Source organism: Streptomyces sp. NPDC059256, from assembly GCF_042753785.1.
Taxonomy (GTDB): Bacteria; Actinomycetota; Actinomycetes; order Streptomycetales; family Streptomycetaceae; genus Streptomyces.
The window spans coordinates 714,262-770,933 of record NZ_JBHYZO010000002.1 but is presented as its reverse complement, the minus strand read 5'-3'; the positions used below and the strand labels follow the sequence as shown (position 1 = coordinate 770,933).

Below are 56,672 nucleotides of genomic sequence, written 5' to 3'. Positions count from 1 at the left end.
TTGTTGTGATTGATCGCACGAATATTTACTTGCCAGGGGTCTGCCGCAGCCACGCTGTCCCACGCGGTGTCCCCCGGACGGGCACCGTACGGTCCGGCATCATGGGGGCCACGGTCCCTGAGCAGGTCGACAAGGAGAGAACTCGTGGACGACGTTCTGCGGCGCGCCCCGCTCTTCGCGGCGCTCGATGACGAGCAGGCCGCGGAGCTCCGCGGCTCGATGAGTGAGGTGACGCTCGCCCGCGGCGACGCACTCTTCCACGAAGGCGACCCTGGTGACCGCCTTTACGTGGTCACCGAGGGCAAGGTGAAGCTCCACCGCACATCCCCCGACGGGCGCGAGAACATGCTCGCCGTCCTCGGCCCGGGCGAGCTGATCGGCGAGCTCTCGCTGTTCGACCCCGGACCGCGCACCGCGACCGCAACGGCACTGACCGAGGTCAAGCTCCTCGGTCTGGGCCACGGCGACCTCCAGCCCTGGCTGAACGTACGGCCCGAGGTGGCCACAGCACTGCTGCGCGCCGTCGCCCGGCGACTGCGCAAGACCAATGACCAGATGTCGGACCTGGTCTTCTCCGATGTTCCTGGGCGCGTCGCCCGGGCGCTCCTCGATCTGTCACGCCGCTTCGGTGTGCAGTCGGAGGAGGGCATCCACGTGGTCCACGACCTCACCCAGGAGGAGCTGGCCCAGTTGGTGGGCGCCTCCCGAGAGACCGTGAACAAGGCACTCGCGGACTTTGCGCAGCGCGGCTGGCTGCGCCTTGAGGCACGAGCCGTGATCCTGCTGGACGTGGAACGGCTGGCCAAGCGTTCTCGCTGATCAGGTAGGTGCGGACGCTGTCCGGCGCCACCTCGTGCCAAACCGCCTCGCGCCAAGAGGAAGGGCCGCCCCGGGATTGCTCCCGGGGCGGCCCTTGCCGTATGGCTCACGCGGCCCTTGCCGTACGGCTCGCGCTACCTGGCCGTCACTGCTTCTTGGTGCCGTCCACGATCAGGGGGTTGGCGCCGCTGCCCCCACAGGGCACCGCGTACACCGGGTTCTTGGCTGCCGCCTCCTTGAAGGCGTCGATGCACTGATTGATGAGGATCTTGTCGGTGAGCGAGTTGCTCAGGATCTTGTTCGCCCGGGCGATGCCCTCGGCCTCGATCCTGCGGCGCTCGGCCTCCGCCGTGGCCGTACGAGCCGCCTCGGTCGCCCGCTCGGTCGCCTGCTGCTGTTGGATCTTGCGGTCGATCTGACCCTGCAGTTGGTCGGACGGTTTCACATTGCGGAGGTTGACCGTGGTGACGGCGATGCCCCGGGGGGCCAGTCGCTCCTGGATCAGATCACCGATCTCGGCGTTGATCTTCTCCCGAGCGGAGCTGTAGCCCTGTTCGCTGGTGTGGCGGGCGAAGACATTGCGGATGATCTCTCGGCTGTCGGGAAAGACCAACCGCTGTTGGATGGCGCCCTCACTGCCGGCGAGCCGGTAGAGCTCAACCGCCTTGGCCGGGGTCACCGCCCACTTGACCGTGACCTCCACGTACATCACACCGCCCTGGTTGGAGCGGACCTCGACCACGTCCTTGTCCGAGAGGCTGAGGTCCACGGGACGGGTGGAGAAGGTGGTGATATCGGTGAACGGTGACGTGATGTTCAAGCCCGAGGTCAGCGGCTTCCCCACCTTGCCGAAAGTGACCGGAACACCGACCTCATAGGCACTGATGATGTGCACGCAGCTGGCCACGCCCGCGAACAGCCCGGCTATCAGCGCGCCCAAAGCGCCTAGCTTGAGCCCCCGTTGGTCGTTGCTCCGGCCGACGAAGAACAGTACGGCCGCAGCAATGAGCAGCAGCACGAAGAGAACGAACACTCCGGGTCCCCCCAAGGTCAAATGCGAGATATAAGCGGAGCGTAAAACACAGCCCATGGCTTCAGACGCTCGGGGGGCCGGGACAGTTCGGCCTCGGGCAGAGCGAGTTTCCGCCCTCGCCCGGATCATTGCGCCGGGCGGTGCACAGGGCTCGCACCCGGCCGTACGGACCTCGTACACGGCCCCTGCGGGCTAGATCAGCCCGTGCTCCCGCAGATACTCCAACTGCGCGAGGACGGACAGCTCCGCCGCAGGCCAGAGCGTTCTGTCCACGTCCCCGTAGACCCGCGCGACCACGTCAGACGACTCACGGTGGCCTTGCTCGACCGCAGTCTCCACCTGAGCCAGCCGATGGGCCCGATGGGCCAGGTAGTACTCGATGGCGCCCTGGGCGTCCTCCAGTACGGGCCCGTGGCCCGGAAGCACCGTACTGACGCCGTCGTCGACGGTCAGCGAACGCAGTCGGCGCAACGAGTCCAGATAGTCGCCGAGCCGGCCATCCGGGTGGGCGACGACCGTGGTGCCCCTGCCCAGCACGGTGTCCCCGGTCAGGACCGCGCCGTCGGCCGGTAGATGGAAACAGAGCGAGTCCGAGGTGTGTCCGGGGGTGGGAACGACCCTCAACTCCAGGCCACCGGTCCGGATCACATCGCCGGCGGCGAGACCTTCGTCGCCGAGTCTGAGTGCGGGGTCCAGGGCGCGGACGGCTGTCCGGGTCAGCTCGGCAAAGCGCCCCGCGCCCTCGGCGTGATCGGGGTGTCCATGGGTGAGCAGCGTCAGCGCGACCCGCTTGCCCGCCCGTTCGGCGGTGGCCATGACATTGCGCAGATGAACGTCGTCGAGCGGTCCCGGGTCGATGACGACGGCCACATCGGCATCCGGTTCGAAGACGATCCAGGTGTTGGTGCCGTCAAGGGTCATGGCGGAGGGGTTGGGAGCCAGGACATTGATCGTACGAGCCGTGGCGGGCCCGGAAAGGGCGCCACCGCGGGGTTGGCCGGGAAGGGCCGCTGCATCCGTCATCGCGGGCCCCCTATGGGGATGTTCTTGGTGAACTCCTCATGTCCCGGCCAGCTGAGGAGCAGTTCCCCGCCGACCATCCGGGCGGTCGCCAGTACGGGGGTGAGGTCCTGGTGTCGCGCTGCCGCGAGGGCGTCCGCTGACGTGGCATGGGGAGCCAGCGCCCTCAGTGTGGCGATGGTGGGCGGCATCATCAGCAGTTCTCCACGGTCGTACTGGTCGGCCGCATCGGCCGGCCGGATCCACACCGTGCGGTCGGCCTCGGTGGACGCGTTCCGGGTGCGCTGGCCCACCGGGAGCGCGGCGACGAAGAACCAGGTGTCGTAGCGGCGTGGTTCGAACTCGGGCGTGATCCACCGAGCCCAGCCACCGAGCAGGTCCGACCGCACCACCAATCCGCGGCGGTCCAGAAAGTCGGCGAAGGAGAGTTCACGAAGGACCAGGGCCTGCCGATCCGCTTCCCAGGTGTCATCGGTCGTATCGCCGACCACCGCGTCCTCCGTGGTGCCTGCGAGGAGGACACCCGCTTCCTCAAAGGTCTCCCGGACCGCTGCGCACACGATGGCCTGTGCCGATGCCTCGTCCACGCCGAGGCAGGCGGCCCACTCGGCGAGGGAGGGGCCTGCCCAACCGATCGGACGGGAGTCCCGGTCGTCCACTCCGCCACCCGGGTAGGCGTAAGCGCCGCCGGCGAAGGCCATGGAGGCGCGTCGGCGGAGCATATGGACCACAGGACCGTCCACCGTGTCGCGCAGCAGCATCACGGTTGCTGCCCGGCGGGGCGCCGCAGGGACGAGGTCGCCGCTGGCGAGGGCGCGAATCCGGTCCGGCCATTCCGGTGGGTACCACTGACCATTGGACATGGCCGGATGGTATGCGCTGGCGCGTGGATGTTCGAGGGGTCACCCGGTCACCCACAGGAGCCCTGGGAGGTCTCAGCCGTCGCTTGCCTCAGACCGGGGCCTTACCGCCACCAGCACTCTGTAGAGGACCGCCCAACGGCCCTGCGTATGGGTCGGCGCAGATGGCGGGGCGAGGTTTCACGTGGAACATCGGCCCTGGGCCGCAGTGGGAGGTCCGGCCGGTGACCCGACCGGACCTCCCACACTCAGAACCTATGCAATGGCGCCCTCAGGCCATCGGACGAGGCGTCCATCGAGGCCGAGGTGACCGACCCCGCCGAGCCTGAAACCGGCTCTGGCTGGGGATCGCACAACAGGCGGATCACACATCAATGCGGATCAGCACAGCGCCACACTGTTCCAACTCCGCAGTCGACCCTCGGAGCCTCACACCTGGGTGAGCTCCACCAGGATCTCGACCTCGACCGGTGCGTCCAACGGCAGCACGGCAACGCCCACTGCACTGCGTGCGTGCACACCCTTGTCCCCGAGGACCTCGCCGAGGAGTTCGCTGGCGCCGTTGAGCACCGCAGGCTGACCGATGAAGTCAGCCGCCGAAGCAACGAAGCCGGTGACCTTGACGACCCGCGCGATGCGATCCAGATCGCCGGTGACCGACTTCACCGCGGCCAGTGCGTTCAGTGCGCACGTGCGAGCCAGTTCCTTGGCCTCGTCAGGAGTGACCTCGCCCCCCACCTTGCCGGTGACGGGAAGCTTCCCCTCGACCATCGGGAGCTGGCCCGCGGTATAGACGTACGAGCCCGAGATCACGGCCGGCTGGTAGGCCGCCAACGGTGGCACCACCTCCGGCAGGGTCAGGCCCAGCTCCGCCAGCCTGGCTTCCACGGCGCCGCTCACGAGGACTTCGCCCGCTTCAGATAGGCCACGAGCTGCTCGGGGTTCGGCCCGGGCACGACCTGGACGAGCTCCCAGCCGTCGTCGCCCCAGGTGTCCAGAATCTGCTTGGTCGCGTGCACGAGAAGAGGCACGGTGACGTATTCCCACTTGGTCATGGAGGCGACTGTAGCCGCAGAGCACAGTCTCTCCGCACCCGAGGAGTCCGTAGGGCTTCGATCTGCGGAACGGGATCAACGGCTGCGGTCCTCATCGGACGGAACGCCCCAGGAGCCGAGGAACGCCCGCCCGAAGCACGGCCGGCAATGCCCACGTGACGCAGCCCGCACACCACCTCGTGCGTAGGTCGTGGTTCAACTGGTTAGGCTCGAATGCGTGAGCAGGTTCCAGGTGGTCAGTGGCAAGGGTGGCACCGGTAAGACCACGGTGGCCGCCGCCCTCGCGCTCGCCCTCGCGACCGAGGGAAAGCGAACTCTTCTCGTCGAGGTCGAGGGGAGGCAAGGCATCGCCCAGCTGTTCGAGACCGAGGCCCTCCCCTATGAGGAGCGAAAGATCGCCGTCGCCTCCGGTGGTGGTGAGGTCTTCGCCCTGGCCATCGATGCGGAGCGAGCGCTGCTCGACTACCTCCAGATGTTCTACAAGCTCGGCAGCGCGGGCCGCGCGCTCAAAAAGCTCGGCGCCATTGACTTCGCCACCACGATCGCGCCTGGAGTCCGAGACGTACTGCTCACCGGCAAGGCGTGCGAGGCCGTGCGCCGGCGGACCAAACAAGGCGCCTACGCCTACGACCACGTCATCATGGACGCGCCACCCACCGGCCGGATCACCCGGTTCCTCAATGTGAACGACGAGGTGGCGGGGCTGGCAAAGTTCGGTCCCATACACAACCAGGCCCAGGCGGTGATGCGGGTCCTCAAGTCCCCCCAGACCGCGGTCCATCTGGTGACTCTCCTGGAGGAGATGCCGGTTCAGGAGACTGCGGACGGGGTGGCGGAGCTGCGCGCGGCCGATCTGCCGGTCGGCAGTGTGATCGTGAACATGGTCCGTCCGCACCTCCTGGACGAGCAGGCGGTCAACAGTGCCGCGGGCGACCGCAGGTCCGAGATCGCCAGAACCCTCGTCGCGGCGGGCGTGAGCGGTGCCGACGAACTCGTCGCTCCGCTGTTGGAGCAGGCGGCCGATCACGCCCAGCGGGTCGGTCTGGAGCGGGACCAGCGAATGGCGCTGAGCCGGCTGGACCTGCCCACGCATGAACTCCCCCTGCTGAGCGAAGGCGTCGATCTCGCAGGGCTCTACCAACTGTCGAAGGAACTGCGGAAGCAAGGGACCGGCACATGACCTTGGACGCGTCGGCAACGCCTCTCGAAGTCGACCCGCTCATCGATGACCCCGCCACCCGCATCATCGTCTGCTGTGGCTCCGGAGGCGTCGGCAAGACGACCACCGCTGCGGCGCTCGGGGTACGTGCAGCTGAACGCGGCCGTCGAGTCGTGGTGCTGACCATCGACCCGGCTCGACGACTGGCCCAGTCCCTGGGCATCGACTCTCTCGACAACACCCCGCGCCGGGTGAAGGGCATAGAGGGCAACGTCGATGGTTCGTCCGGTGAGCTCCACGCCATGATGCTCGACATGAAGCGGACCTTCGACGAGTTCGTCGAGGCGCACGCGGATGCCGAGCGAGCCCGGGCCATCTTGAACAACCCCTTCTACCAGTCGCTCTCGGCCGGCTTCGCCGGTACGCAGGAGTACATGGCGATGGAGAAGCTGGGGCAGTTGCGCGCTCGGGACGAGTGGGACCTGATCATCGTCGACACGCCTCCGTCACGCAGTGCCCTGGACTTCCTCGACGCTCCCAAGCGACTGGGATCCTTCCTCGACGGCACCTTCATCAAGCTGCTGGTGACCCCGGCGAAGATGGGTGGCAGGGCGGGGATGAAGTTCCTCAACGTCGGCATGACGATGATGACGGGCACTCTGGGAAAACTGCTGGGCGGTCAGCTGCTGCGGGACGTCCAGACGTTTGTGTCGGCGATGGACACCATGTTCGGGGGCTTCCGCACCCGCGCCGATGCCACCTACCGTCTGCTTCAGGCGCCTGGTACGGCGTTCCTGGTCGTGGCCGCTCCGGAGCGGGACGCCCTACGGGAGGCCGCGTACTTCGTGGAGCGCTTGGCGGAGGAGGAAATGCCGCTGGCCGGGCTGGTGCTGAACCGCGTACACGGAAGCCGAGCCGCCCAGCTCTCCGCCGAACGGGCCCTCGCAGCAGCGGAGATCCTCGCCTCGGGAATTACGTCAGAAAATATTGATGGTGAGGGCATTGTGGATCAGAGGGGCGGGAAGACTGGTGTTCGTGAGGCTCCGGGCGCCTCTCCCGAACCCCCGCCCGAAAGCCACACACCGGCGCACAACCCCGAGCAGGACAACACTCCCGAGCACACCGCGCATACCGCGCAGCCCATGGATGATGCCCACGTGCCCCAGAAGGTCGTATCCACCACAGCGGACCCCACTGCCGAGCAACTGACGGCCGGTCTGCTGCGTCTTCATGCGGAAAGGATGCAGGTACTCGCGCGTGAGCAGCGAACGCGCGACCGTTTCACCGCGCTGCACCCGGAAGTGGCAGTAGCCGAGGTCTCAGCTCTCCCCGGCGATGTTCACGACCTCGCGGGCCTGAGGGCCATCGGTGACCAACTGGCCGCCGCAGGAGACTCGATCGCCGGACAGTGAAGTCCTGGCGACTGCGCTGGAGACTTCGGACACTCGGTCAGCTCCCCCGCGACCGGTACGGACCGAAGGGCCAGACAGTCGAAACGGCACCAGTGAGAGACCTGCTCGACGCCCCTGGCGATCGTGCCCGGGACTGGCGTCCGGCAATGAGGAGGGGGCGACCTCGGTAGTCCCTGACAGGGCGTCACCGCATAAGGGCGGTTGAGTTGAAGGACCGGGACGCATCGCCCGGAGCCGGATGCTTAGCCGGCACGGAGTAAGAGGAGGGGCAGCAGCACACATGGCAGCACGAAGCCGACAGATGAGGCCCGTGGCCCGGTACAGAGCCCGGTAGCTGAAGGGACTCGGCGAACAGGCTCCCGCAAGCCTGTCCTGCCCGTCCTATCCGTAGTACCTGTGGTGCCTCTGTTGTGTTCCGACACGGGTGGATTCCATGTCGACTGAATCGTGCGAGGTGGTACACCTGCGGGGAGTCTCCCCGCTGTGACTACCCCACAGCTGCGTACGTCTCGTAGGTCTCATCATCATCGAGACCAACGGGCAGAATGCCCGCACTGCGCTCGTACTCCGTGCGCGCGGTCTCCAAGAGTCTGCGCCACGAGGTGACCGTGGGACGTCGGCGCAGAAGTGCACGCCGCTCCCTTTCGGTCATTCCGCCCCAGACACCGAATTCCACCCGGTTGTCGAGGGCGTCGGCCAGGCATTCGGTCCGCACCGGACATCCGGTGCACACCGCCTTGGCCCTGTTCTGCGCTGCTCCTTGAACGAACAGTTCATCCGGATCGGTAGTGCGGCAGGCTGCCTGCGCACTCCAGTCGGTTACCCAGCCCATCCCGGCGCCGTCCTCTCCCGAATCGAGGCTCCCCCACGGCGGCAGCGGCATATTCACCGCTGCCAGTTGAGGACGTTACGGAAGGCAGGCACAGCGCAACACCCCCTTCGGGCCCAATCTTGAATGGCCCGAACGGACTATGCGCACGAAGCAGATCACTCGGGGGGGTGAGCAGAGGACATGCGTGAGGAACCCGGCAAACCGGGGCAGAAGAGCTGAGTCACAGCACGCACCAGAGGGCGCATAACACGGATGGAATGCGAATTCGGACACGGACCCTGCGATTCCGCTTCGCTCTCCGTTGCCGCCCTTGTGACTAGGCGCTTTGCAACAGGCTCGCTGCGGAATCGGGGAATGCCTTGATACAAAACCGCACTGCTGTGACAGTTGAGAGCAGCTTAGGCCAAGGCCTATACGTATGTCCGGCGAATGAGAACGTAGGCTGCCTTCATGCCAAAAAAGCGCTCGGGCGGTGGTCTGACCGGGACCCAGCAAGCCGCCAAGTTCCTCGGTGTCAGCGTGCTCTCCGGAGCCGTGCTGGCAGGCATCGCCCTGCCGGCCTTCGGGGTACTGGGGCTCGCGGCCAAGGGAACGGTGAAGGGATTCGACGAGATCCCCGCCCACCTCAAGACCCCCCCGCTGAGTCAGCGCACCACCATCCTGGACTCCAAAGGCGGCCTGATCGCCACGGTGTACTCACGCGACCGCACGGTGGTGCCGCTCAAGGACATCTCGCCCCACATGCAGAAGGCGATCGTCGCGATCGAGGATTCGCGCTTCTACGAGCACGGGGCGATCGACCTCAAGGGCGTGCTGCGAGCGCTCAACAAGAACGCGACGAGCGGCGGGGTCGCTCAGGGCGCGTCGACCTTGACGCAGCAGTACGTGAAGAACGTCTTCGTCGAGGAAGCGGGAGACGACCCCGAGAAGTTCGCCGCGGCCACCCAACAGACCCTCGGCCGCAAGATCCAGGAGCTGAAGTACGCGATCCAGGTCGAGGAAGAGCTGGGCAAGAAGACAATCCTCAAGAACTACCTCAACATCACGTACTTCGGCCAGAAGTCCTACGGCATCGAGGCTGCCTCCCAGCGCTTCTTCTCCAAGAAGGCGAAGGACCTGAATCTGGAGGAGGCCGCGCTGCTCGCCGGTCTCGTCCAGTCGCCCAGCCGCTATGACCCGGTCAACGACGCGGAAGAGGCCACCAAGCGCCGCAACATCGTCCTCCAGCGGATGCTGGAGGTGGGTGACATCTCCCCCGAGGAAGCGGCACGGGCCAAGGCCACCCCGATCAAGCTCAACGTGAGCGAGCCGAAGAACGGCTGCATCACCGCGGTCAACGGAGCCGGCTTCTTCTGCGACTACGTACGGAAGTCCTTCCTATCCGACCAGGCGTTCGGCAAGACCCGCGACGACCGCCGGAAGGTCTGGGACCGCGGCGGGCTGACGATCAAGACCACTCTGGACCCGCAGGCGCAGAAGTCGACCCAGAAGTCGATCAAGAGGCACGTGTACAAGTCGGACAAGGTCGCCACCGCGGTGACGATCGTCCAGCCCGGTACCGGCAAGGTCCTCGCCATGGGCCAGTCCCGCCCGTACGGATACGGCAAGAACGAGACGGAGATCAACTACTCCGTCGACAAGAAGGCCGGCGGCTCGAACTACGGCTTCCCGGTCGGATCGACCTTCAAGCCGTTCGTGGCGGCGGCGGCCCTGGAGCAGGGCAGGCCCCCGACGCAGGTCTATCCGGCGCCGTACCAGATGCCGTACCCCGACTCGATCCCCATGTGCGACGGCGGGACCTGGCACAACTCGGCGAAGGAAGTCCTGGAGAACGAGAACGAGAAGGAGGTGGGGCCGTACGCGCTGAAGAAGGCGATGGAGATGTCGGTCAACACCTACTTCGTCCAGATGATCGAGGACATAGGGCTCTGCCCGGTCGTCGAGATGACCGACAAGCTGAGGGTGACCCAGGGCGACGGCACCAAACTGCCGGTCGCTCCCTCCCCGCTGACGCTGGGCTCGACCGCGATCTCGCCGCTGACGATGGCCAGTGCCTACGCGACGTTCGCCAGCCGCGGGACGTACTGCAGCCCCACCGCCATCGAGTCGATCCGCACGGCGGACGGCCGGAGCCTCAAGGTGCCGCAGAGCACCTGCGAGAAGGTGCTGAACGAGCAGACCGCGGACACGATCAACACCCTCCTGGGCGGTGTGGTCGACTCCGGCACGGGCCAGCAGGCGGGTCTGTCGAGCCGCGACAACGCGGGCAAGACGGGTACGACGGACGAGCGCCGCAACGCGTGGTTCGTCGGCTACACGCCCAACCTGTCCGGTGCCGTCTGGGTGGGTAGCCCCACTCAGCAGGTGAAGATGATGAACATCACCATCGGCGACGTCTATCACTCCAAGGTCTTCGGCGGTCAGGTCCCGGGCCCCATCTGGCGGGACGCGATGAACGGCGCGCTGGAAGGCTGGGACGCACCCACCTTCAACAAGGTGTCGATCCCCGACGGTCCGGACCCGAGTAAGAAGCCGGACGAGGACGGCGAGGACAGCGGCGGCGGCGACGGCGGCGACGGCAACGAAGGCCGGCCCGACGACGGGAAGCCGGGAGACGGCAGGCCGGGAGACAACGGCGGATCCGGCGGCGACGGTCAGCAACCCTGGCCCGGTATCTCCCTCCCCTCGAACCAGACGGGGGGCGGCGACAACCGCGGCGGGGACAACGGCGGCGGCGACGGCGCAGGAGACTGACGGAAAGCACTGAAGGGCCGAGGCATGGTGATGCCTCGGCCCTTCAGTACGTCCCGATGTGTCCGGTGCCAGCCCTTCGACGGTCGGGGGCCGGTGACCGGTCCACATCAGGAACTCTGCTGCGCACCATGGGGTGCGAGGGCTCTCCCGCTGACCGCGGTCGGTGCAAGGGTGGCCGCCCCCGCGGGACAACCGACCACTCGTCCCGAACGAACATGATCAGGTGCCGAGACCTGCGCACCTACCGCTCGGGCCACCGTTTCGACGGCCCCGCGGTCAGCCCGCGAGGAGCCGCTTCACGGTGGCGGCCACACGACCGCCCTCGGCCCGCCCGGCGACCTGCGGATTCACCTTCTTCATCACGGCACCCATGGCCCTGGGCCCCTCGGCACCGTCCGCCTTGGCCTCGTCCACAGCCCGGGCCACGATCAGCTGGAGCTCGTCATCAGTGAGCTGCTGCGGCAGGTACTCCCCCAACAGCTCACCCTCGGCCCGCTCGCGCTCGGCCTGCTCCGCGCGTCCACCATTGGCAAAGGCTTCGGCGGCCTCCCTGCGCTTCTTCGCCTCGCGGGCGATCACCTTCTGCACCTCGTCGTCGGAGAGCTCGCGGGCACTCTTGCCCGACACCTCTTCGGTGGTGATGGCCGAGAGGGTCAGCCTCAAGGTGGAAGTGCGCAGTTCGTCGCGGGCCCTGATCGCTGCGATCAGGTCATCGTGAAGCTTGGACTTGAGCGTGGTCATACGGCTCAGTGTGGCAGGTGAGGATACGGACCTGCCTGGTCATTTCGCGGAGGTCCTGCGTCCGCGCTCGCCGACGACTACGGTCCGGGGCTCCCGCCCGAGCGGCACCCGCAAGGGCCGAGTGATCATTAACTCGACCCACCCCGTCACTTCGTACCCCCTTGTCTGCGACGATGGACATATGCGCGCACGCTTTGGAGTTCCCCTGGCAATCACGGCAGTCGGAGCGGCCGGCATCGCCTACGCGGCCGGCATCGAGGCCCGCTCCTTCCGCCTCCGACGGATCACGGTCCCGGTCCTGCCCAAGGGAATGCGCCCTCTGCGGGTGCTCCAGGTATCGGACATCCACATGGTCAGCGGTCAGCGCAAGAAGCGTGCCTGGCTCCAGTCCCTCGCGGGCCTGCGGCCGGACTTCGTGGTGAACACCGGCGACAACCTCTCCGACCCGGAGGGCGTCCCGGAGACCCTGGACGCGCTCGGCCCGCTCATGGAGTTCCCGGGCGTGTACGTCTTCGGCTCCAACGACTACTACGGGCCCACGCTCCGCAATCCCGCCCGGTACCTGTTCGAGAAGGCCCAGGGAAAGCACGGGCTGAACGGCAACGCGCCGGCCGTCGGCGTGGTCCACAACCCGTGGGAAGAACTGCGGGACGCGTTCGACGCCGCAGGCTGGGTGGGCCTGAGCAACACGCGGGGCAGGCTCAAGCTGGAGGGATACGAGCTGGCGTTCACCGGCCTCGACGATCCCCACATCAAGCGCGACCGGTACGAGAAGGTCGCGGGCGGCCCCGAGAAGGACGCCGATCTCTCCCTGGCGATCGTGCACGCCCCCTACCTCCGCGCACTGGACGCCTTCACTGCCGACGGCTACCCCCTGATCCTCGCCGGCCATACCCACGGCGGTCAGCTGTGCATCCCCTTCTACGGGGCGCTGGTCACCAACTGCGACCTGGACACTGACCGGGTCAAGGGCCTGTCGACCCACGAGGCAGCGGGGAACACCTCCTACCTCCATGTCTCCGCCGGCTGCGGAACGAGCCGCTACACACCGGTACGTTTCGCCTGCCCACCTGAGGTAACCCTGCTCACCCTGGTCGAAAAGACCTGACCTCGACCCCACCCAAAAACCCAGCCGGAACACCGTGCGGACGCCCACGGGGCCGCGCAAACCGGATTTCGCCTGGGGGCGTGGGTGGGCTAAAGTAATCGATGTCGCCACGCGAGCGGTGACATCGGGGTGTAGCGCAGCTTGGCAGCGCGCTTCGTTCGGGACGAAGAGGTCGTGGGTTCAAATCCCGCCACCCCGACACTGTTCAGAGGGCCTAGTGTGATAGTTACACTAGGTCCTCTGGGTGTTTAACAGCAGCGAGGTACAGCAATCGCTATGACTGCCGGCGACCGCCGGGGCACTTCTTGATCTTCTTCCCCTTGGGCTTGGGCTTGCTGCCGTCCAGGGCCTTGCCCAGCTTCCGCAGAGCCTTCCGGGTCTCGGCGGACGGGACGTGTGTATAGACCTCCATGGTCACCGCGATCTCCGAATGCCGAAGGATCTGCATAGCGATCCGCGGGTGTACATCGAGGGCCGCCAGCAGCGACGCACAGGTGTGCCGGGTGTCATGTACGCGAATGAAGCGGACCGCCCGCTCGCACCGCCGATTGAACTCCCGGTTGAAGTTCCGTGGCTCGATCGGAGTCCCGTCGCGGGGGTGAACACGAAATCCGAATCCGTCCATCTCCCCTGTGGCCTTTTCCGCTGCTTCCTGCGCCTGCCAGCGGAGCCATAGCGCGGTGGGACAGACATCAGGCAGCGGAAGTACCGCTTCAAACGCTTCGGTCTTGGCGTCGGTGTTGATCAACTCGTTTCCGAGACGGGATGCGTTGCCCACCCACACCGCCCGTATGCTGCCCGGCGGCCCCATTTGTTGTCGCCCTCGTTCAGGGTTCACGAACCGGAGCCCGGTCGAGACGCCTCATTGGCACCGAATGAGATCGCCGCGGTCATGCCCGAACATGATGACGACTTGCATGCACAACGACGTGGTGGCCACAGCGATCAGGTGGTCAGCCTTGACGTGAGCAGAGCGCCTCGGTCGATGACCATGCTGCGCCACCGTTGACGCACCGTCTGCTGGTCATCGAGCCAACGTGCATGGGAACGGGTGTCGAGCGCGAGGTCGGCCATGAAGTGGGCAATGTCGACGTAGTAGGCGTAGTAGCCCTCCCGGGTCAGCTCATGGAGTCGGCTGATGCTGGACGCGACGCCCGCCTGGTCGTCGCGGACAGCATGGTGGAAGGCGCGTGCCAACTCCAGCTTGGCCTGGAGAAAGAGCAGGCCCGACGTGCTGATCTCCACCGCCAGTACCTGTACCCGGTCCTCGACTCCCGTGTTGGTGCCGGCGTCGCGCAGGAGCGCTGCTATCCGTACATCCAGGGTCGCAGCCCGCAGATCGACCTGGGCCAGAAGACGTTCGCCGAGATCAATCTCGTCATCGATGGTGGGGTCGGTCGTAAAGGCAAGGGTGAAGGCACGCATGGCCTGTGACATGGCTGCCTCCCCGGTTTTGCCGTGTTCTTCGGCCTCTGCCCGAGCCGCTCCGAATGCCTGCGCGGCCAGGTGCATGGTGCCCTGCACCCAGTACACGTCGCCGACGACACGATGGTGCCGCCCCTCCCAGCCCAGGCGTTCGGCAGCCTCAAGCGCCGTGGGGAAATCCCCGGCGAGCCGGGAGAGTTGAGCGAGCCCTCGACGGGCGTTCGCTGCCAGGCGTCCGCCGCCCACGGCAACCGCCTGCATCCCTAGCCGGGACTCTTCGGTGTGCCCAAGGTCACGCTGCGCCTTGGCCTGGTAGTAGACGGCCATCTCGGACAGCTCCGCAGGGAGCAACCCAGAATCGGCGACCGCCACCAGGCGTTCCACGGTGCGGGCCCGGTTCTCGTGCTGCCGACGAGCGAGTGCGCTGAGCAACTCCACGAGTGCGGCGACGGCCGTGGCGGCGGCACCCTCCTCCGGGCTGGCTGCCGGGTCGAGCGGCTCCCACACGGAGTCGCCGACATAGGTCCAAGCGGCCTCAACGAGCCATCCGAGATCGAGACGGTAGTCGCGGGCGATGGCCAATCCCTGACGCAAGCAGCCCACGAGAAGCAGCCGGTCACGGTCCGAGCCATCCCGCCACTGCTCCCCGAGAGCGGCGAAGGCCCGACTGGCGGCCTGCTGCCAGTCGGCGGGAGACCACCGGTCGTCAGTCTGGTCGTCGGCGCCCCGGATCGTCGCACGGACAAGGGCATGTAGGTGGAAGGGCCACAACGCGAACGGAGTCTCCCGTATGAACGGACGCTCCACGAGCCGCAGTACGGGTGCTTGTTGGGATAGACCCGCGGCCCGGGTCGCCAGAGCGACGTCAAACGAGGAGAAGAGGCTGACGGAGCGCAGCACGTGACGCTCCGGGGCGGTGAGGTCAGAGACGGTGCGGGCGATCAGCGCGGGGAAGTCATGGTCGAAGTCGGGCGGCTGCGGGGTGTGCCCGCTGCGGCGGAGTTCCAGGAACCTCATCACGCAGAGGTCCAGGTACAGCGGCAGGCCGTGCGAGCGCTGCCCGATCACCCTGCGAATGGAGTCGCCGATGAGAGGACGGCCGTCGGCAAAGAGGCGGCGAGCGAGGTAGTCGTCGCAGTCCTCAAAGGAGAAGTCGCCGATCAACATCTGCCGATCACGCCCGGGGGCAGGGAACTCCGTACGGGCATGGAGAGCATCTTGGGCGGCGAGGCCAGGCCAGGCGGTGGGGCCGGTGTAGTCGAGCTGTCCCTGGAGAGCCTCGTCAGACCACTGCAAGCGGGAACGACCGGTGATGACGAAGAAGGCGTTCGGCATCAACCACACCAGGCGCTGCAGTAGCCGTTCGAAGTCTCGGTGGGTGCGGTCTCCAATTTCTTCGAAGGCATCCAGCAAGATCACTGGTGTGACCCGCTTCGCTACAGGCATCCGGGCAAGCTCCCAGGCAAGCAGGTGCGGATAGTAGGACAGGGAGTCCAGGTCCGGTTCGCTCTCCAGGAGATCGACGAGGCGCGCGCAGCCGGCGAGTGCCCGCACGGTCTGCCGACGCTCGCGAAGCGCTCCGACGAGCGCCCCGGTCACCTGCCCGATCGCCGAGCCCACCGTGCCGGGCAACAAGAGTGTCTGGGCCACGTCGGCGAGCGCTGACTGCATCTGCTGTGGCAGCGCCTTACCGAACCGAGCGGCCAGGCCACCGCGGTTGAGATAGTCCTCCAGGGGATCGCCCGGGTGCTGATGCTCCCAGTAGCGGCGCAACGCCAAGTCGAAGGCGGGCAGGGGCTGACCGATGGCGGCCAGCGCGAGGCGGACGGAGAGCACGACCTTCTCGAAGTCGGGACTCGCAGAGCGCGCGAGATCGATCCGTACAGGCAGGATCCGGGTTCGGCCCAGTACGGGGGCACCCCACTGCGTGGGGCGCTGTGTCGGGTCAGCGAGAGACGCCTCGAATTTGCGCGACAGCGTGGACTTCCCAATTCCACCAATCCCATGGAAGACCACCACGTTGTTCCGGGCAACCTCCACGTCCTCAGGATCAAAGGCAGAGTGGTTGACATGCCGCAGGTGCTCGGCGAGCGCGGCCATCGCGAACTCCCACTGCGCCTGACGGTTCGTAAACGCCTCCGCAGTCCCCAGCGTGCGGTCGTTCGTACTGAACAGTGCTCGCAGATCCCGACCCGGCATCCCAGCCCCCAAAAAAGATCACTTATCCATCAACTTATCTGCAAACCAATCCTGTTGGGGAAGCAACCCCGAAGGGGGCTACGCGCGTACCAGTGCCCACGGCCATCAGACGCGAGATGACACCGCCATCGGCCGGAATCAGGGTTCGGGCTTCACCTTCAACCTGAGTCGAAGCTCTACCGCCGCAGTGTGAGCACGGTGCAGATCTCGCAACTCGCCAGGCACTCTGGGGTCCCGGCCATGCCCCTGCGTTCTACGGCGATGCCGGGACCACTGCTGGCCGCGGGCACGGTCCGGGTACCGCGTGCATGGCGAGGATGCCATCGAGCGCCTGCCGTTTACCCCTCGAAGAGATCGGCGCACTTCTATCGATATGGGAGGCAGGCGACTGCGAAGGGGTGAAGGCAGACTGGGCCCACGGATTGCCGCCCGTCTGACAGAAGCACGGGCCCGTGGCACGGAACTGGCCACGCTGACCGCCTCACTGCACCAGAGCCTGAAGCACCTGAGTACGCCCCCAACCACCCCAACCGCTGCGACCCAGAGTGGGGCTTCCCCTCTCCGTCAACGGCAGCGCACACGAGTAGACCGGTGGACGTGGCACCTTCCCCTACCATCGCGCCCTCCATGACCCCGGTGATCGGACATCGTGGCTCTGCGCCACGGAGGTCACCCCAGCCGAGTCCAGCACACCATCCACGCCCGGCAACTCCCAGTGAACCGAGCGGGTTTCGCGACTCATGATCGTTTAATGGAGAATGTGCGGTGGGCCCTCGCCCCGAGCGCTCCAGACGTCGGCCGAAGGGGATCTCATGGGGAGCCAAGGGGAAGTTGAAGCCCATTCGCTTGGTCGCGAACGGGCCTCCTTCCTCCCTGGCGGCGAAACATGGGGGCCGAGGTCGATCGGGCTGGTGTCCAGACCACCGCTCATGGAAGCAGGACCTCGCCGCCCCCGCCCCCTCCTCCTGCGCCCTCCGGGAACGGGCCACCGTCGTTGCCCCTCTCACAGAGGTGGCCACTACAGAAAGAGCAATCTCCCTTGAGTGACTCCTCCGCCCCCACATCCAACGCCATCGTCATCGGTGCGGGGGTGAGCGGTCTCCTCGCCGCGCATGTACTGGCCGACATCGCCGACGTCACCCTCATCGAACGCGACACCCTCCCGAACGGCCCACACCCCCGCCGCGGCATCCCTCAAGCCCGCCACGCACACATGGTGTGGTCCGGTGGGGTCAAGGCCCTTGAGGAACTACTCCCGGGCATAGTCGACGACCTGACCGGCCAGGGTGCTCGCCTGGTGCCCATCATGAGCGGCCTCGTGTCCAAGGCCCCGTCCGGGCAATGGTTCCGACGCTTCAACGGCTCACACCACCACAACCTCGTATGCAGCCGGGACCTCCTGGATTCCGTGATCCGGGAGAGGGTGCTCCCCCATCCCAGGATCACCCTCAGGAAAGACACCGCCGTCGACGAACTCACCGGGACCGCCGATCGCGTCGACGGAGTCCGAATACGTCACCACGCCACCGAAGCGGTCCTCAAGGCCGATCTCGTCGTCGACGCGACAGGTCGCGGGTCCCACGCCCCCGTCTGGCTCCAAACCCTGGGACTGCTCCCAGTGCTTGAACGGGTTGTTGACGCCGGTGTCACCTACGCCACCCGGATCTACAGCACCCCCGACGGCGCGGCTGATTTCCCTCTCGTCAACGTCCAGGCCAGCCCCGCCCAAGCACCCGGCCGCGGAGGAATCATCCTCCCCATCGAGAGGGGCCGGTGGCTCGTCACCCTCGCCGGCTCTCGCGGTGGGGAACCCACCACCAGCGGCGAGGACTTCGTCGCTTTCGCCCGCGGTCTCGACCACCCGATCATCGGCGACCTGATCGCCAAAGCCGAACCCCTCGGCGACGTCACCACCTCACGCAGCACCGCCAATCGTCGCCGCTACTACGAAAAGGCCCGGCACTGGCCCGAAGGGTTCGCCGTCATTGGCGACAGCGTCGCCGGCTACAACCCGGTCTACGGGCACGGCCTCACCGTCGCCGCACAGACCGCCGTCGCCCTCCGCGCCACGATCCACCGACACTCGATCACCACTCCCGGAACCGCGCGTCGCATCCAACGTGCCGCGGCCGGCCCCGTACACACAGCGTGGAGCCTCGCCGTCGGTCAGGACATCTTCTACCCTGGCGCCTCCGACACCCCGCCCACCGCCTTCGAACGCGCCCTCGCCAAGTTCATCGACCGGGCCGTCGACACAGGATCCAGAAACCCGCGCGCACTCCGTGCCCTCCTGGACGTCATGAGCATGGAACGGCCACCGGCCCGGCTGTTCGCCCCCGACATGCTGCTCACCATGGCGGTCGGGCGAAAACTTCCGCACCTGGCAGACCCTCCGTTGAGCCCCGCGGAGCAAGCCTTCATCGACCGCTAGCCCCAGCCCTGTCCGCCGCCAAAGGACAGGTAGAAGAAGGGGGGCCTGTCACCTTCGGTGGAGCCGTGCGGCGAGCTCGACGAGCCAGCCTCCGGGTGCGTACTGCTCGGGCGGGTCGACCTCCATCCCCAATTCGGCCAAGGCGAGCGCATAGTCGGGCTCGTATCCAGCGGGAGAGTTAGCAAGTCATACAACTCGCCTGTCAGCTGAGCGATCAGCCCCGGGTCGGTGTTGTCCAGGTAGTCCCGGAGTGCGTCGTCGTGATCCTCGAACTCCTCGGGCAATGTCCTGGGAGAACCAGCCGCCGAGAAACTGGGCCAACTCCGGGAAGCGGGCGTGCCACTCCCAATGGGTCTGCGGGGTGGCGGGCGACGGGGCATGGCCGGTCTCAACACTGTCTTTGAGTCGATCAGCCAAGCGTACCAACCACGCCTGAACCTCAGAATCGGGCAGACCGACATCCGGTACGGGGTAGAACTCACCAAGGCGTCGCCGTAGCCTCCCTGGCGGGTTGACGGCGTACTCCCGCAGTTGGTGCTCCGCCGTGGCGATGGCCCAGGGGCGGGTGCGCCAGGTGTGGCGGAGGTACCCCGTGAGTGGCTCGTCATCGTCCGCCGTTCGGCCCAGAAAGGACCGAACCACATGGTCCAACTCACCGTACTTGCGGTCGTGTTCGAGGGGATTCAGGGACACGGATGCCGCCTCTAGAGATAGATCGGGAACGTGGCGTGCACGGTGAAGCCGTGTGGGTTCTCGGTGGTCCGTCTGAGGATCACACGGGCGGCCCGGACATCGACGGCGTCCCGCCCTGCGAGCATCATCGCCTGGAGCAGTACGCGTCCGACGGGTTCTGGCCGCGAGGGCCAGGCGGCCTCGATGGTGAGTCGCGGCCGAGTCGACTGGGCCAGCCACCGGTGAATGCACTGCTCGTTCGCGGTCACGACCTGCTGAGTCGCCCACTGGGCGGTCTCCCGGTCGGGATAGGAGGCGGATCGGTTCGGAGTCGACACGGATGCAACCTCAGTGCTGCTCTGTGAAATGGATGTGGATAGCCCGCAGGATGGCGTGCAGAATGGGTTCGGACGCCCATGGGATGGCGACACCGAGCCCCGCACGCAAGGAATCCGGTGTCGGAAAGAGGAGTAGGGCCTTCTGTAGTTCGGCTGCCAACCCTGACATCTCTTGGTGACAGCCGTGCGGATGCTCGCTGGCCGCCCCGGCCCGCAGACCCTCCTCGAAGTCGTCGTACTCTCCGGAGTCGACCCAGTACGAGAACTGCCGTATCCGGGGGAACATCAATCGCGCTTCCCAAGCCGCCATCGGCAGACTCTCGAAACTCGGCATTGCCTCCTGGTCCTGCATTCGGATCAAACCAGCGAGAAGCGTGAGGAAATCCGGACCCGCGAGTTCGGCCGACGCATCGTTCAATTTCTGCTCAAAGCCGGCCGGAACGTTCGGTGGATTTTCCGACCCAAGCATCTCAGACAGGAGATCGAGGAGGGCCGACACCGTTGCCAGCGGTATGGCCCATTCGGCTTCTGGCGAGTTTCTGATGGTGCGACAGAAGCGCACGATCTCGTCTTCTAGCGAAGGTCCGCCCGTACGGCGGGAATCAATGGCCAGGTCGAGAAGCCGGCGGATCGATCCGTTGTTGAAGACGGCTCCGGTGTATGCGGTCACGGGACTCATGCTAAGCCTCTGGCATCGAGGTGAGGACGATGAAGGGCGGTTCCATGCCTTGAACGTACTTGAGTGTCACCTTCACGCCATGGACATCGCGGGCGGGAGCCTGGAGGCCATGCGCATCGTATTCCGCGCGGCTTGTTGATCGCCCCGTCACTTCATTGGGAAAGTGCAGTTCGCAACTCGACTTCGAATTTGGGTTGTAGTTGGCTTCCTGACGGGCGATCCATCTTTCAATGAGAACAGCATTGTCCACGTCGTCGAGAACCGCCTGAGTGAGTCGTTGCGCCGATGCGTAATCCGCGAACGTGGAGATCGCTCTCGGTGCAATAGTCCTATCCGCACGGACCGTCTGCTGATCTCTGAGACGCTGGGCCAATTACTCATCCGTCTTTCCCACATGCTTGTCGATGGGATGACTGCCCGAGATTCCCTCTTGGCCGGCCAGATCGATGGGAAAGAAGTGGTTCTTCTCGTCCCCGTCAACGGTGTACTTATGTCCCTGATTAAAGTCGTTGAGTGTTCGCGCACCGAACGACTGCGCCCGAGCTTCCTCCGCCTGGAAGGTCGGCGCGCTACGGTGCGCTTCGTTCAGCGGCTCCATCAGTGCGTCCAGCTTCGTCACCATGGCGTTCACTCGCGTGTTGTACGCCTCCACCACAGAGTTGAGGGCGCCGGTGTCAATGTTCAGCGTGATCTCCAGGCTGAGTTCCGCGGCACCCTTGGCGATCCCCGTGATGAATCGCCCGACAGACTTCGCGCCTTCCTTGAGATCGTCCCGCCCGGCTACCCCTCCGAGGGCTTCTCCGGTGCGTAAAAGGCCGTTGTCGCGCTGACGGCAGCCGTCACGGTTGCCGCGGGGGCGCCCGAGGCGCGGTATGCCTCGCCCCACTGTTCGCTGCTGCGCGTCATGACCTCACGGGCCTCGTCGGAGAGCTGCCAGGCTGCCGGGTCCTCGATCGAGGCGCCTGCGAGATGGAGTCCCAGACCGATCGCGGTGAGGTCCCATCCCACTCCCACCGCACCCGGGCCGAACTGGTCCCACATCTCCGGAGGGACGACAGCGATGTGTTCGAGCTCGAACAGCGTCCGCCCATCGCCTTCGGGGGTCAGCCGGACTTCGACCTCGCTGAAGCCCGGGTCCTCGCCGAACAGCCAGCTCACCTTGAGCACCTGCGGTGGCTCGCACCGGAGGATCTCACCGCCCGCGTTGCCCTCCAGTTGGTAGTGACCGCCGAGCTTCAGATCGCCGCTGACGGGCAGGAACCAGCGACTGATCCGCTCGGGGTCGGTCACCGCGTCCCATACGTCCTCAGCCGCGGCGGGGTAGCTGCGACTCAGCAGGATCGTCCGGGCCTCGCCCTGGGGGATCTGCTTGGTGCCCACCTTCCGGCGGATGTCGTTGATCTGGTTCACGATGTCGCTCATCACTGCTCCTCCGGCGCGGATCCGCGCTGTTCAGTCCTCGTCTGCTCGCGCTCTCGGGCGCGTTTGCCACGTGCCAGTTCGGTACCGAGGGCGTCCAGACGCTGTTCCCAGAAGTTCCGGAACTGGTCCAGCCAGTCGGCAGCCTCCTTGAGGGGTTCGCTCTCGACGGCGTAGAGGCGCCGGGTCCCAGCGGCTCGGACCGAAGTGAAGCCGTTCTCGCGGAGCACCCGAAGATGCTGGGAGACGGCGGGCTGGCTGATGCCGAATTCGTTCTGGATCACGGAGCTGATGGCGCCCGACGGCTGCTCGCCGGCTGCCAGGAGCTGCAGTATTCGACGGCGTACCGGATCACCTAGGACATCGAACGCGTGCATGGGCCTACAGTGCATCTATCGCTTATATAAGTCAAGATTTATATATTGAGTTCCAGGGCGGGGAACTGGAGGGCATGGTCGGTCGTTGGCCGGGTTGGGCAAGGAATCGTCAAGAGAGGCGCGGCCCGCGCCGGATTGCGCAGGGGATTTCCATGGGTGTCAGCCTTTCCAAGGGCGGCAACGTCTCGCTCAGCAAGGAGGCCCCGGGCCTGTCTGCGGTTGTCGTGGGCCTGGGCTGGGACGTCCGGAGCACCACCGGAACCGACTTCGACCTGGACGCCAGCGCCCTGCTGGTGGACGGCAACGGCAAGGTGGTTTCCGACCAGCACTTCGTCTTCTTCAACAACCTGAAGAGCCCCGAGGGCTCCGTGGAGCACACGGGTGACAACCTCACGGGTGAGGGCGAGGGCGACGACGAGCAGATCAAGGTGAATCTGGCCGGAGTGCCTGCCGGCGTCGAGAAGATCGTCTTCCCGGTCTCGATTCACGAGGGTGAGAGCCGCGGCCAGTCCTTCGGGCAGGTGCGCAACGCCTTCATCCGCGTGATCAACCAGGCGGACAACAACGAGCTGGCCCGCTATGACCTGAGCGAGGACGCCTCGACCGAGACCGCCATGGTCTTCGGCGAGCTCTACCGCAACGGCGCCGAGTGGAAGTTCCGCGCGGTCGGCCAGGGGTACGCCTCCGGCCTGCGGGGCATCGCCCAGGACTTCGGTGTGAACATCTAAGTCGGGTCGCTCCAGATGTGGTTGTGCGTTCGTCCGGGTGGCTCGGCAGTCCCACCCGGACGGATGCGCTTCTCCATGTACTCGTCACTTCGCGGCCACCGCACGCGGCTCCTGTAGCGGGGCCCATCACCGACTGTCCCAACAGCCGATCGCACCAGTTCCGCGAAATATGACGGTGCAGGTACTGACCGGAGCCGCTTTCGACGGGCACAGTCCCTGGCCGCTGGCGAGGCCAGGACGATGGCTCCTGGCAGGGGCGTCCGGCCGTCTGGCATGCGCATTCGGTACGGGAAAGTTGGCCGACGACTCCCGGTTTTCCCTCGGCCGGCCCGGATATTCTTGTGCTCCCCCAGGAGAAGGGCACCACATGGCGACCGAGGCACCTCTCAACGGCGAGCAGACCGCGTCTCTCCCAGGGGTGGAGCTGCTCTGGGTCGGTCGGGTTGCGGAGCACGCCGTCGATGCCCTCGCCCACCGTGACGTCCTGGACGCGGCGGAGTCGGCGCGACTCGACGGGTTCATCCGCCCTCAGGACCGGGACGCCTACGCCGTCGGCCATGTGGCGTTGCGCCGCCTTCTCGGCGCACGGCTGGGACAGGCCCCGGAAGCCGTCGTGATGGAGCGGGAATCCTGCACCCGGTGCGATGGCCCCCATGGACGGCCGGTCCTCCCGGGCAACGCCGTGCACTTCTCCCTCTCCCACACCAAGGGAATGGTCCTGATCGCCCTCGCGTCCGACCCTGTGGGGATCGATGTCGAGCCTCTGCCACGCCCGACGACGGTCGTCGACGTCACCCCTCAACTGCACCCTGCGGAACGCCGGGAGATAGAGCGGATACCGGCCGACCAGCGCCCTCTCGCCTTCGCCCGGTGCTGGACCCGCAAGGAGTCCGTGCTCAAGGCGCGAGGCGTGGGGCTGAACGAAGACCTGTCCTTGACCTATGTGGGCGCCGGTCCACAGCCCGCGGTGAACGCGGACTGGTTGCTGGCGGATGTACCCGTGGACCCCGGCTTCGCAGCAGCGGTGGCCGTATGCCGATCACACGCACCGGATGCGACAGCCGCACCGGATGCAGCAGCCCAGGCTGGTTGAGCCGGGCGTGCGGAAGAGAGCGACGACATGGAGTTCATCGTCTTCATGACCCTGCCGGGTCTGGTGATCATTCTGGTGTTCATAGCCTTCGCCGACCAGATCCTGCGGGCGACCGGGCTGGGGAAGCGCCAGGGGCAGGTGTCGGCGACCGGGTTCGAGCAGTTGCACGCCACCTTCTCCGCCGGAAAGCAGAACGAACTGCGCGAGCGGCAGAGCGCCCTGCTGCTGAAGGACGACGACGAGGACGGCGCACCCCCTCATCGCTCCACGGTCGATCTCGACGGCGGCCGAGCCGTGGTGCGGCTGCCCCGCCCGCACAAGCCCTAGGACGCGCAACCGCCGTAGGGAACACGGGACGCCGGCCGCAGCAGGCGGGGGGCGGTGTCAGCCGTCGAGTGGCCGCGATGCCTTGAGGGAGTACATCAGGGGGATGCGGGGGCGGTCGGACGGGAATCGGAAGTAGCCGTCGTCGCCCTGCCGGAAATTGGCGAACCGGGGAAAAAGTGACACCTCGTGTTCGTGGAGGAACTCCAACCGAAGGCCGGCGGCGCACAGGGCCGAAACGACGGCCCCGATGGGGTGCTGCCATTCGACGGTGCGGTTGTGAACCGTCTCGGCGTCCAGATCGGCGTAGGTCCCCGGGGTGTCTTCGATCCAGGGCTCCTTCGCGAAGTAGTCGTGCACGACCCGTGAGCCGGTCTCGTCGTCGAGGATGTCGGTGAGCGGATGGAATTCGGCGACGTAGAGAAATCCACCGGGGGCCACCAGGGACGAGGCGACCTCGGCCCAGCGTTCTATGTCCGGGAGCCAACACAGGGCGCCCGTGCCCGTGTAGACGATGTCGTACGAGCTGTCCGGTACGGCTTCGGCCGCGTCGTACACATCGGCGGCCACGAACGCCGCCCGGTCGGGGCCGAAGCCGAGGTCGGTGGCGAGGGCCCTGGCGGCTTCCACCGCTGGTTCGGAGAAGTCGAGGCCGACGACCTGGGCAGCCCCTCTCCGGGCCCATGCCAGGGTGTCCTGGCCGATGTGGCACTGGAGGTGGAGAAGTGTGAGGCCATGGACGTCTCCGACCTCAGCGATCTCGAAGTCGCGCAGCGCCTCCTTGCCCGCGCGAACGCCGTCCAGGTCATAGAACTCGCTGGCAACGTGGAGGGGTACGCGCTCGTCCCAGTTGGAACGGTTGATGGCACGCCAGTCCGGGGGCAGGGGTTGGTCCATGATTCGAAGTTATCCACAGGCTGCGCAGGAAGCGAACGGTTTGTCGGGGGTCCGACGCAGAATGGGGTCATGACTGAGACCACTGAATCCATGCCCGACTGGGAGAAGCGCTTCCGGGCTCCGCGCGTTTCCCTCCCCGATTGGGCGGAGGACGCCCCTCATCGCTCGCTCTTCGTGTCCAATGCCACGGGGACGTACGAGCTGTACGCCTGGGATCGCTCGACCGGTGGGCAGCGGCAGGCCACCGACCGTCCCAGCGGTACGACGGATGGTGTGCTGTCCCCCGACGGGCAGTGGATCTGGTGGTTCTCGGACACCGACGGGGATGAGTTCGGGGTCTGGCTGAAGCAGCCGTTCGGCGGTGGGGAGGACTCCCCCGCAGCGCCGGGGCTGGCGCCTTCCTACTCGGCGGGGCTCGCGATCGGGCGCCACGGCGCCTCGGTGGTGGGCCGGTCCACGGATGAGGAGGGCACCACGCTGCACGTCGTGCGGGAGGGTGCGGAGCCCGTTGAGATCTATCGCCATCGCGAATCCGCGGGGGTCGGTGATCTGTCCCACGACGGTGAATGGGTCGCGATCGAACACACCGAGCACGGTGACGCGATGCATTCGGCGCTTCGTGTCCTACGTCTGGACGGCACCCCCGTTGCGGAACTCGACGACACCAAGGGGGGCACCGAGGAGCTGGGGCTCGCGGTGCTGGGCTTCGCCCCGGTCACCGGGGACACCCGCTTGCTCGTCGCGCACCAACGGCGTGGCCGCTGGGAGCCGATGATCTGGGACGTCGCCTCGGGTGAGGAATCAGATCTCGCGCTGGATCTGCCCGGCGATGTCTCTGCGGAGTGGTATCCCGACGGGTCGGGTCTGCTGGTGACCCACAGTTTTGAAGCCCGAGGCGAGCTGTGGCGCTACGATCTGTCGACGCGTGAGCTGGCCAGGATCGACACCCCGGCGGGTTCGGTCTCCGGCGCGACGGCCCGCCCCGGGGGCGAGGTGGAGTACCTGTGGTCGTCGGCTGCCCTCCCGCCGCAGGTGCGATCGACGAAGGGCGCCGTGGTGCTCGATCCGCCCGGGATGAAGGCACCGGAGTCGGTGTCGGTGGAGGACGTCTGGGTGGAGGGCCCCGGGGGGCGGATCCATGCACTGGTGCAGCGACCCGCAGGGGCGAGCGGTCCGCTGCCGACGGTCTTCGACATCCACGGGGGTCCGACCTGGCACGACAGCGATGCCTTCGCGGCCGGGCCCGCCGCCTGGATCGACCACGGCTATGCGGTGGTTCGGGTCAACTACCGAGGGTCGACGGGCTATGGACGGGAGTGGACGGACGCCCTCAAGCACCGGGTGGGGCTGATCGAGCTGGAGGACATCGCGGCCGTCCGTGAGTGGGCCGTGCTGTCCGGGCTGGCCGACCCAGACCGGCTGGTCCTCTCGGGGGGATCGTGGGGCGGCTATCTCACCCTGCTCGGTCTGGGGACACAGCCAGACGCCTGGGCGCTGGGCATCGCCGCAGTGCCGGTCGCCGACTACGTCACGGCCTATCACGACGAGATGGAAGCCCTGAAGGCCATGGACCGCACCTTGCTCGGAGGTACGCCGGAGGAAGTGCCGGAGCGGTTCGAGGCGTCCTCACCCCTGAGCTATGTGGATGCGGTGCGGGCGCCCGTCTACATCTCGGCGGGCGTCAACGATCCGCGCTGTCCCATCCGCCAGATCGAGAACTACGTGGACCGGCTGACCGCACGTGGGGCGGTCCATGAGGTGTACCGCTATGACGCGGGTCATGGCTCGCTGGTGGTGGAGGAGCGGATCAAGCAGCTCGCTCTGGAGATCGCCTTCGCCGAAAAACATCTCGCGGAGGTGGTGAGCGGGGCGGGCCGCGACTGATCGCGCCTCGGCGCCGGGCCGATGCCCGGGGTGAGCTGGTCCATGGGGTGATCCGGTGAGCTGGCGAGCTGGTGAGCTCGTGAGTCGAGGACACCGACTCCGGGAGCGAGGGCCGGTGGATCGTGCGCATCCACCCGGGCCCTCGACCTCCCGGAGCGCTGGCCGACGGCAGGAAGCCTCGGCGGGGCAGAACGACCCTCGGAGAGGGGGGCGGCACACGGGCCGGGAGTCTCATTCCGTACGGTGGGGGCGTGTACCGGTTCCTGCTGACGCCCCGCTGGTGGGGCATCAACGTTTTCGTCGTGCTGGCGATCCCCTTCTGCATCTTCATGGGTTCCTGGCAGCTCGGGAAGTTCGAGGACCGGGTCGAGACCCATCGGGATGCGCAGGACGCGCCCGCTCCCGGCGAGATGGCCGTCGAGCCGTTGGACGAGCTGCTTCCCGTCGACAAGGAGACCTCGGGCCGACAGGCGCGCGCCACCGGTGTGTACGGGGAGCAGTTCCTCGTACCCGACCGGACCGTGGACGGAAAGAGCGGCTCCTATGTCCTGACCCTCCTCAAGACGGACGGTGGCCGGACCCTTCCCGTCGTACGGGGGTGGCTGGCCAAGGGTGCGCCGGCGCCCGCAGTGCCGGACGGTGTGGTCACGGTGGTCGGCGCTCTCCAGGCCAATGAGAACGCGGGCACCGACGGGGTGCACACGGGGGGCGGGCTGCCCAGCGGTCAGCTGGGGATGATCAGTGCGGCATCGCTGGTCAACCTGGTGCCGGATGACGTCCATGACGCATGGGTCACGCTGACGAAGGCTGATGCGGGATTGGTGGCAGTGCCTGCGTCCATCCCCGAAGGCAGTGGGCTGGACCTGAAGGCGTTCCAGAACCTGGGGTACACCGGGGAGTGGTTCGTCTTCGCCGCGTTCGTGTTGTTCATGTGGTTCCGTCTGGTGCGACGCGAGGCGGAGACGGTACGCGACAGGCGGCTCGGCTTGGAGACCCATCCGCTCTAGACGGCGAAGAGTGCTCATCCTCGCGGCGGCGCCAACCGTCTAGGGCCGGCTCAGTGCCCGAGTCGTGCCATGCACCGGCTGGACCGGCTCAAGCCCCCTGAGCAACGAAGCCGCGGCACCCGCTCAACCGCCCAGCAACCCAGCAACCCGGGCGGCAAGGCGAGCAGGGCAAACGTCCGGGCCGGCTCAACGAGGCGCCTCGCAGCCGCAACGCCAACTCGCTCCGCGAACCCACGCCCACGACCCCGCTCGCCCTGCGCTGCATCCGCACGAATCATCGCGCCGCAGCGCCACGCCGGAACGCCCATCAGCCATCTCGGCGCCCGCATTTCAGGAACCGACGCGCGGCGCATGGGCCGAGAACGCAGCGGGGATGCACCGCCGCCCCGGTCAACCCCGCCGGTCAGCGGGCAGACAGCCGGACAGCCGGCGAAGACCCGCGAGCCCACCGGGCCGGCTCGCTCCTAGCCCAGCATGCCCGTGCGGTAGAGGGTGCCGGAGCAGGCGTTGGCGATGGTGGTGTCCGTGCTCGGGCCCCCCGGCTCTGCCGTGTGGCTCACCGAGATGCTGCCATCCTGCGGGACGTTCTCCGTGGTGAGGAGTTGGGTCTCCGTGTTGTCCGGGACAGAGCCCTGGCCACCGCCCGTCCCCGGGGAAGGCTCCTGCGAGGTCGGCGGATCCGTCGGGGTCGTGGGACCCGTCGGACAGGACTCGCTCGGCACCCAGGCGAACTTCACCTCGTACCCCCCCTCCGGCTTCAGCAGCAGGGAGGACGACTCCTGCGAGGGGTCGGGAAGGCCGGTCGCCGCGTCTCCGGCCGTGTGGTCCACGACCTTGATCTTCCCTTGGTCGGCGGCGCCCATCGCCTGGAAGCCGATCTGACCCGGCCCCTCGACCGCACAGCTGACGGTGGAGGTGTTGGCGACCTTGAACGAGCCGTAGACCTTGCCCTCGGCGTCCGGACCGGTCGCCTGGGCCGAGGTGAATTGCAACTGGTCCGCGGCGCAGACCGGGACGCCGTCCGGAACCTCTTCCGGACTCCGCTCCGGGGAGCCGGTTGCGCCGTCGCTGCTGGCGTCCTTCCCCGGGGTGGAACCACGGGACGGAGACGGGCTGCCGGTGCCCTGGGGCGTGCCCGAGCTGCCGACGGTGGGGCCGCCGGTCGTGGCCTTGTCGCCTTCCGGTTCACCCGTCACGGACTCGGTTCCGCCATGGGCGGTCTGACCGTGTCCGGCATTGATCGGTCGGGCGTTGTCGCCGCCTTCCGAGCCTGCGACATGGACGAACGCAGGAACGGCTGTGCCCATCAGGACGACGGCGGCAGCCGCTCCGACCAATGCCTGCCGCTTGCGGGCCCGTCGGGCGGGTACGGCCCTGCGCAGATGGTCGAGCGCACCGGCCGAAGGGTTGAGGTCCTGGACGACTCCCTGGAGGAGGTGGCGGATCGCTTCTTCGTCGTCCCCCGGGCCGCCGTCGCCGAAGCGAGCCGCTCCCGTACCGGACCCGCCGTCCGCGCCCGCACCGCCGTCCGCGCCTGCATGCGCACCGGGGTCGCTCGATGCACCCGGTCCGACCAGAGCGGCCAGCGCGGCCAGCCCACCAGACCCACCCGCGTTGCTCGACGCGGGCTCCTCACCAGCAGCTTCACCGTCGATCCGGCCGTCGCCCGAAGCCGTCGGCTGGGCGGTACCACCGGCAGTGGCGTCGGCGTCGTCCACAGCACCGGGCTTTCCGACGGGATCAGCCCCGGGCTTCCCCAGGGGACCAGCCTGACCGCCCGCACCCCCTGGATCGCTCGGCTCATCCGTGGTGTCGCCTTCGCCGTGGTCGACGGAGCTCGCGCGGTCCTGCCCGCCCTGAGCCTCGCCGCCCTCGCCGGCACCTGCGTCCGCGGCGCCATCGGCATCGTCGGTGCGCGCGATGTCCCGGCGTTCACGATCTTCGTGGCCGCTCGGCTCGATATCCGGCCCGTTGTTCACAATTCCGTTTCCAGTCCGGTCGTCCAACGGCCCGTCCGGCCGGCCCCGCTCGGTGTTTTCCCTGTCACTGCTCATGCCGTGGCCTCCATGGCGACGCGCAACGCCGCGATGCCCCGTGAGCCGTACGCCTTCACCGACCCGAGGGATATGCCCAGCGTCTCGGCGACCTGCGCTTCCGTCATGTCCGCGAAGTACCGCAGCACGAGGACCTCCCGCTGACGGCGCTGGAGTCCGCGCATCGCCTTGATCAGGGCGTCCCGCTCCAGTTGGTCGTACGCCCCTTCCTCCGCGCTCGCCATGTCCGGCATCGGCTTGGACAGCAGCTTCAACCCGAGGATGCGCCGACGCAGGGCCGATCGCGAGAGGTTGACCACCGTCTGCCGCAGATAGGCGAGGGTCTTGTCAGGGTCCCGTACCCGATTGCGGGCCGAGTGCACACGGATGAACGCCTCTTGTACGACGTCCTCGCAGGAGGCCGTGTCATCCAGCAGGAGCGCTGCGAGGCCGAGGAGCGACCGGTAGTGGGCCCGGTAGGTCTCGGTGAGGTGGTCGACGGTCGTACCAGCGGCCATCTGTTCGTCAGCACCCTCGCGCTGCGAGGGCAGCCGGGTGGTACGGGGGGTGGGCATGGGTGCGATCACCGGCATGCCGCCGGGCGCCCGTGTACGGGGCTTGCGAACCGGACGCACAGCAGCGCCGCGGACGGGGGTCGTTGAACCGCCCTGGACCAGGCGCATGGAAGCGCCGCGGACCTGGACCACCCCTGGGATGTCGAGTACCTCTGCCACGTATGTTGGACACGCTTCCCCCCGTGAGGGTTGTACGCGTACGCCACCGCTTTTGGCGGTGTCCCTGCAGACTTCATGCGTACTCGCTCTTCCCCAATGCCCCATTCTCCGCAGCACCGTATAGAGGTGACCGCAAAGACGCCCTCGTCCGGCCGCTGGTTGCAGACCGGGGCAGCGAATTCTGAGGCATCCCCCAGTCCGGACCAAATGGTACAGACCTTCAAGTTCCGCACAGGTCACTCATAGCTGTGGGTTGATCCTACAAACGCCAGGTGGGCTTTTGTCCAGGGTGACCAGGGAATTTGATCATCATCCGCTCCCCGCAGGACCGTGCTGCGACCGGCAGGAAGGTCGGGCAGGCAGACAGATAGGCAGGCAGACAGACAGCGGACCGGACGAGCGGCGAGACGAGATCACCGAGGGATCGGCAGGCTCAGTACGGCAGGTCCGCGGCGATGGCCTCGGCTATCTGCACGGAGTTCAGCGCCGCGCCCTTGCGGAGGTTGTCACCACAGACGAAGAGGTCCAACGCGCAGGGGTCGTCCGGCGATCGACGTACGCGACCGACCCAGGTCGGGTCCGTGCCCACCACATCGGCGGGGGTGGGGAAGTCCCCTGCGGCCGGGTCGTCACACAGCACCACGCCGGGCGAGGTGTCCAGGATCTCGTGCGCCCGCGCGACCGTGACCTCGTTCTCGAAGCGCGCGTGCACGGCCAAGGAGTGGGTGGTGACGACAGGCACCCTGACGAAGGTCGCGGCCACCCGCAGGCCGGGCAGCCCGAGGATCTTGCGGGTCTCCGCCCGCAGGCCCAGTTCTTCGGAGGACCAGCCACCGTCCTGGAGCGTGCCGGACCACGGCACCACATTGAGGGCCAGGGGTGCGGCGAAGGGGTCGGCGTCCTCGCCGACGGCCCGACGCACATCGCCCGGCCGCATCCCCAAATCGGTACCCGCCACCAGGGACAACTGGTCTCGCAGTGTGGACACGGCTTCTCGCCCGGCGCCACTGGCCGCCTGGTAGGAGGAGACGACCAGTTCCCTGAGCCCGAACTCGGCGTGCAGCGCCCCCACCGTCGGCAACAGGGCAAGGGTCGTGTCGTGCGGGCTGGCGACGATGCCGCGCGGGCGGACCCGTACGGCATGGGGGTTGATCTCGGGCACGACCAGGGGCACATCGTCGTCAAGACGGAAGGCCGCGGAACTGTCCACCACCACAGCGCCCTTGGCGGCGGCGATCGGCGCCCAATGCGCGGACACGTCCGCCGGCACCAGGAAGAGCGCCACCGCCACATCGGTGAGCGCTGCCTCGTCGAGCGCGATGACCTCGCACTCCTCCCCGCGCACGACCAGTGTTCGACCGGCCGTGCGCGAAGAGGATACGAGACGGATTTCGCCCCAGATGTCCTTGTGCTGCGAGAGGATCTGGAGCATGACCGCACCGACGGCGCCGGTTGCTCCGACGACCGCGAGGGTCGGCTTACCGGCCATCGCCCCGGTGACCGGTCATCGCCCGGTGCCGCCGTAGACGACGGCCTCCGAGTCGCTGTCGAGACCGAAGGCGCTGTGTACGGCGCGCACGGCCTCGTTCACATCGTCGGCGCGCGTCACGACCGAGATGCGGATCTCAGAGGTCGAGATGAGTTCGATGTTGACACCTGCGTCCGAGAGCGCCTCGAAGAAGGAGGCGGTGACTCCGGGGTTGGTCTTCATCCCCGCGCCGACCAGCGAGATCTTCCCGATCTGGTCGTCGTAGCGCAGTGAGTCGAAGCCGATGGACGCCTTCGCCTTCTCCAGGGCGTCGATGGCCTTGGCCCCGTCCGTCTTGGGCAGGGTGAAGGAGATGTCGGTGAGGGCCGTGGTGGCCGCCGAGACGTTCTGGACGACCATGTCGATGTTGATCTCGGCGTCCGCGATGGTGCGGAAGATGGCCGCGGCCTCGCCGGGCTTATCCGGCACTCCGACGACGGTGACCTTCGCTTCGGAGACGTCGTGGGCGACTCCCGAGATGATGGCGTGCTCCACCTGCTGGTCTCCCTGCGGCTCGTTGCTGACCCAAGTGCCGCGCAGCCCGGAGAAGGACGAGCGGACGTGGATCGGGATGTTGTATCGACGTGCGTACTCGACGCAGCGGTGCAGTAGCACCTTGGAGCCGGACGAGGCCAACTCCAGCATGTCCTCGGAGGAGATCCAATCGATCTTCCGAGCCTTGGGGACCACGCGCGGGTCGGCGGTGAAGACGCCGTCCACATCCGTGTAGATCTCGCAGACCTCGGCCTCCAGCGCGGCGGCGAGCGCCACGGCCGTGGTGTCGGAACCACCGCGTCCAAGGGTGGTGATGTCCTTCTTGTCCTGGGACACACCCTGGAATCCGGCGACGATGGCGATGTTGCCCTCGTCCAGCGCGGTACGGATCCGGCCCGGCGTCACATCGATGATGCGCGCTTTGTTGTGGACCGAGTCGGTGATGACGCCAGCCTGGCTGCCCGTGAAGGACTGGGCTTCGTGTCCCAGGTTTTTGATCGCCATGGCCAGCAGTGCCATGGAGATGCGCTCTCCTGCGGTCAGCAGCATGTCGAACTCGCGCCCGGCAGGGATCGGGGAGACCTGCCCCGCGAGATCGATCAACTCGTCCGTCGTGTCACCCATCGCCGACACCACGACGACCACTTGGTGGCCGTTCTTCTTGGCGTCCACGATCCGCTTGGCGACGCGCTTGATGCCCTCGGCATCGGCAACGGAGGAGCCGCCGTACTTCTGCACGACAAGGCCCACGTGCGCTCCTCGCTCGGTATGTCCACCACAGCCGGGTGCTGCGGTCGGCTCAGTCTAACGAGCGGCCGTGACGCGTCTCGGGGCAGTCACATGGTGAGATGCCCCGCTCAGCAAGTGATCACGGTCGCTCTGGACGACTCTTGCCCCGGCCATCAGGAACCTACGCGGAGATGTGCGGCGGCTCACAGCACGCACACCCGCACCAGAGGAAGGCGAACGCTGCTCGACCACCTCGACGGACGGTCGGTCCGCCTCGACGGCGGTCCGGCGGCCTCGACGACGGTCGAGCAGGGCGCTCAGCGCGGATCAGGTGGTCCGCAGACCCAGCGGTAGGGCGATCTCCTCGGCCATCACCCTGCCGGCTTCCTCCGCCAGTGCGTCCTCGGCCACGTCCTCGTCGGTGTCCAGCCCGTCCAGCGCCTGGAGCGGCTGGTCGAGGCGGACGTGCGAGACCAGCGACTGAAGGGCGCGCAGGGTCGCGGAAGCGGTCGGCCCCCAGTTGGAGAAGTACGAGAACTGCCACCACCACAGCGCCTCGCTGGTGCGACCCGCTCGGTAGTGGGCCAGCCCATGGCGGAGGTCGGTCACGATGTCCGCGAGGTTGTCCGAGATCCGGAAGGCCACGGGGGCCTTGCGCGGCTCGTACGGGTCGAAGACCTCGGAGAACACGTCAACCGGGTCGAGCAGGACTGCGAACCGCTCGCGCAGTTCGTCGAAGTCCGGTTCCGGGCCGGTGTCCGGCTCGTAGCGCTCGTCCGGGACGATGTCCTCGTGCGCGCCCAGTCGGCCGCCCGTGAGCAGAAGTTGCGAGACCTCCAGCAGCAGGAACGGTACGGCGCTGTCGGGCTCGTCGCCCTTGGCGACTTCCGTGGTCGCGACGATGAAGGACTCGATGGAGTCCGCGATCTGGACCGCGAAATCCGCGGGGTCCTGATTCACCGCGTGCAGCATGGCATCAGACATCGAGAAGTCGTCTCCCCTCGAAGGCACGCCCTAGCGTGACCTCGTCGGCGTATTCCAAGTCTCCCCCCACAGGCAGACCACTGGCCAGCCGAGTGACCTTCAAACCCATCGGCTTGATCATTCGAGCCAGATAGGTAGCGGTCGCCTCACCCTCCAAATTGGGATCGGTGGCCAAGATCAGCTCGGTGACCGCACCATCGGCGAGACGCGTGAGCAACTCGCGGATGCGCAGGTCATCGGGGCCCACCCCCTCGATGGGGCTGATGGCCCCGCCAAGAACGTGGTAGCGACCCCTGAATTCCCGGGTCCGCTCGACCGCCACGACGTCCTTGGACTCCTCCACCACACAGATGACGGAGAGGTCCCGGCGCGGATCGCGGCAGATGTTGCACTGTTCCTGCTGAGCGACGTTCCCGCAGACCGCACAGAAGCGGACCTTGTCCTTCACTTCCAGCAGCGCATGCGCGAGACGTCGTACGTCCGTCGGCTCGGCCTGGAGGATGTGGAAGGCGATCCGCTGCGCGCTCTTGGGACCGACGCCGGGCAGCCTGCCCAGTTCGTCGATGAGGTCCTGAACCACGCCTTCGTACAACGGATTGCCTCTTCCGGTTCCTTCGGTTGCCGTGCTTCTACGGTTCGTACGTACGCTAGTTGCTCACACGCCCCGTCAGAAGGGAAGTCCCGGCATTCCGCCGAGGCCCTGCGTCAGCGGGCCGAGCTTCTGCTGCCGGAGCGTCTGCGCGTTGTCGTTCGCGGCCTGGACGGCGGCGATCACCAGATCGGCCAGCGTTTCGGTGTCCTCGGGGTCCACGGCCTTCGGATCAATGACCAGGGCACGCAGTTCGCCGGAGCCATTGACGGTCGCCTTCACCAGACCGCCACCGGCCTGGCCGTCGACCTCGGCCTGCGCGAGCTCTTCCTCGGCCCGAGCGAGATCCTGCTGCATCTTCTGGGCCTGCTGGAGGATCTGCTGCATGTTGGGCTGACCACCACCGGGGATCACGGGTCACTCCTGGCGCTTCGACAACGGTGTTCGTACGCCGAGCCTACGTGGTCACCGCGCGGCTCGCTGCACGCAGAGACGACAACTCTTTCGTGTGAGTATCCTGCGGGTCCTCTACCTGATCACGACGTATACATGGTCGGAAATACTGGGATTTCCGCCCCAGTGCCCACCATTTGGCGGTAGGAAAGACATGCACACCAGAACGTGCGCTGCATAGATCGGGCACGTTCGTACATATTTCATAACGCCAAATGACTCAGAGTAGCGCGAAATCGCACTCGGTAGCGGTCATGGCCAAATAGTCACAGAGGAGTGCCCCGGTGAGCCAGCCGGAGATGCAGCCCGGGGGGCCGGCCCGGGAGGAGCGCGGCGAGGTAGCGCGCGGAGATCTGGCCGGGAGGCCCTTTCCGCTCGGCGACTGGGGAGAGCCCGCGGAACGGCTGGACGAGTTGTACCGGTGGGTGGAGGCGGGTGCGCTGCGGACGACGGAGTGGTACCTGGCCGACCGGGTGTGGAAGAGGCGTACCGGACGCATGCTGCGTGCGGGTGCCGCCCTCGGGGTCGCCACCGGGGCCACGCTGCCGCTGCTGGACCTCACCGGCATGGTGGCGGGGGCGGCCGGCTGGGGCTATCTCTCGCTGCTGCTGGGTGCCGCATGTCTGGCCTGCGACCGCTACTTCGGGGTCACCTCGGGCTGGATGCGCAATGTGGCGACCGCGCAGGCGGTGCAGCGACGCCTCCAACGGCTCCAGTTCGACTGGGCCTCCGAGAGCGTGCGCGAGGTCCTCGGGCCGACGGAGGGCACGGCGAGTGAGGCCGCAGAACGCTGTCTCGGGGTCCTGCGCAGCTTCTCGGAGGACGTGACGGAACTGGTGCAGGCGGAGACCGCGGACTGGATGCGGGAGTTCGCGGGGGCGCCGGCGCCGCTGCTGCTCCAGGCGCTTCCGCTGTCGCCGACCGGGGCATCGCGTCCGCTGGAGGGCGGAACGCCGGGGAGTCGGGCGATGCTCCCACCGGGAACGCGCCCCAACATGCCGCGGCAGCGCCCCCCGGAGACTCCGCGCTAGGACGTTGTCCGACGGCCGACGCGCAGCCTGCCCCAGCAGCCTGCCCCCGATGAACAGCGAGGACCCCGGGCTCATGAATCCGCCGAAGGCGCCCGGGGTCTTTCGTGTGGAGCGTTCGCCGAGCGCCCTCACCGGGGCGTCCGGCCGGGCCGCTCCGGTCAGCTGAACACGATCATGGAACCCTGTCCCAGACTGCGAATGGCCGCCGCATGCAGGCCCAACCAGACGTGACGTTCCCTGGAGAACGGTCCGTCGTCTGGGGCTATGGGCCCTGCCGGCTCCTCCAGCGTCGTCGGGCGCTCGGGCGGCACCGGTGGTGCCGGAGGGTTGGCTGGGTCGATCCCGATCGCCGGCGCGACGAACTCCAGTTCCCTCAGCAGCCCCTGGGTCGAGCCCAGCGGTCCGCCTCCCGCGAGCAACTCGTCGTTGAACAGCGGTGCCGTGAAGTCGACGGGGACGTAGGCGCCGGCGTGGTCGTAGTGCCAGACCAGGTGCGAGCCCTGCGCGGTCGCCTCGAACATCTCCAGCAACTGTTCGTAGTCCCCGCCCAGTTCGTCCACGGGGGTCACGGCAAGTCCGCACAGTTGGAGCAGATAGGCGCGGCGCAGGAAGTGCAGGGCGTCGTAGTCGAAACCCGCGACGGGGGCCACATCGCCGGACAGCCCGGGCATATAGGCGAAGACGGGGACCGTCGGTAGCCCGGCGGTGGTCAGCGCCTTGTCGTAGGAGGCGATCTCTTCCGCGAAGGGGTTGTCGGGGCTGTGGCACAGCACGTCGACGAGGGGGACCAGCCACAGGTCACAGGCCAAGGAAGGCTCGCTCTCCAGCGGGTTGGGGCGCGGCGCGCCCGACGGTCAGAGAAGAGTAGTGCCAGGGATACGTTGTGCGAAGGCCGCCTTCCCAGCCTCGTACCCGGCTGGCGCGGAAATCACCATCGGGCCCCGCGCGGTTTTCCCACGTCCCACACCCACACCCCGGCGATCTTCTCCCCCGGCCGCCCCACCAGCGCCGACACCGTGCGGTACAGCGCCTCCTCGTGGTACTCCGGCGGCAGGACCACCAGACCCGCCCGCCACGCCTTCAGGTCGAGTTGCGCCTGAGCCCGGCCGGCCGGCCCGATCTCCGGTACGACTCCCGTGTCGCGCACCTCGTAGAGCAGGTTCGAGGTGTGACGCGGAGTGGAGCCGTAGATGCCGATGCGATCAGGTCCCCAGGGTCCGTTGAAGTAGCCGCCGGCCAAGGAGAAGTCGAGTCCGGTGGACGACTGCCAGCGCAGGGCTTCGGCGTTCCCGGGGTAGGGCAGCGGTACGACCACCATCGACTCCCCCGGAGCGAGGTACGGCCGGTACATGCCCGCCGTGATGAATTCGGGGACCTCGGCCCGCTCCCGTACCGGGTAGGGCGTGGGGACCACCGGGAGCACGGCGGCTGCGACGGCGAGACAGCCGGCGATGCGCAGTGCCGGCCGACGGGACTTCGATGTCCATCCGAGGGTGAGCCGATGGACCGCGATGGCCAGCAGCATGCCCAGTACGGGTGCGCAGATCATCGCCGTCCGGGACTCGATCACCGACTCAAGGAGCGGCATGTTCGCGAGCAGTCGCCAAGGGCCGGTGAACACGATGTCGGTGTGGGGGATGCGGACCTTGACCCCGAGGGAGAAGAAGGCGGCCGTGAGGGCGGTCAGGGCGAGGGCCTTCACCCGTGCCTCGCGCCGGAGCAGAACGACGATTCCCGTGGCCAACAGGAGGACCGGCCAGCCGTAGAAGGCGTTCTGTTCGGTGCGGTTCATCGCCAGGGGATCGGCGGTCTCATCGCTACCGAGGAGTGAGCGGCCGGCGAATTCAAAGAAGGCACGGGGGCTGTTGTGGGTGTCGGCGCCGTGCATGACGTGCGTATAGCTCTGGGGGCCGAAGAATTGCCAGGCCAGCGGAAAGGCGACGAGGGGAAGGCAGACCGCGAGGCCGATGAGGATTCCATGGAGCAACGGTCGCCAGGCGGTCTTCGCCTTTTCCGGACGCACGATCGCATAGGCGAGTGCGAAGAACAGCATTCCCATGGCCGCCAGTAGCAGCGGCTCTTCGCCGAGGAATATCTGATAGGTCGCGAAGAGGCCAAGGAGCACTCCGTCGCGTACGGGTGCACGGCCTTCGCACAGCCTCAGGGCGCGGTCGATGATCACGGGGATCATAAAGAGGACGAGGAAATTGGGGTGCGCGTTGCCATGGGAGATCATCGGCGGTGCGAAGGCGGCGAAGGCGGCGCCGACGGCCGCAGCCCAGCGCCCCACCCCCAGCCGACGGACCATCAGCCAGAACCAGCACACCGCGGTCATGGCGAGTCCGAAGGTCAGCACCAGCGCCCAGGTGACCTCGGGGCCGCACAGGAGGGTGACCGGGGTGAGGGGCACCGAGAGGCCGAGCATCACGGTGTTCGCCATGAGGTTCACGCCCTCGGGATATCCCTGGAGCGTGGTGAACAGAGGGTTCTTGAGATGGACCACATTGTCGGCCGTGACCCTGAAGAACCACTCCCACTGGTTCTGGTCCTGGCCGGCGTCCCTGAGATATCCGCGGTCGAGGTCCTGCCAGAGTTCCGAATAGAGAAGGAAGGACGCCAGGAGAAAGAGGGTGGCGATCAGCAGGTCGATGCGATGCAGAGAGCGGGTGCGCAGTCGCAGGAGTTCAAGGAGGACCCTGCCGTAGTCCAGTGGTTTGAGTTTGGAACCGGATTGGTGCGACCAGCGCACCGGGACTTCCACGACCGGCCACCCGGCACGCCGGAAGAATCTCAGTATTTCGACGTCGATGCCCCACCCGTTCAGCTGTGAATCAGCGAATGCGGCGCGGGCTTTGTCTCCGTCGAAGAGTTTGAATCCGCATTGGGTGTCATGGATGCCGGGAACAGCGACCGCCCGTATCAGCCCGTTGCCCATGCGGCCGAGCCATTCGCGGACCCGCCACTGGTGTACGTCTATCTGGGAATCGGGATGGGCGCGGGAGCCGATCGCGGCCGTGATGTCGTGGGCCGCGAGTTCATCGGCCAGGTCGTCCAGTTCGGCGATGGGGGTGGCGAGGTCGGCGTCCGTGACCAGGACCTGGCGTCCGTAGGAGGCGAGCACGCCTCGGCGCAGGGCATCGCCCTTGCCCCGGTTCGCGCCGTTCACCGCGGAGAGCAGATGGATACGGGGCTCGCTGGCGGCGGCTTCGCGGGCGATCGTCGCGGTGGCGTCGGTGGAGCCGTCGTCGACGACGATCACTTCCCACTCCCCCCAGCGGTCCGCGTCGGCCTTGAGGTGGGCGCAGATGGCGTCCAGGGTGGGGCGGAGTCGGACCTCCTCGTTGTAGGCGGGGACGACGATGCTCAATTGCACACCGCCTCCTTCGCCGAACTGGTCGACGAGGGGCGAGGCGAAGGCCGCTTCGGTTCGGTCGTCGGGCGCGGGGGGCGGGTCTTCGGGTGCCTGTTCGTCCTGGTCCGGCCCGTCCGGAGCGTCGGACGGACCGTGGGGCGCGTCGTCGGAAGGACCGTGGGACACATTGTCGGAGGACGGACCGCCGGACGGGGGCTGAGTCTCTGCGCGGTCCGGCTGTGGGTGCTGGGTCTCTGCGCGGTCCGGCTGTGGGTGTTGGGACTCTGGGCGGTCCGGCTGTGAGGGCTGGGTCTCTGCGCGAGCGAGCTCTGGGCGATCAGGCTCCGCGCGTTGGGTTTCCGCGCGATCGGTCTCCGCGCTCACCGTTCCAACCTATCGGCCCAGGTGAGCGCCTGCTCGTTGTACCCGCTGATGGTCGCGCGTGCCGCGGTCATATCGCCGAGCGTCACAGCGTCGATCAGATCCTCGTGTCCGCTCCACAACCACTCGCGCCGGCAGGTGTCCCGCCGAAGATGGGGAACGGCGAACACCCATCCCTGTACGCGCAGTTGGTGCAGAAACCCTGAGATGTAGCAGTTGGCCGTGATGGAGCCGAGTTCGGACCAGAACCGCAGGTCGTATCCGATGTGGATGTCCAGATCGCCGCACCGGGCCGCGCGGGCGGCCTCCTCGGCCCGACGCCGGACCGGCAGCACCGACTTGGGCCGCACCCGGGTGCGGCCGTTGCGTTCGGCGTGGCGGATGACGCCTTCCATCACCAGGGCCCGGGCGTCGACCATGTTGCGGTAGTCGGCGATGGAGAACTGGTGGACCTTGAATCCCCGGTGCTGGTCCGAGTCGAGCAGCCCCTGAGCGGAGAGGTCGACCAGGGCCTCTCGTACCGGAGTGGCGGAGACCCCGTACTGTTCGGCGATCTGCTTGACCGTGAACTCCTGCCCGGGCAGCAGGCGCCCGGCCAGCACCTCGTCACGCAGCGCGTCCGCGATCTGTTGCCGCAGCGTGCTCCGGGTGACGGAAGTGCTGCCGGGGCTGGGCATCGATGGCTTCTCCTTCGCGGGGGTCCCGGACACGATAAGCCAGTCGGTACGAGACAGGTGAGGTACAGGTGGCAGAGGGAGTGTTCGAAGCGGCAACGGGAGACGGCCCCCCGGGGCTGACGGAGGGTGCCGAGCGGGCCGCGGACGTACGTCAGGCGTTCGCGGGACTGCTACAGATCCGACGGCTGACGGGGACGGCTCCCGCGGCCTGGGAGCTGACCCAGACGGTACGCGCCGTGGCGCTGGCACTGGAGGCGGCCGGTCTCCCACCGTCCGCGGTCGATGCCGACGGTACGCGAGTGGCCACCGGATACCGCGTGCGGTCGGGCGACGGGCCCGGCACGGTGTGCGTGGACTGGCTGGGACCGAGCGGGAGCGGCGCGGCGCAGGAGGAGGAGTCGGAGCTCGGACGGTGCACGGACGCGCTGGTGAAGGCGGGTTGGGAGGCGCTGCTGTACCGGGGCCCACGCCGACGGCGCTTCCTGGAGGTGGAGCCCGCTCCCTGACCTGCACCTGACCCCGCCCTACCCCGCCCTGGCCCCACCTCGGTCAACCGTGCGGGCGGGACCCGGGCCCGGGTCGACCGGACGACCCCTACTTGATCTTGAACACCGCCGAGGACGCCTGCCCCTCGCCGAACTCCCAACCGGCCACCACTTCATGGCCCGGCTGCTCGGCGATCCAGCGCAGGTCGTTCGGGCACTCGCCCGGACCGAGGTAGTACCCGCCGTCGGAGCGGGCCCAGTGTGCCGTCAGACAGAGCATCCTGAGGTGATCGCGCAGTCGGGGGTGGGAGACCCGGCGCAGGGCTTGCTCCATCGCCGGCTCGACCTCGGCCTCCCTTTCGAACGGGACGAGGGCTCCGGGGCCACCTGTGGTCCACGTCGCGGCGCGCATCGCGTCGAACAGCGTGCCGCCCGTACGGACCCGCTGGAGCCACTGCACCATGCCCACGGCATCGTCAGGATCGACCTCGCCCGGTGGGAGGCCGTGCACGGCGAGCACGCGGGCGAGGTCCGCGCCGAACACGGCCCGCCGGGAGTCGTGCGCGACCGAGACGGCCCTCAACGCCGTGTGGATCGCTTCGCCGAGAGCTCCGTCCGCACCCGGTGCGCCCTCGTCGATCAGCCAGACCGACCGTTCGTGGTCCGTCGGCCAGAGGTCCCAGTCGAACTGCGGCTGCTCAGAGCCGTGTTCACCCTCGTCGACCAGTTCATCCGGTTCGCCGGACTCATCGGGTTCGCCGGACTCATCGGGCTCATCGACGCTCATATCGACCGCACCGCTGAGGAGGTCCTCGTACATCAGGTACGACATCTCGTCGTTCCAGGTGAAGAGCGCGTACTCGGCCGTCGCGGGGTACGCGTCGAGGGGCTTGCCCAGGAGCACCTCGAAGGCGTTCGCAAGCTCGCGGTTCCATGCACCGGGCTCAAGGGTGGGTTCGGGGGCGGATGTCACAGGTGGCTCCTCGTACAACAGCGTCCAGAACTCCCCTGTGTAGCACTCGTGGAGATCGTCATGTCCGTGAAATCACACAACGGCCCACCCATCCGATCGCCGTCGAAGAGGAGTGGAGCCGTGCCGTTCTGACTGATGTGGCGACCGCCGCGCCCTCCGCATTCGCATCACGCACATCGGAGTCCCCGCGTGATGGCACTTCACGCGGCTTCCCCATCGACTTCACCGAGGCCGTTTGTCAGCATGTGCCCCATGACCCAGATCATCAAAGGCGCCAATGTGCCCGTCCCCACGTCTCGACTACGGGTGGCAGTGGGCCGGAGTACGGCGCCCGGCGTCCCCGCGGTGGACGCCTCCGCCCTGTTGCTCGACGCGACGGGCAAGGTACGGGGCGATGCTGACCTGGTGTTCTACAACCAGCCGCAGCACCCGTCGGGTTCGGTACGGCACGTGGGGACCGCGGAGGGTGTCGGGCAGCGCGCCGAGTGGCTGGAGTTGGATCTCCCGTCGGTGGAGCCCGTCATCCAGCGCGTGGTGATCTCGGCCTCCTGCGACGGTGGTGTCTTCGGCTCGGTGCCCGGGTTGTTCGTGCAGGCGATCGGGCCGGACGGCGCCGTCGTGATGCACTTCGCGGTGACGGACGCGACCACGGAGACGGCCTTCGTGCTCGGCGAGTTCTATCGGCGAAACGGGGTGTGGAAGTTCCGGGCGGTGGGCCAGGGTTACGCCTCCGGACTTGCGGGCCTCGCCACGGACTTCGGGATCGTGGTGGCGCAGCCGTCGACCGCACAGCAAGCGCCCAGTCAGCCCGCTCCCCAGCCCGCCCCCGGCGCCTTTCCCACCCCTTCCGCACCCGCGTTCCAGGTCCCGGCTGCTCCCACCCCTTCCGCACCCGCCCCCGCCTTCCAAGTCCCGGCTGCTCCCGCCGCGGGTCAGCAGCCGGCGGTGCCGGGTCCCTTCCACCCCCAGCCGGGGGCTCCGGCCCCCTTCACGCCGCAGCTCGCCCCGGCCAGGTACCGGCACCCCGCTCCCCCGGGAGCAGATCAGCAGCCCCCCGCACCGCTGCCGTACCCGTATCCGTATGCGCAGCCGCCGTCGCATCCGCAGCCCGCGTACCAACCGCCGGCGCCTCCGGTTGCCCCCGTACCCGATCCGTTCAGCGGGCTCCCCGGGTTCACGCCGTTCACCCAGCGCGGGCACGGCACGCTGACCTTCGCCGTCGACGCCCCCTTGCCGCCCGGGCCGGCCCTGATCGAGGCGCGGAACGAGGGGGACGGCTACTTCTCGGTGCACTCGCTGACCGCCCGCCATGAGCCGGACGACATGTACTTCAACACCAGCCTCACCGACTTCCGCGGTCGGGCGATCGCCCGTGTCCCCACCGAAGGGCGGCTGCTCCTGCTGGTCGAGGGCAGCGAGAACTGGACCGTGGTGATCCATCCGCTCTCGGCGATACGGCGCTTGGGCTCTCTCGCCGTCGAAGGGCGCGGCAATGAGGTGTTCGCGTATCTGGGGCCGTCCGCGAACCTCGATGTGCGGTTCTGGGGCAGCGAGTCCCGGCACGACGACATCACCGTCAAGACGAGACCGCTGTTCCCCACCGAGGACGAGTACGACGACTATCCGGAACCGCTGCTCAGCCGGGCGGTCGGCCCCTTCTCACAGACCGTCCCGCTCAGTGCGGGGCCGCTGTTCCTGACCGTGGAAGGGGAGGGGTACTGGTCCCTCCACGTACACCCGAGGACCGGGGCGTCGGCACAGCACGGATAGCCGCTCATGCGCGAAGGGCGGGCCCGGATTCCGGGCCCGCCCTTCGGCTGTGTCACGGGGCTGTGTCGCGGGGGTCAGCCTTCGACGGTGTACCCGTCGGCGACGGTGAGCGCCGCGTCGAGGATCGCCAGGCCCTCCTTGGCCTCCGCCTCGCTGACGTTGCACGGCGGCACGGTGTGGGTGCGGTTCATGTTGACGAACGGCCAGAGACCCTGGGCCTTGCACGCGGCGGCGAAGGCGGCCATCGGGGCGTTCGCCTCGCCGGTGGCGTTGTAGGGCACCAGCGGTTCGCGGGTCGAGCGGTCCCGTACGAGGTCGAGGGCCCAGAACACGCCCGTACCGCGGACCTCGCCCACGCTCGGGTGGCGCTCGGCAAGTTCGCGCAGCCCCGGGCCGAGTACGGTCTCGCCGATGCGGGCCGCGTGCTCGATGACCTTCTCGTCCTCCATGACCTGGATGGTGGCGACGGCCGCGGCGCAGGCCAGCGGGTGACCGGAGTAGGTGAGTCCGCCGGGGTAGGCACGGGTCTCGAAGGTGGCCGCGATCTTCTCGGAGATCGCCACCCCGCCGAGCGGCACATAGCCGGAGTTGACGCCCTTGGCGAAGGTCAGCAGGTCGGGGACGACGTCGAAGTGCTCGGACGCGAACCACTTGCCGGTGCGGCCGAAGCCAGCCATGACCTCGTCGAGGATGAGGACGATCCCGTACCGGTCACAGATCTCGCGTACGCCCGGGAGGTAGCCGGGCGGGGGGACCATGATGCCCGCGGTGCCCGGGACGGTCTCCAGGACGATCGCGGCGATCGTTCCCGGACCCTCGAAGGCGATGGTGTCCTCCAGGTGCTGGAGGGCGCGCTGTGCCTCTTCCGCCTCGGTGGTCGAGTAGAAGGGCGAGCGGTAGAGGAACGGCGCCCAGAAGTGGACCACTCCGGAGGTGCCGTTGTCGGACGCCCAACGCCGCGGGTCGCCGGTGACGTTGATCGCGGTCGTGGTGCCGCCGTGGTACGAGCGGTAGGCGGAGAGCACCTTGGGGCGTCCGGTGTGCAGCCGGGACATCCGGATGGCGTTCTCGATCGCCTCGGCGCCGCCGTTGGTGAAGAAGATCTTGTCCAGATCGCCGGGGGTGCGCTCGGCGATGAGCCGGGCGGCCTCCGAGCGCGACTCCACCGCGAAGGCGGGCGCGAAGGTGGACAGCTTGCCCGCCTGCTCCTGGATGGCGGCCACGACCTTCGGGTGCTGGTACCCGATGTTGGTGTAGACGAGGCCGCTGGTGAAGTCGAGGTAGCGCTTGCCCTCGTAGTCCCAGAAGTACGAACCCTCGGCGCCGGCGACGGCGAGCGGATCGATCAGCCCCTGGGCGGACCACGAGTGGAAGACGTGCGCACGGTCTGCGGCCTTCACGGCGGCGCCGGCCTGGGGATCAGCGGGGTGGGCTTGAGCGGTCATGCCGGCGAGCCTACGGACGTCCCGACGGCGCTCGACATCACCATCCTGTCTGTCCTGGGGCGCTTTCCTCGTCGTTCTGTCGGGTGGCCCGATCAACATTGACAGCATACTGCCAATATGACAGTCTTCTGTCATAGCTACCGGGCCTGTCGGCCCACCGAGGAGGACGCCATGACCCGCACGACCATCCATCTCGCCGTCTACGACGACTTCGCCGACTGGGAGCCCGGCTACGCCACCTCCCAGCTCACCCAGCACGGCTTCACCGTCCGCACGGTCGGCCTCACCACCGACCCCGTCACCACCATGGGCGGCATCCGCATCCAGCCTGATCTGGCCCTCGACGAACTGACCGGCGCGGCCGTCGCCGACAGCGCCCTGCTCCTGCTCACCGGCTCCACCGGGTGGGACACCGGTCATGACCTCGCACCCTTCGCCGCCAAGGCGCGTGAGTTCCTCGCATCGGGCGTCCCGGTCGCCGCGATCTGCGGGGCGACCCTGGGCCTGGCCCGCGAAGGGCTGCTCGACGACCGCGACCACACCAGCGCGGTGTCGTACTACCTCGCCGCATCCGGGTACGGGGGCGGCGAGCGCTACCAGGAGGCCGACGCCGTCACCGACGGCGACCTGATCACCGCCGGCCCGACCGAACCGATCGCCTTCGCCCGGGAGGTCTTCGCCCGGCTCGGTGTGTACGAGGGGAAGAAGCTGGACGCCTGGTACCGGCTGTTCCACGACTCCGACGCCTCCGCGTACGCCGTCCTCGAAGGGGAGGACGAGGGTTCCGCCGGGGTGGGCACGTCATGAGCCGTGCCGAGCAGGACCTACTGAGCCGCACGGCGCTGGGGATCTTCCGGCTGAACGGCCAGTTCCTGGCCGCGTCCGAGGAACTCGCCGCCCCCGCGGGGCTCACCGCGGCCTGGTGGCAGGTGCTCGGAGCCGTCCTTCCCGAGCCGCTGCCCGTCGCCGGGATCGCCCGCGACATGGGGATCACCCGACAGAGCGTGCAACGGATCGCCGATCTGCTGGTGGAGCGGGGACTCGCCGCGTACGAGACCAATCCGGCCCACCGACGGGCCAAGCTGCTGCGACCGACGGACGAGGGACGGGCAGCCGTCGACCGGCTCGGCCCCGGACATGCGGCACTCGCGGCGCGGCTGGCGGAGGTACTGGGCACGGCACAGTTCGCGGAGACCGCTCGGGTACTGGAGGAACTGTCCCAGGCGATGGAGACGATCCGGAAAGGGTGACAAGCGCACTATCCTCAGCCCGTCCGCAGATGTCGCGATTGGGGGAGGACTTGCGGCGATGGAACCACTCACGCCCGGGGACCCACGGAGTATCGGTGCGTACCGCCTGCTGGCCCGCCTCGGCGCGGGCGGGATGGGACAGGTGTACCTCGCCCGCAGCGACCGGGGACGCACGGTCGCGGTCAAACTCGTGCGCCGGGAACTCGCCGAACAGGACGAGTTCCGCAACCGCTTCCGGCAGGAGGTCCAGGCGGCCCGTCGTGTCGGGGGCAACTGGACCGCCCCCGTACTCGACGCGGACACCGAGGCGGCCGTGCCCTGGGTCGCCACCGGGTACGTCGCCGGTCCCTCGCTCCACTCGGTCATCGCCGAAGGGCCGCTACCGGAGCGGTCGGTCCGCATCCTGGCCGCCGGGCTGGCCCATGCGCTCACCGACATCCACACCGCGGGCCTGATCCACCGCGACCTCAAACCCTCCAACATCCTCATCACGCTCGACGGACCGCGGGTCATCGACTTCGGTATCGCCCGCGCCCTGGAGACCACCACCGACGGCGGTCTGACCCGTACCGGCTCGGTCATCGGCTCCCCCGGCTTCATGGCCCCCGAGCAGGTGCGCGCCACCCGTGTCACCGCGGCGTCCGACATCTTCTGCTTCGGCTCGGTACTGGCGTACGCGGCAACGGGCCGGCTGCCCTTCGGTTCGCCGGACAGTGGTCAGCACGCGGTGATGTACCGCATCGCGCAGGAGGAACCGGAACTGACGGACGTGCCGGACGGCCTCGCCGACCTGGTGCGGGCATGCCTGCACAAGAGCCCGTCCGAGCGACCGGAACTCGCGGAGATCCTGGAGCGCGTTCCCGTCGAGGACGACGGCGAACCATGGCTGCCCGCGGCGCTGGTCGCCCGACTGGGACGCCACGCGGTGAGCCTGCTGGAGGTGGAACAGCCTCCGGAAGGCACCACCAACGCAGCACAACTGGCGCCCGACGCCGGCAATCCAGGACACCGGCCCGCGGGTTCTGCCGCGGCACCGGGCCGGGCACCACTGCCCGGCTTCGGCCCCGCACAGGCCCCAGGACACCGAACGCCGTCCGTCCAGCCCTCCGTCCAGCCCTCCGTCCAGCCGTTCGTCCAGGGGCCGAACCCCGCGTTTCCCCCGGCACCCGGGCAGAGCCCCACTCCGCCCTGGGGTGCGGGAGCGAGGTCCGGCGTCGCAGGCGGTCTGCCCCCCGCACCGGCCGCCGCGCACACGCCGCACGCCCCCGGGCCTGTGTCGCCCCCGCCCTACACTCCGCCACCGGCCCCGAGCTCCTCGACCTCGCATGTGCGCGCCATCGCCCTGGGTGTGGTGGCCGTGGTGATCGCGGTGGCATCGGCGAGTTGGGTGTACTACGCCCTGAGGGGCCCCGACCATACGGAACCGGACGCCCGACCGAGCAATTCCGCAGCCGGCCCCTCCCAGGCCGGCAACCCCTCCCCCACTCGATCACCCCGCCCGACGGGGGCCGTACCGGAGGGCTTCCTCGGCACCTGGACCACCACCTTCAGCGCGGAGGACGGCACCCACACCCGGGTGATGGTGATCAGCCAGGGCGAGACGGGCGCCCGAACGATGGTGCTGACCGGCACGGGCCCGACCTACGACTGCCGCTGGTCCGCAACCCTCCAGAAGGCCGGCTCCCCAATGGAGTTGGGACCGACCCGACTGGACGAGGGCGACCGCGGTTCCTGCTCCCCCGGCCAGTGGAGCCGACTCGAACTGACCGACTCCGGCACCCTGGTGCGCGAACTGGTGGGATCGGGGGGCTCACCGCTGACGTACAACCGGACGAACTAGCTCGCCCGTCGCCAACTCCCTTACTAACATGAGTATTTCGCATTGAGCACGCGAACGGGGAGCAGGCATGACGTTCAATAGCGAGTGGGCTGAAGCGATCGCCGCCACCAAAGACCGACAGTCGACAGCAATGCAGTTGAATCAAGTCGCACCTGACCCGGGTGGGGGCTCGGGCAGCGCGGAGCCGGATCTCGAAGTGACCCAAGACGATCTCGGGGCGGTTGGCAGCGAGGCGTTCCGCCTCCACGATCAACTGCGCAAGGGCTCGGACATCGCTGGCGCCGGCAGCGGAAAGAGCGAATCCGGATCGACCGCCCGGGCAGCGCAGGAATGCTCGAACCACAACCTGGCCATGGGTGGTGAACTCTCCAATACCCTCTCCCTGTGGGACACCCAGGTGAAGACCCTCCTCCAGATGTGCGCCCATATATCCAACCACTTGGACTACACCAAGAAGTCACACAGCAACGAGGAAGCCGAAATCGCGGCGAGTCTGCGTCGCCGTGATGGAACAGCCGTCGCGGCATCCGACATCTCTCGACTCATCAAGTAGCGAGGAGTTGAGATGAGCACATTCGGATACTCCGACCTTATTTCCTTAGATCTCGGCAAGCTGGAAACAGCCGTGGCGGACTGGAAAACGATGGTCGGCGCACTCGCCAAACTCAAGGCCGACGCAAGCGGAGGAATGCTCAAGAAGTCCGAGGCCGCCCGATGGCAGGGAGTCAATGCCTCGGTCACCCGGGAGTTCGTCCGCAACGCGGTCAAGGAGTTCGCGGATCTCCATGCGCAGGCCCAGAGCGTCCACAACGTACTGGACGATGCCCACTCGGAACTCACCCGCATCCAGAACCGGGTGAAGTCACTGGTACGGCAAGCCGCGGCCGGCAATCCGACGCGGGCCGAACCGGACCCCGGCCTCATCGTCTCGGACGCGGGCAACGGCGCTGTGCGGGTCGTATCGACGATCTGCGATGTGAAGGGCCCGTCGCAGCGGACTGAGGATCTGATCCAGTGGTACGCCGACACCCTCACCAGTCTGGTCACCCATGCGGCAGAGGTCGATGCCGCAGCAACCCGCGCCCTCAAGGCCACTCACGGGGGCGACCCTCACAACGCCGGACACGCGACGTACACATCGCTCGATCAGGACCAACTTCCACGAGCGATGAAGCTTGCGGCACTCGGAGACGAGGCGAACGACAAGCAGCGGGCAGAAATGCGGAGGCTGTGGCAGTCACTGAGCCCGGAGGGGCGGGCCCAGTTGTGGCTGAACCACCGGGATGACCTGCTCGCAGGCGGTCTGTTGAACCCAAGCGTCAAGAAAGCGGCGCCGGATCGAGGGTCGGGGAGATTCGACTCCGAGAGCCCCGGCGCGGACGAGTGGCTCACCAGGGAGAAGATGCACCTCCTCATCACAGGCTCCGAGTGGGCCGGCAGCAATGACGCAGGAAAGCACATGGAGCACTACCTCGGCCGGAGCGGAGACCCGCTGAAACTACCCGTGGACAGGATGCTCGCGGATGACGAGAACTTCAGGGGCCATATCGACAACCAGATTCGACGCCATCAGGAAGGGTGGCGCGAGCAGGCCCTGGAAGAGTTCCACAAGAACGGCGGACGGCCGGTAGCGATACCCATAGAGACCGACAATGAGGACTACACGTTCCCCAAGAACACGGAGCCAAATTGGTTCTACGCAGTCGGCTCCACCCGGTCCAACATCACTGGGGTGATCACCGTCGTACCGGATGCCAACGGCCAACCCAAAGTCGGCCTCGACTACCAGGCCAATGCCTGGGATCGGTACAACTGGGATGCCGGCAAGGGAGTGGAGATCGGCCCCGTGTCCATCCCGGACGGTGAGATGGGTCGACAGCACGTCGTCGGGCACGCCAAGGAGTTCGACATGGCCGGGAGCAGCTCCGTCAAGCACTACGATCTGGGCGGATCAGCACCCAATACCGACCCGCTTCCACAGCCGCCCGACCCCGGTCGCGACGGCGGACGGACGGACCCGAGCCGATGACTCATCCGAACGCCGGCGAACGCCGGAAACTCCCCCTCGCCACCCGGCTGACCGTCATCGCAGCCACCTTGGTGGTGGTCGTCGGTGGGGGCGCACTCCTCGCCCAGTACCTCGGCGACCGTGTGATGTCCGAGCAGGTGCAGAAGGAGAAGGATTGCTGTTGGCTGGCCGGAGCCACTCCGGCCTGGACGATCGAACTGCTCGGTGTGACCGTTCCGCAGACGGCATCGGATCGGCGTGCCGCCTACAAGAGCGATCGCGTGGACACCTCGCTTCTTGCGTTCACCTTGCCGAGCAAGGCAGCTGACGCCTATTTGGCGGCGTTGAACCCACCGGGAACCACATTGATCAAGAATTTCAACCCCAAGGGCAAGGACTACGAGCCGATGGCTCCCTTCGCCCGGTTGGGACTGCCGGAGCCGGAGACCATCGTTACGGGAATGCGGCTGGGCGGGCTCTGCGAGGGGGACGTCGCCACTCCCGAGGGGCGCAATGTCCACCACTGTCTGGACATCTACGCCCATGAGTTCACACCCGGCTCCACCCGTATCTACGTGCGTGCGAGCATCGAGCCAGGCGCCAGCCCTCCGGCGTCGAACGGAACGTCTGCGCCCTGACCGCCGCTTGCGGGGCACGGTCGGCAGTGGTGCGCACGCCCCTGCTCCCGACTCCCCCGTCAGGGCGGTTTCAGGGGGTTTCGCTTGGCGTGTTCAGCCCTCTCATGGCGACCTGGGAGGTGACTGAACCGTCCGGAGCGATTGGAGAGACCTGATGAGCCTGCGCAGAGTCGGAATGGCCCTGGCCGTCGTGTCGCTCGTGGTGAGCGCGTTCACCACGTTGGCCGCCAGCCCGGCATCCGCCGTTACCAAGCCCCAAGCGTCCGTGGCGCCCTCCTCCCCCGTTCCCGCCGTCTACTGCGGCTACCACGGTGCCGTGACCCCGCCCACCGTGCGCCGTGGCAGTACCGGCAACGCGGTCAGAGAGGCGCAGTGTCTGCTCCAGTACTGGGGCTTCGACGTCGGGCCCACCGGTGTCGACGGCAACTTCGGCCCCCGTACCGAAGCCGCGGTGAGGGACATCCAGGCCGCGTGCGGCATCGGTGTGGACGGGATCGTGGGGCCCATCACCTGGAGCGTGCTGCGCAACGGCTGTTGAGCGTCGGATTCCCACGGGCCCGGTCCAGCCGCCCGGGCCCGTTTCCAGTCCAAGTCCAGGTCCAAGTCCAAGCCCAGGTCCTAGTCCAAGCTTCAAGTCCAAGCTTCAAGTCCCCGTCCGCTGAGCAGCCGATGTCGGGGCAATGAGCCTGAGGGGCCCCGGAATGCTCCGGGACCGTACTCACGCGGGTCACGGTCGAAAGGCCCGCCGACGGACCCGTCAGGTGCAGCAGCCCCACGGGTCAGCCGGTTTCGACGGCAGAGGTCGTCGCGTCAACGGCAGAGGTCGTCGATGGTCTTCTGGAAGTGGGGGAACTCCTCCGCAGCGGCGGCGATCACCTCGTGCGCCGAACGGCGCGGGCCCTGTGCATGGCGCTCCGCTATCGCGGTCAGCCCCTCTTGCGGGTGCGGGTCACGGGTCGGGTACTCGACCACCTCGAAGGGACCGAACCCGTCGGCCAGCAACCACAGATAGTCGCTGAGGCAGCGGGCGATCACCCCCGTCTCCCCTTCCGAACCGAGGAACACCACCGGCTGTTCGATGAGCGCTGCGTCCGGCCGCACCAGCCAGAGCGCCACCTGCCCGCCGGTACCGTCCTTGCCGAACACCCGGAAGGCAGCGCCGTCCAGTTCATGGTTGCCGGTCCAGGCTTGCAACCAGTCGGTGGTCTCTTCTGCGGAGACAAACTCGTCGAAGGGATACAGATCGACGCCGTCACCGTCGTTGTACTCGAATTCGACCTCGGCCACGGCTGCGAGGGCGGCAGGGAACTCACGATCGTCAATGAGAGGCACAGCCGCAGGCTAGCGCCCGAAACGGCGGTGATCGAGGTCGGCCCCGATACCCGGCCGGCGGGACGAGGGGCAGACGGTCGGCGGTCTTGCGATCGAGCCCCGAGCCTGACACCACGGGCGGCGAAAGCCGGCCGGAAGGAGCACGATGCCCGGGCGGGGTCGGTCCGCCCGGGCATCGTTCATCACATCGCACGGCAGGGTTCCCCCACTCCGGTGCCGGCCGGTGCAGGGCGTTCGGCGCCACGCCCTGCACCCGTACCGCTCACGCGAAGCGCCGCTCGGGAGCCCTGTGAACGCCTTCCTACAGGAAGGAGTTGATCTCGATCGTCTCGGTGCGGCCGGGGCCCACACCGATCGCTGAGATGGGAGCTCCGGACATCTGCTCCAGCGCCTTCACGTAGTCCTGCGCGTTCTTCGGCAGATCGGCGAAGGTCTTGGCCTTGGTGATGTCTTCGGACCAGCCGGGCAGCATCTCGTAGATGGGCTTCGCGTGGTGGAAGTCCGTCTGCGAGTACGGCAGCTCCTCGACCCTCTTGCCGTCGATCTCGTACGCCACGCAGACCGGGATCTGCTCCCAGCCGGTGAGGACGTCCAGCTTGGTGAGGAAGAAGTCCGTCAGACCGTTCACCCGGGTCGCATAGCGCGCGATCACCGCGTCGAACCAGCCGCAGCGGCGATCACGGCCAGTGGTGACGCCCCGCTCGCCGCCGATGCGGCGCAGCGCCTCGCCGTCCTCGTCGAACAGCTCGGTCGGGAAGGGTCCGGCTCCGACGCGGGTCGTGTACGCCTTGAGGATGCCGATGACACGGCTGATCTTCGTCGGCCCCACGCCCGCGCCGGTGCAGGCGCCGCCCGCGGTCGGGTTGGACGAGGTGACGAACGGATAGGTGCCGTGGTCGACGTCGAGCAGTGTGCCCTGGCCGCCCTCGAAGAGGACGACCTTACCGTTGTCGATCGCGTCGTTGAGGATCAGCGTGGTGTCGGCGACGTACGGCCGCAGCTGCTCCGCGTACTGGAGCATCTCCTCCACGATGCGTCCCGACTCGATGGCGCGTCGGTTGAAGACCTTGGCGAGGAGCTGGTTCTTGGACTCCAGCGCGGCGTCCACCTTCTGCACCAGGATGGACTCGTCGTAGAGGTCCTGGACGCGGATGCCCACACGGTTGATCTTGTCGGCGTAGGTGGGGCCGATGCCCCGACCGGTGGTGCCGATCTTCCGGGTACCGAGGAACCGTTCCGTCACCTTGTCGAGGGTGACGTTGTACGGAGTGATGAGGTGAGCGTTACCACTGATCAACAACTTGGACGTGTCGACGCCACGGTCGTTGAGCCCGCTCAGCTCGGAGAGCAGGACGGCCGGGTCGACCACGACACCGTTGCCGATGACCGGGGTGCACCCCGGTGAGAGGATGCCGGAAGGGAGGAGATGCAGCGCGTACTTCTGGTCGCCGACGACGACCGTATGGCCGGCGTTGTTGCCACCCTGGTAGCGCACCACGTAGTCCACTGATCCACCGAGCAGGTCGGTGGCCTTTCCCTTGCCCTCATCACCCCACTGAGCACCGAGCAGCACAAGTGCGGGCACAGGCGTACACCCCTTCCGGGCGGGGCATGTCCAGGGTCAGGGGGCGTGAGCCGTGCCTGAGTCCGCGGACCGGTTGCCCCGGAATAGACGAAGCCCCTGGCGCAATAGCGCAAGGGGCTCTTGCACAAAGATGCTACCCGAGGAAGGACCGAGGTGTCGGCTCACGACCAGCTGCTGGTGGTCATCGACCCGGTCGCCCGCCGAAGTGACGGCGAGTCCGTGCGGATCGCGAAAGATGTTCTGCTCGGAGGCTCGGAGGCGAAAATCTGCCTTCCGGAGGGGCCCGAGGACTTTGCCCGGGCCCTCGCCCGTAGGGGCGCGAGGAGACCCGTCGTGGTGGGGGACGACCGCGCACTGTTGCGTGCAGTGGCCCTCTTGTACCGGGATCGATGGCTGGGAAACGGCGCTCTGTCCCTGGTGCCGGTGGGTCCCGGGCCCGCGGTGGCGCTGGCGCACGCACTGGGCGTCCCCCAGGGAGCGGTCGCGGCGGCGCGCACGGTGCTGGACGGTTCCGTGCGGCGGTTGGACCTGCTGGTGGACGAGAGTGACGGGGTCGTAGTGGGGGATCTCACCATCCCCGTGGCCGGATCGAAACATGCTGCCGGTGCGGGCTCCCTGTGGCACAGCTGCCGTTCGTTGGTCCGTGGCCTGGTGCGACCGGTGCCAGCGCCTTCGGCGGTCCGTCCGCATCGGTTGCGGGTGGAGGTGGACGGGGTGGTGCTGGCCGATCTGGACCGGGAGGTGGAGTCGGTGACCGTACGGGCGGTGGGTGGCCGGGCCGAAGTGGTGGTGCAGCCGGTCCAGTCGGTGCGTCCAGGCCCTTCGGCCGAGCCATTGACCGCGAAGGCGCTGACGGTCACGGTTTCGGGCCCGGACTTCCGCTATCGGGCGGACATCATGGTCACGGGCCCGGTGCGCACCAGGACGTGGACGCTCCAGGCGGGGGCCTGGGGGCTGACACTGCCGTCCGGCGCGGAGGGCTGAATCTCTCCGGGTGCGAGAGCCCGTTCGTACGAGCCGGTTCATGCGAGCCGGTTCCTACGAGCCATGCGAGCTCGCCCGTGCGAGCCCTGCGAGCCGGTTCGTGCGAGCGCTGCGAGCCCGTTCGTGCGAGCCTCGGGCCTCCCGGTCTGTCCGTGCGCGTCGGTCAGGGCGCGGCGGTCAGGGCGCGGCGGATCCCCCGTAGGTCCGTTCCCGGTGCTCCCGCCAGCGGTCCAACAGCAGCGGCAGCTCCTGGCCCAGGAAGTGGAAGAAGTCCTGCGTCTCGGCCAGCCGCAGCCCGGCGGGGGTGTCGGGCCCCAGGCTCGCCACTCCCTCGCGCATGGTGTCCTCCCAGCGCTTGACGATCTGGTCCCGGTTGCCGAGGGCCTCGTACCACTGGTCGCTGTGGACCCGGTACCGCTCGCGTCGTGATCCGGGCTCGCGCTCGCGGGAGACCATCGTGACGTGGGAGAGGTAGCGCACCGCTCCCGAGACCGCGGCCGGGCTGATCTTGAGCTGTTCACCCAGTTCGGCAGCCGACATGGTGCCGGCGTCCGAGGACAGGATCGCCGCGAAGACCCGGGCGGGCATCCGGGCCATTCCCGCGTCCGTCAGCTGGGCGGCGAACCGCTCGACGAAGTCGGACACCGCCTTCTCGTCGCGCTGGGAGTTCGCCCGTGGGGACTGCTCTTCGGTCATGGTCCGATCCTCTCCCCTGCCCAGGGCACCCGACGCAACTTTATACGCTTCCCAATCTTCACAATTTTGTGAAGCGAGCGTACTTTCGGAACATGACTCAGGCGATCAGCGTCTTAGGGCTCCGCAAATCATTCGGGCGCACCCCCGCCCTGGACGGCCTCGACCTCTCCGTGGAGACCGGCGAGGTCCATGGCTTCCTCGGGCCCAACGGCTCGGGGAAATCCACGACCATCCGCGTCCTGCTGGGTCTGCTGCGCGCCGACTCCGGGACCGTCCGCGTCCTCGGCGGCGACCCCTGGCAGGACGCCGTCGCACTCCACCGACGCATCGCGTACGTCCCCGGTGACGTCACGTTGTGGCGCAACCTCTCGGGAGGCGAGGTCATCGACCTCTTCGGCCGGCTGCGCGGCGGTC

The 56,672-nt window shown here is 67.6% G+C and carries 55 protein-coding genes, 1 tRNA gene and 1 pseudogene (1 of these 57 running past the window's edge); 25 read left to right on the top strand and 32 right to left on the bottom strand.

Annotated elements, in window-relative coordinates; genetic code table 11:
* Positions 1–144 precede the first annotated feature (144 nt).
* Positions 145–819, top strand: a complete 675-nt coding sequence (locus ACFXJL_RS07875; protein ID WP_250921514.1) for a Crp/Fnr family transcriptional regulator — start codon at positions 145–147, stop codon at positions 817–819.
* A gap of 145 nt (positions 820–964) precedes the next feature.
* Here the strand turns inward: ACFXJL_RS07875 and ACFXJL_RS07870 are convergent, their stop codons facing one another.
* The 5 genes from ACFXJL_RS07870 to ACFXJL_RS07850 all read right to left on the bottom strand — a co-directional run bounded on the left by ACFXJL_RS07870 (position 965) and on the right by ACFXJL_RS07850 (position 4,787).
* The gene (locus ACFXJL_RS07870; RefSeq protein ID WP_358876644.1) at positions 965–1,852 is read right to left on the bottom strand and encodes a prohibitin family protein; all 888 of its coding nucleotides are present in this window, start codon (positions 1,850–1,852) and stop codon (positions 965–967) included.
* Positions 1,853–2,044: 192 nt separating this feature from the next.
* Positions 2,045–2,875, bottom strand: coding sequence for an MBL fold metallo-hydrolase (locus ACFXJL_RS07865; protein WP_384690236.1), 831 nt, complete (start codon positions 2,873–2,875; stop codon positions 2,045–2,047).
* On the bottom strand, positions 2,872–3,735 hold the full coding sequence (locus tag ACFXJL_RS07860; RefSeq protein ID WP_358876646.1) for an NUDIX hydrolase: 864 nt from the start codon (positions 3,733–3,735) through the stop codon (positions 2,872–2,874). The genes ACFXJL_RS07865 and ACFXJL_RS07860 overlap by 4 nt, the downstream gene beginning before the upstream one ends.
* A 426-nt stretch (positions 3,736–4,161) precedes the next feature.
* Positions 4,162–4,632: a RidA family protein gene (locus tag ACFXJL_RS07855; RefSeq protein ID WP_358876647.1), complete on the bottom strand. Its 471-nt coding sequence runs from the start codon at positions 4,630–4,632 to the stop codon at positions 4,162–4,164.
* A complete protein-coding gene (locus ACFXJL_RS07850) occupies positions 4,629–4,787 on the bottom strand; it encodes a hypothetical protein (protein ID WP_329021650.1) in 159 nt (52 codons plus the stop codon). Before ACFXJL_RS07850 ends, ACFXJL_RS07855 begins: the two co-directional genes overlap by 4 nt.
* 217 nt (positions 4,788–5,004) lie before the next feature.
* Here ACFXJL_RS07850 and ACFXJL_RS07845 point away from each other — a divergent pair, with 217 nt between their 5' ends.
* Positions 5,005–5,967: an ArsA-related P-loop ATPase gene (locus ACFXJL_RS07845; protein ID WP_358876648.1), complete on the top strand. Its 963-nt coding sequence runs from the start codon at positions 5,005–5,007 to the stop codon at positions 5,965–5,967.
* Entirely contained in the window at positions 5,964–7,358 is a 1,395-nt protein-coding gene (locus tag ACFXJL_RS07840; RefSeq protein WP_358876649.1) for an ArsA family ATPase, read from the top strand. The genes ACFXJL_RS07845 and ACFXJL_RS07840 overlap by 4 nt, the downstream gene beginning before the upstream one ends.
* A 487-nt stretch (positions 7,359–7,845) precedes the next feature.
* On the opposite strand, the gene ACFXJL_RS07835 is transcribed toward ACFXJL_RS07840, so the two are convergent.
* Positions 7,846–8,190 (bottom strand): WhiB family transcriptional regulator, encoded by a 345-nt coding sequence (locus ACFXJL_RS07835; protein WP_177149633.1) that lies wholly within the window; start codon positions 8,188–8,190, stop codon positions 7,846–7,848.
* A 450-nt stretch (positions 8,191–8,640) separates the two neighbouring features.
* On the opposite strand from ACFXJL_RS07835, the gene ACFXJL_RS07830 reads away from it, so the two are divergent.
* A complete protein-coding gene (locus ACFXJL_RS07830; RefSeq protein ID WP_384690231.1) occupies positions 8,641–10,944 on the top strand; it encodes a transglycosylase domain-containing protein in 2,304 nt (767 codons plus the stop codon).
* Between the two features lie 276 nt (positions 10,945–11,220).
* Here ACFXJL_RS07830 and ACFXJL_RS07825 read toward each other — a convergent pair whose 3' ends face one another.
* Entirely contained in the window at positions 11,221–11,685 is a 465-nt protein-coding gene (locus tag ACFXJL_RS07825; protein ID WP_384636102.1) for a GatB/YqeY domain-containing protein, read from the bottom strand.
* Positions 11,686–11,866: 181 nt separating this feature from the next.
* Between ACFXJL_RS07825 and ACFXJL_RS07820 the strand changes: the two genes are divergently transcribed.
* The gene (locus tag ACFXJL_RS07820; protein ID WP_384690228.1) at positions 11,867–12,793 is read left to right on the top strand and encodes a metallophosphoesterase; all 927 of its coding nucleotides are present in this window, start codon (positions 11,867–11,869) and stop codon (positions 12,791–12,793) included.
* Between the two features lie 125 nt (positions 12,794–12,918).
* Positions 12,919–12,992: transfer RNA gene (locus ACFXJL_RS07815), tRNA-Pro, on the top strand.
* Between the two features lie 75 nt (positions 12,993–13,067).
* Here ACFXJL_RS07815 and ACFXJL_RS07810 read toward each other — a convergent pair.
* On the bottom strand, positions 13,068–13,571 hold the full coding sequence (locus ACFXJL_RS07810) for a tyrosine-type recombinase/integrase (protein WP_384690225.1): 504 nt from the start codon (positions 13,569–13,571) through the stop codon (positions 13,068–13,070).
* A 167-nt stretch (positions 13,572–13,738) separates the two neighbouring features.
* Entirely contained in the window at positions 13,739–16,417 is a 2,679-nt protein-coding gene (locus ACFXJL_RS07805; RefSeq protein WP_384690222.1) for an ATP/GTP-binding protein, read from the bottom strand.
* A 1,039-nt stretch (positions 16,418–17,456) separates the two neighbouring features.
* Between ACFXJL_RS07805 and ACFXJL_RS07800 the strand changes: the two genes are divergently transcribed.
* Complete coding sequence (locus ACFXJL_RS07800) at positions 17,457–18,848, top strand: FAD-dependent oxidoreductase (RefSeq protein WP_384690219.1); 1,392 nt, start codon at positions 17,457–17,459, stop codon at positions 18,846–18,848.
* A 48-nt stretch (positions 18,849–18,896) separates the two neighbouring features.
* Here the strand turns inward: ACFXJL_RS07800 and ACFXJL_RS07795 are convergent.
* The 7 genes and pseudogenes from ACFXJL_RS07795 to ACFXJL_RS07765 form a co-directional block, all read right to left on the bottom strand.
* A pseudogene (locus ACFXJL_RS07795) lies at positions 18,897–19,541 on the bottom strand (contact-dependent growth inhibition system immunity protein).
* 11 nt (positions 19,542–19,552) lie between these two features.
* Entirely contained in the window at positions 19,553–19,858 is a 306-nt protein-coding gene (locus ACFXJL_RS07790; protein ID WP_384636043.1) for an RNase A-like domain-containing protein, read from the bottom strand.
* A 10-nt stretch (positions 19,859–19,868) separates the two neighbouring features.
* Complete coding sequence (locus tag ACFXJL_RS07785; RefSeq protein ID WP_384690216.1) at positions 19,869–20,528, bottom strand: hypothetical protein; 660 nt, start codon at positions 20,526–20,528, stop codon at positions 19,869–19,871.
* A 10-nt stretch (positions 20,529–20,538) separates the two neighbouring features.
* Entirely contained in the window at positions 20,539–20,910 is a 372-nt protein-coding gene (locus ACFXJL_RS07780; protein WP_384690213.1) for an RNase A-like domain-containing protein, read from the bottom strand.
* The gene (locus tag ACFXJL_RS07775) at positions 20,911–21,168 is read right to left on the bottom strand and encodes a hypothetical protein (protein WP_384690211.1); all 258 of its coding nucleotides are present in this window, start codon (positions 21,166–21,168) and stop codon (positions 20,911–20,913) included.
* A 149-nt stretch (positions 21,169–21,317) separates the two neighbouring features.
* Positions 21,318–21,959, bottom strand: a complete 642-nt coding sequence (locus tag ACFXJL_RS07770; RefSeq protein WP_384690208.1) for an SRPBCC family protein — start codon at positions 21,957–21,959, stop codon at positions 21,318–21,320.
* Positions 21,959–22,333, bottom strand: coding sequence for a metalloregulator ArsR/SmtB family transcription factor (locus ACFXJL_RS07765; RefSeq protein ID WP_358876661.1), 375 nt, complete (start codon positions 22,331–22,333; stop codon positions 21,959–21,961). Before ACFXJL_RS07765 ends, ACFXJL_RS07770 begins: the two co-directional genes overlap by 1 nt.
* A gap of 152 nt (positions 22,334–22,485) precedes the next feature.
* Between ACFXJL_RS07765 and ACFXJL_RS07760 the strand changes: the two genes are divergently transcribed.
* The 3 genes from ACFXJL_RS07760 (at position 22,486) to ACFXJL_RS07750 (ending at position 24,481) form a co-directional block, all read left to right on the top strand.
* Positions 22,486–23,061 carry a TerD family protein gene (locus ACFXJL_RS07760; protein WP_358876662.1) on the top strand — a complete coding sequence of 192 codons (576 nt, stop codon included), beginning with the start codon at positions 22,486–22,488 and terminating at the stop codon, positions 23,059–23,061.
* Between the two features lie 367 nt (positions 23,062–23,428).
* Positions 23,429–24,154 carry a 4'-phosphopantetheinyl transferase family protein gene (locus tag ACFXJL_RS07755; RefSeq protein WP_384690205.1) on the top strand — a complete coding sequence of 242 codons (726 nt, stop codon included), beginning with the start codon at positions 23,429–23,431 and terminating at the stop codon, positions 24,152–24,154.
* 27 nt (positions 24,155–24,181) lie between these two features.
* Positions 24,182–24,481: a DUF6191 domain-containing protein gene (locus ACFXJL_RS07750; RefSeq protein ID WP_358876664.1), complete on the top strand. Its 300-nt coding sequence runs from the start codon at positions 24,182–24,184 to the stop codon at positions 24,479–24,481.
* Between the two features lie 57 nt (positions 24,482–24,538).
* On the opposite strand, the gene ACFXJL_RS07745 is transcribed toward ACFXJL_RS07750, so the two are convergent.
* Entirely contained in the window at positions 24,539–25,375 is an 837-nt protein-coding gene (locus tag ACFXJL_RS07745; RefSeq protein WP_384690202.1) for a class I SAM-dependent methyltransferase, read from the bottom strand.
* A 69-nt stretch (positions 25,376–25,444) separates the two neighbouring features.
* Between ACFXJL_RS07745 and ACFXJL_RS07740 the strand changes: the two genes are divergently transcribed.
* Both ACFXJL_RS07740 and ACFXJL_RS07735 read left to right on the top strand, forming a co-directional pair.
* Positions 25,445–27,259, top strand: a complete 1,815-nt coding sequence (locus ACFXJL_RS07740; RefSeq protein WP_384690199.1) for a prolyl oligopeptidase family serine peptidase — start codon at positions 25,445–25,447, stop codon at positions 27,257–27,259.
* A gap of 251 nt (positions 27,260–27,510) precedes the next feature.
* The gene (locus ACFXJL_RS07735; protein ID WP_358876667.1) at positions 27,511–28,266 is read left to right on the top strand and encodes an SURF1 family protein; all 756 of its coding nucleotides are present in this window, start codon (positions 27,511–27,513) and stop codon (positions 28,264–28,266) included.
* Between the two features lie 464 nt (positions 28,267–28,730).
* Here the strand turns inward: ACFXJL_RS07735 and ACFXJL_RS07730 are convergent, their stop codons facing one another.
* From ACFXJL_RS07730 to ACFXJL_RS07700, 7 genes are all read right to left on the bottom strand, one after another.
* Positions 28,731–30,320: a hypothetical protein gene (locus tag ACFXJL_RS07730; RefSeq protein WP_384690196.1), complete on the bottom strand. Its 1,590-nt coding sequence runs from the start codon at positions 30,318–30,320 to the stop codon at positions 28,731–28,733.
* Positions 30,317–30,892 carry a SigE family RNA polymerase sigma factor gene (locus ACFXJL_RS07725; protein ID WP_329027673.1) on the bottom strand — a complete coding sequence of 192 codons (576 nt, stop codon included), beginning with the start codon at positions 30,890–30,892 and terminating at the stop codon, positions 30,317–30,319. The genes ACFXJL_RS07730 and ACFXJL_RS07725 overlap by 4 nt, the downstream gene beginning before the upstream one ends.
* Positions 30,893–31,466: 574 nt before the next feature.
* On the bottom strand, positions 31,467–32,522 hold the full coding sequence (locus ACFXJL_RS07720; RefSeq protein ID WP_384636021.1) for an aspartate-semialdehyde dehydrogenase: 1,056 nt from the start codon (positions 32,520–32,522) through the stop codon (positions 31,467–31,469).
* 15 nt (positions 32,523–32,537) lie between these two features.
* On the bottom strand, positions 32,538–33,806 hold the full coding sequence (locus tag ACFXJL_RS07715; protein ID WP_358876670.1) for an aspartate kinase: 1,269 nt from the start codon (positions 33,804–33,806) through the stop codon (positions 32,538–32,540).
* A gap of 306 nt (positions 33,807–34,112) precedes the next feature.
* The gene (locus ACFXJL_RS07710) at positions 34,113–34,769 is read right to left on the bottom strand and encodes a DUF5063 domain-containing protein (protein WP_358876671.1); all 657 of its coding nucleotides are present in this window, start codon (positions 34,767–34,769) and stop codon (positions 34,113–34,115) included.
* Entirely contained in the window at positions 34,762–35,361 is a 600-nt protein-coding gene (recR, locus tag ACFXJL_RS07705) for a recombination mediator RecR (protein WP_329021625.1), read from the bottom strand. Before recR ends, ACFXJL_RS07710 begins: the two co-directional genes overlap by 8 nt.
* 75 nt (positions 35,362–35,436) lie before the next feature.
* The gene (locus ACFXJL_RS07700) at positions 35,437–35,772 is read right to left on the bottom strand and encodes a YbaB/EbfC family nucleoid-associated protein (RefSeq protein WP_358876672.1); all 336 of its coding nucleotides are present in this window, start codon (positions 35,770–35,772) and stop codon (positions 35,437–35,439) included.
* Between the two features lie 323 nt (positions 35,773–36,095).
* Here ACFXJL_RS07700 and ACFXJL_RS07695 point away from each other — a divergent pair, with 323 nt between their 5' ends.
* Complete coding sequence (locus ACFXJL_RS07695; RefSeq protein WP_358876673.1) at positions 36,096–36,842, top strand: SLATT domain-containing protein; 747 nt, start codon at positions 36,096–36,098, stop codon at positions 36,840–36,842.
* A 158-nt stretch (positions 36,843–37,000) separates the two neighbouring features.
* Here the strand turns inward: ACFXJL_RS07695 and ACFXJL_RS07690 are convergent, their stop codons facing one another.
* On the bottom strand, positions 37,001–37,651 hold the full coding sequence (locus ACFXJL_RS07690) for a hypothetical protein (RefSeq protein WP_329021621.1): 651 nt from the start codon (positions 37,649–37,651) through the stop codon (positions 37,001–37,003).
* A gap of 119 nt (positions 37,652–37,770) precedes the next feature.
* Positions 37,771–40,215 (bottom strand): dolichyl-phosphate beta-glucosyltransferase, encoded by a 2,445-nt coding sequence (locus ACFXJL_RS07685; protein WP_384690189.1) that lies wholly within the window; start codon positions 40,213–40,215, stop codon positions 37,771–37,773.
* Here ACFXJL_RS07685 and ACFXJL_RS07680 point away from each other — a divergent pair.
* Entirely contained in the window at positions 40,210–40,497 is a 288-nt protein-coding gene (locus ACFXJL_RS07680; RefSeq protein ID WP_384690186.1) for a hypothetical protein, read from the top strand. The two genes, ACFXJL_RS07685 and ACFXJL_RS07680, sit on opposite strands and share 6 nt — an antisense overlap.
* Positions 40,498–40,574: 77 nt before the next feature.
* On the opposite strand, the gene ACFXJL_RS07675 is transcribed toward ACFXJL_RS07680, so the two are convergent.
* Positions 40,575–41,252: a GntR family transcriptional regulator gene (locus tag ACFXJL_RS07675; RefSeq protein ID WP_329021620.1), complete on the bottom strand. Its 678-nt coding sequence runs from the start codon at positions 41,250–41,252 to the stop codon at positions 40,575–40,577.
* A gap of 68 nt (positions 41,253–41,320) precedes the next feature.
* On the opposite strand from ACFXJL_RS07675, the gene ACFXJL_RS07670 reads away from it, so the two are divergent.
* On the top strand, positions 41,321–41,758 hold the full coding sequence (locus tag ACFXJL_RS07670) for a hypothetical protein (RefSeq protein WP_384636012.1): 438 nt from the start codon (positions 41,321–41,323) through the stop codon (positions 41,756–41,758).
* 88 nt (positions 41,759–41,846) lie between these two features.
* Here ACFXJL_RS07670 and ACFXJL_RS07665 read toward each other — a convergent pair whose 3' ends face one another.
* Positions 41,847–42,710, bottom strand: coding sequence for a hypothetical protein (locus tag ACFXJL_RS07665; RefSeq protein WP_384690181.1), 864 nt, complete (start codon positions 42,708–42,710; stop codon positions 41,847–41,849).
* Between the two features lie 252 nt (positions 42,711–42,962).
* Here ACFXJL_RS07665 and ACFXJL_RS07660 point away from each other — a divergent pair, with 252 nt between their 5' ends.
* Complete coding sequence (locus tag ACFXJL_RS07660; RefSeq protein WP_384690179.1) at positions 42,963–44,480, top strand: TerD family protein; 1,518 nt, start codon at positions 42,963–42,965, stop codon at positions 44,478–44,480.
* 74 nt (positions 44,481–44,554) lie between these two features.
* Here the strand turns inward: ACFXJL_RS07660 and ACFXJL_RS07655 are convergent, their stop codons facing one another.
* Positions 44,555–45,925, bottom strand: a complete 1,371-nt coding sequence (locus ACFXJL_RS07655) for an aspartate aminotransferase family protein (RefSeq protein WP_358876677.1) — start codon at positions 45,923–45,925, stop codon at positions 44,555–44,557.
* A 171-nt stretch (positions 45,926–46,096) separates the two neighbouring features.
* Between ACFXJL_RS07655 and ACFXJL_RS07650 the strand changes: the two genes are divergently transcribed.
* The 7 genes from ACFXJL_RS07650 to ACFXJL_RS07620 all read left to right on the top strand — a co-directional run bounded on the left by ACFXJL_RS07650 (position 46,097) and on the right by ACFXJL_RS07620 (position 52,199).
* Positions 46,097–46,732, top strand: a complete 636-nt coding sequence (locus ACFXJL_RS07650; RefSeq protein WP_384690176.1) for a type 1 glutamine amidotransferase family protein — start codon at positions 46,097–46,099, stop codon at positions 46,730–46,732.
* Positions 46,729–47,175, top strand: a complete 447-nt coding sequence (locus ACFXJL_RS07645) for a MarR family winged helix-turn-helix transcriptional regulator (protein WP_384690173.1) — start codon at positions 46,729–46,731, stop codon at positions 47,173–47,175. Before ACFXJL_RS07650 ends, ACFXJL_RS07645 begins: the two co-directional genes overlap by 4 nt.
* Before the next feature lie 58 nt (positions 47,176–47,233).
* The gene (locus ACFXJL_RS07640; protein WP_384690170.1) at positions 47,234–49,015 is read left to right on the top strand and encodes a protein kinase; all 1,782 of its coding nucleotides are present in this window, start codon (positions 47,234–47,236) and stop codon (positions 49,013–49,015) included.
* A gap of 67 nt (positions 49,016–49,082) precedes the next feature.
* A complete protein-coding gene (locus ACFXJL_RS07635) occupies positions 49,083–49,568 on the top strand; it encodes a hypothetical protein (RefSeq protein ID WP_358876681.1) in 486 nt (161 codons plus the stop codon).
* A gap of 12 nt (positions 49,569–49,580) precedes the next feature.
* Positions 49,581–51,044: a hypothetical protein gene (locus ACFXJL_RS07630; RefSeq protein ID WP_384690167.1), complete on the top strand. Its 1,464-nt coding sequence runs from the start codon at positions 49,581–49,583 to the stop codon at positions 51,042–51,044.
* A complete protein-coding gene (locus ACFXJL_RS07625; RefSeq protein ID WP_384690165.1) occupies positions 51,041–51,661 on the top strand; it encodes a hypothetical protein in 621 nt (206 codons plus the stop codon). Before ACFXJL_RS07630 ends, ACFXJL_RS07625 begins: the two co-directional genes overlap by 4 nt.
* A 154-nt stretch (positions 51,662–51,815) precedes the next feature.
* Positions 51,816–52,199 (top strand): peptidoglycan-binding protein, encoded by a 384-nt coding sequence (locus ACFXJL_RS07620; protein ID WP_384690163.1) that lies wholly within the window; start codon positions 51,816–51,818, stop codon positions 52,197–52,199.
* Between the two features lie 272 nt (positions 52,200–52,471).
* Here ACFXJL_RS07620 and ACFXJL_RS07615 read toward each other — a convergent pair whose 3' ends face one another.
* Positions 52,472–52,993 (bottom strand): SMI1/KNR4 family protein, encoded by a 522-nt coding sequence (locus tag ACFXJL_RS07615; RefSeq protein WP_358876685.1) that lies wholly within the window; start codon positions 52,991–52,993, stop codon positions 52,472–52,474.
* Positions 52,994–53,294: 301 nt separating this feature from the next.
* A complete protein-coding gene (locus ACFXJL_RS07610) occupies positions 53,295–54,578 on the bottom strand; it encodes an adenylosuccinate synthase (RefSeq protein ID WP_358876686.1) in 1,284 nt (427 codons plus the stop codon).
* Between the two features lie 153 nt (positions 54,579–54,731).
* Between ACFXJL_RS07610 and ACFXJL_RS07605 the strand changes: the two genes are divergently transcribed.
* The gene (locus ACFXJL_RS07605; RefSeq protein WP_358876687.1) at positions 54,732–55,562 is read left to right on the top strand and encodes a diacylglycerol kinase; all 831 of its coding nucleotides are present in this window, start codon (positions 54,732–54,734) and stop codon (positions 55,560–55,562) included.
* A gap of 177 nt (positions 55,563–55,739) precedes the next feature.
* Here ACFXJL_RS07605 and ACFXJL_RS07600 read toward each other — a convergent pair whose 3' ends face one another.
* Complete coding sequence (locus ACFXJL_RS07600; RefSeq protein ID WP_358876688.1) at positions 55,740–56,258, bottom strand: MarR family transcriptional regulator; 519 nt, start codon at positions 56,256–56,258, stop codon at positions 55,740–55,742.
* Positions 56,259–56,350: 92 nt separating this feature from the next.
* Between ACFXJL_RS07600 and ACFXJL_RS07595 the strand changes: the two genes are divergently transcribed.
* Positions 56,351–56,672: the 5' portion of an ATP-binding cassette domain-containing protein gene (locus ACFXJL_RS07595; RefSeq protein ID WP_384690157.1), read on the top strand. Its footprint extends 587 nt past the window's final position; only the first 322 of its 909 coding nucleotides appear in the window; the start codon lies at positions 56,351–56,353; the stop codon falls past the right edge of the window.

Bases quoted from the DNA above. Each gene is read 5' to 3' on its own strand.
- ACFXJL_RS07865 (WP_384690236.1), bottom strand. From the start codon at position 2,875: ATGACGGATGCAGCGGCCCTTCCCGGCCAACCCCGCGGTGGCGCCCTT.
- ACFXJL_RS07860 (WP_358876646.1), bottom strand. From the start codon at position 3,735: ATGTCCAATGGTCAGTGGTACCCACCGGAATGGCCGGACCGGATTCGC.
- ACFXJL_RS07850 (WP_329021650.1), bottom strand. From the start codon at position 4,787: ATGACCAAGTGGGAATACGTCACCGTGCCTCTTCTCGTGCACGCGACC.
- ACFXJL_RS07840 (WP_358876649.1), top strand. From the start codon at position 5,964: ATGACCTTGGACGCGTCGGCAACGCCTCTCGAAGTCGACCCGCTCATC.
- ACFXJL_RS07835 (WP_177149633.1), bottom strand. From the start codon at position 8,190: ATGGGCTGGGTAACCGACTGGAGTGCGCAGGCAGCCTGCCGCACTACC.
- ACFXJL_RS07830 (WP_384690231.1), top strand. From the start codon at position 8,641: ATGCCAAAAAAGCGCTCGGGCGGTGGTCTGACCGGGACCCAGCAAGCC.
- ACFXJL_RS07825 (WP_384636102.1), bottom strand. From the start codon at position 11,685: ATGACCACGCTCAAGTCCAAGCTTCACGATGACCTGATCGCAGCGATC.
- ACFXJL_RS07820 (WP_384690228.1), top strand. From the start codon at position 11,867: ATGCGCGCACGCTTTGGAGTTCCCCTGGCAATCACGGCAGTCGGAGCG.
- ACFXJL_RS07805 (WP_384690222.1), bottom strand. From the start codon at position 16,417: ATGCCGGGTCGGGATCTGCGAGCACTGTTCAGTACGAACGACCGCACG.
- ACFXJL_RS07770 (WP_384690208.1), bottom strand. From the start codon at position 21,959: ATGAGCGACATCGTGAACCAGATCAACGACATCCGCCGGAAGGTGGGC.
- ACFXJL_RS07765 (WP_358876661.1), bottom strand. From the start codon at position 22,333: ATGCACGCGTTCGATGTCCTAGGTGATCCGGTACGCCGTCGAATACTG.
- ACFXJL_RS07760 (WP_358876662.1), top strand. From the start codon at position 22,486: ATGGGTGTCAGCCTTTCCAAGGGCGGCAACGTCTCGCTCAGCAAGGAG.
- ACFXJL_RS07755 (WP_384690205.1), top strand. From the start codon at position 23,429: ATGGCGACCGAGGCACCTCTCAACGGCGAGCAGACCGCGTCTCTCCCA.
- ACFXJL_RS07750 (WP_358876664.1), top strand. From the start codon at position 24,182: ATGGAGTTCATCGTCTTCATGACCCTGCCGGGTCTGGTGATCATTCTG.
- ACFXJL_RS07745 (WP_384690202.1), bottom strand. From the start codon at position 25,375: ATGGACCAACCCCTGCCCCCGGACTGGCGTGCCATCAACCGTTCCAAC.
- ACFXJL_RS07740 (WP_384690199.1), top strand. From the start codon at position 25,445: ATGACTGAGACCACTGAATCCATGCCCGACTGGGAGAAGCGCTTCCGG.
- ACFXJL_RS07730 (WP_384690196.1), bottom strand. From the start codon at position 30,320: ATGAGCAGTGACAGGGAAAACACCGAGCGGGGCCGGCCGGACGGGCCG.
- ACFXJL_RS07725 (WP_329027673.1), bottom strand. From the start codon at position 30,892: ATGCCGGTGATCGCACCCATGCCCACCCCCCGTACCACCCGGCTGCCC.
- ACFXJL_RS07720 (WP_384636021.1), bottom strand. From the start codon at position 32,522: ATGGCCGGTAAGCCGACCCTCGCGGTCGTCGGAGCAACCGGCGCCGTC.
- ACFXJL_RS07710 (WP_358876671.1), bottom strand. From the start codon at position 34,769: ATGTCTGATGCCATGCTGCACGCGGTGAATCAGGACCCCGCGGATTTC.
- ACFXJL_RS07675 (WP_329021620.1), bottom strand. From the start codon at position 41,252: ATGCCCAGCCCCGGCAGCACTTCCGTCACCCGGAGCACGCTGCGGCAA.
- ACFXJL_RS07660 (WP_384690179.1), top strand. From the start codon at position 42,963: ATGACCCAGATCATCAAAGGCGCCAATGTGCCCGTCCCCACGTCTCGA.
- ACFXJL_RS07655 (WP_358876677.1), bottom strand. From the start codon at position 45,925: ATGACCGCTCAAGCCCACCCCGCTGATCCCCAGGCCGGCGCCGCCGTG.
- ACFXJL_RS07650 (WP_384690176.1), top strand. From the start codon at position 46,097: ATGACCCGCACGACCATCCATCTCGCCGTCTACGACGACTTCGCCGAC.
- ACFXJL_RS07645 (WP_384690173.1), top strand. From the start codon at position 46,729: ATGAGCCGTGCCGAGCAGGACCTACTGAGCCGCACGGCGCTGGGGATC.
- ACFXJL_RS07640 (WP_384690170.1), top strand. From the start codon at position 47,234: ATGGAACCACTCACGCCCGGGGACCCACGGAGTATCGGTGCGTACCGC.
- ACFXJL_RS07635 (WP_358876681.1), top strand. From the start codon at position 49,083: ATGACGTTCAATAGCGAGTGGGCTGAAGCGATCGCCGCCACCAAAGAC.
- ACFXJL_RS07630 (WP_384690167.1), top strand. From the start codon at position 49,581: ATGAGCACATTCGGATACTCCGACCTTATTTCCTTAGATCTCGGCAAG.
- ACFXJL_RS07625 (WP_384690165.1), top strand. From the start codon at position 51,041: ATGACTCATCCGAACGCCGGCGAACGCCGGAAACTCCCCCTCGCCACC.
- ACFXJL_RS07620 (WP_384690163.1), top strand. From the start codon at position 51,816: ATGAGCCTGCGCAGAGTCGGAATGGCCCTGGCCGTCGTGTCGCTCGTG.
- ACFXJL_RS07600 (WP_358876688.1), bottom strand. From the start codon at position 56,258: ATGACCGAAGAGCAGTCCCCACGGGCGAACTCCCAGCGCGACGAGAAG.